The sequence below is a fragment of the Bradyrhizobium sp. 137 genome, from assembly GCF_023074095.1.
Lineage (GTDB): Bacteria > Pseudomonadota > Alphaproteobacteria > Rhizobiales > Xanthobacteraceae > Bradyrhizobium.
The window spans coordinates 1-55,144 of sequence record NZ_JADPKU010000044.1 but is presented as its reverse complement, the minus strand read 5'-3'; the positions used below and the strand labels follow the sequence as shown (position 1 = coordinate 55,144).

Here is a 55,144-nt window from a genome sequence, read left to right as displayed (position 1 = left end):
GATCGGCCTCGCCGAGACCCATCAGACCCTGGTGCGCGAGCGGCTGCGCAGCCGCATCGTGGTCCAGGTCGACGGCGGCTTCCGCACCGGCCGTGACGTCGTGATCGGCGCGCTGCTGGGCGCCGACGAGTTCGGCTTCGCCACCGCGCCCTTGATCGCGGCCGGCTGCATCATGATGCGCAAGTGCCACCTCAACACCTGTCCGGTCGGCGTCGCGACGCAGGATCCGGTGCTGCGCAAGCGCTTTACCGGCCAGCCCGAGCACGTGATCAACTACTTCTTCTTCGTCGCGGAAGAAGTCCGCGAGATCATGGCTTCGCTCGGCTTCCGCACCTTCAACGAAATGGTCGGCCAGGTGCAGCTGCTCGACCAGACCAAGCTGGTCGCGCACTGGAAGGCCAAGGGCCTCGACTTCTCAAAGCTGTTCGTCAAGCAGAAGGAAGAGAACGGCCAGAAGATCTATCATTCCGAGCGCCAGAACCATCATCTGGAGGCCGTGCTCGACCGCACGCTGATCGAGAAGGCGACGCCTGCGCTTGACCGCGGCGCGCCGGTGAAGATCGAGGCCGCGATCAACAGCACCAACCGTTCCGCCGGCGCCATGCTGTCGGGTGCGGTCGCCAAGATCTACGGCCATGCCGGCCTGCCGCATGACACCATCCATGTCAGCCTCAAGGGCACTGCCGGACAGGCCTTCGGCGCCTGGCTCGCCAACGGCGTCACCTTCGAGCTCGAGGGTGAGGCCAACGACTATGTCGGCAAGGGCCTCTCGGGCGGCAAGATCATAGTCAAGCCGCCGAGGAACTCTGCGATCGTGCCGGAAGAGAGCATCATCGTCGGCAATACCGTGATGTACGGCGCGATCGAAGGCGAATGCTACTTCCGCGGCATCGCCGGCGAGCGCTTTGCCGTGCGCAACTCGGGTGCGGTCGCGGTGGTCGAGGGCGCGGGCGATCATTGCTGCGAATACATGACCGGCGGCATCGTGGTCGTGCTCGGCAAGACCGGGCGCAACTTCGCGGCGGGCATGTCCGGCGGCATCGCCTACGTGCTGGACGAGGCCGGCGATTTCGACCGGCTGTGCAATCTGTCGATGGTCGAGCTCGAGCCGGTGCTGTCGGAAGAGCTGATCAATGCCGGCACCTATCACCACGCCGGTGACCTCGAGGCGCATGGCCGGGTCGACGTGTTCAAGAACCTGCTCGCCTCCGACGTCGAGCGGCTGCACGTGCTGATCTCGCGCCATGCCAAAGCGACCGGCTCCAAGCGCGCCGCCGACATCCTTGCCAATTGGAAGGAATGGCTGCCTAAATTCCGCAAGGTGATGCCGGTCGAGTACCGGCGCGCGCTGCGCGAAATGGCCGCCAATGCTGACGCCGAGCCGAAGATCGCAATCGGGGCGTAGAGAATAACCTCATGGTGAGGAGGCGCGGAGCGCCGTCTCGAACCATGAGGCCACCATCCGGGACCTCATCCTTCGAGACGCGGCGCGAAAGGGCGCCGCTCCTCAGGATGAGGAGTGAGAGAACAAACGACTAAGCGGCAGGGACTACGGGTTTAATGGGCAAGATCACCGGTTTTCTTGAAATCGAACGGCATGACCGCAAGTACATCCCGGTCGCCGAGCGCGTGAAGCATTTTCACGAGTTCGTCGTTCCCCTCTCCGAGAAGGAGGTGCGCGACCAGGCCGCGCGCTGCATGAACTGCGGCATTCCCTATTGTCACGGCACAGGCTCGGTCGCGCCCGGCACGCCAGGCTGCCCGGTCAACAACCAGATCCCGGATTGGAACGATCTCGTTTACCAGGGCAACTGGGAAGAAGCCTCGCGCAACCTGCACTCGACCAACAATTTCCCGGAGTTCACGGGGCGCATCTGTCCGGCGCCGTGTGAAGCCTCCTGCACGCTCAACATCGACGACAACCCCGTCACCATCAAGACCATCGAATGCGCGATCGTCGATCGCGCCTGGGACAATGGCTGGGTGAAGCCGGAAGTGGCTACCGTCAAGACTGGCAAGAAGGTCGCCGTGATCGGCTCGGGTCCGGCCGGCATGGCCTGCGCGCAGCAGCTCGCCCGCGCCGGCCACGACGTGCATCTGTTCGAGAAGTACGCCAAGGCCGGCGGCCTGCTCCGCTACGGCATCCCCGACTTCAAGATGGAGAAGGGCATCATCGACCGCCGCGTCAAGCAGATGGAAGCCGAAGGCGTCACCTTCCACTACAACAGCCATGTCGGCGCCGACGGCAATGTCGATCCGCGCGAGATGCTCAACGAGTACGACGCTGTCGCGCTGACCGGCGGCGCCGAAGCTCCGCGCGACCTGCCGATCCCCGGCCGCGATCTCGAAGGCATTCACTACGCGATGGACTTCCTGCCGCAGCAGAACCGCCGCGTCTCCGAGGAGCCGCTCCGCGGCGTCCAGGAGATCCTGGCCGGCGGCAAGCACGTCGTCGTCATCGGCGGCGGCGACACCGGATCTGACTGCATCGGCACCTCGCTGCGCCAGGGCGCGCTCTCGGTGACCCAGCTCGAGATCATGCCCGCCCCGCCCGAGCGCGAGAACAAGGGCCTGACCTGGCCGAACTGGCCGCTGAAGATGCGCACCTCTTCCAGCCAGGCCGAAGGCGCGATCCGCGAATACGCCGTGCTGACGCAGAAGTTCTCGGGCGAGAACGGCAAGGTCAAGAAGCTGCACTGCGTGCGCGTCGACGACAAGTTCAAACCGATTGCCGGCACGGAGTTCGTGCTCGATGCCGAGCTCGTCCTGCTCGCGATGGGCTTTGTGCATCCCGTGCACGAGGGCCTCTTGAACCTGCTCGCGGTCGAGCTCGACGGTCGCGGCAACGTCAAGGCTAACACGCTGGACTACCAGACCTCGCGCCCGAACGTGTTCACCGCCGGCGACATGCGCCGCGGCCAATCGCTGGTGGTCTGGGCGATCCGCGAGGGCCGGCTGTGCGCCCGGTCGATCGATACGTTCCTGATGGGGAAGACGGATCTGCCGCGGTAGTCGCGGCTCGCGCAGCAGCCAAGCTTCAAATGACGCTGTCATCGTCCGCGGAGGCGGACGATCCAGTATTCCAGAGGCTCTCCTTAGAGGGCACGCACTCACCACATCCGCCGCGGCGTACTGGATGCCCCCGCCTGCGCGGGGCATGACAGCGGAGTGGGGACGAGATAGCGTAGCCTCGAACGACGCGCCCCGTCTTACCTAATTCTGCAACCTCACCCCCAGCATCACCACCGTCCCCGACGAGCTCGCCCCCGCGACGTTCGAATCCAGGATGTCGTGGCGCAGCGTGCCCTTGATCCAGATGTTGCGGTTGAGCTTGTAGATCAGATTGCTTTCGAGCGAGTAAGTCTTGTCGTTGCGATTCTGGTTCTGGTAGTCGAGCGTGCCGTAGGTGAACTTGCCCACGGCGGTGAGCCAGCGGCGGAAGTCGTGGTCGACTTCGGCCGAATAGGTGCGCACCAGGACGCCGGAAGAGCCCGGGATCGTGGTCTCGGCGATCTGCGTGTCGGTGAAGAACTTCACGGTCGTCAGGCCGCTCGCATTCCAGATCAGCGAGCCCGTGGTGAGGAAGCCCGCGAGCTGGCTGAGGCGCGGGTCGACATAGTTGCGCGCGGAATAGCCGATCGAGATCTCGCCGGTGAGGATGCGCGAGAACTCGAAGGAGGAGCCGACCTTGGCATAGCCGCCGTTTGAATCGCGGAAGTAGCCGTTGCGGTCGGCGGCCTGGTCGTGCACGCGGGTGTCGCCCTGGATTTCCAGGAAGGGCTTGAGGCCCGGCTTCAGATCGTAGGAGAACCGGCCCACGCCGCCATATTGGTTGAACTCGCGGTCGGTATTGGCAAAGGTCGAGCCGTCGATGAGCTTTGAATCGGTGTAGGCCGTACGATCGACGGTGGCGCCGGCGGCGACCTGGAAACGGTTGAAGGTCTGGTCGAAGCCGACGGTCGCGCCATAGGCGGCGTAGACCGGAAATTTCTGAAGACCTGCCTGCACGTTCGGGCTGCCGGGATTGTCGGTGGCGAGCCGCAGGCGGAGCTGCGAGGTCAACTTGAAATCGCGGGTGACGTCGAGGCGGCCGTCGACATGGCCGGTGAAATCGGGGCGATCGACCTCGACCGGCGACGGCGAGGCGAAGCCGTTGATGGTCGCCGGCATGTTGTTGGTGTAGCCCGAGAACGAGCCGCGCAGATCGGCGACCAGCGCGTGGCGCTCCCAATCGGACACTACAAGGAGATCAGGCGCGACCACATAGGCCGGCGAACCGACAGGCCTGTTGAGACGCGCGGGATTTGTATCGTAGCCGGCGGAGAGCTCGAGCCCGCCCTTGATCAGGAAGCTGCCGGCATAGTCGCCCACCGCGCCGAACGGATCCTCGTCCAGCTTGAGGCGGCGGCGCAGCGGCTGGCCGGGCACGTTGCCGGCCATCGCCGGCGGCACTGGCGTCCTGTGCGCGGTTTCGGAGGGTGGCGGCGCGATGCGCGGCGGGCCGAGCGTCCGCTCCGGCGTTGCCGGCGCTACCTTTGAGTCGGGGCCGGCGGGGCGCTTCGGCTTCGGCTGTCCGGGATAGAGTTTTGGCTGCTGCCGCTTGCGGTTGAGCGAATCGTAGCCGGAGCCGCTCGCGACGTTGGCCGCGGGCAGGCCGTAGGTCGGGACCTGACCGGCCGGGCTTTGGCCGGCGCGCGAGATCGCCGGGGGCTGCTGGCGCCTGCGCGGATCGTTGGGATCGGGCAGCGTCGGCAGCGCGTCCGAAGGCGCCTGCGGCACGCCGGCGGTGCGCCGTGTCGGCAGCGTCTCGGGCGCGGCGAAGCCGCCGCGGTTGGGATTGAACAGATCAGGCGTGAGGCTCTGGGCCAGAGCCGGTGCACTCTCGAGGGCCGTCAGCATCAGGCACGGCAATACGGCGCGCAGGAAATGCGCGCGTTTGCTCCGGCCAGTGCCTGGAGGCGACCCCACGATGGAAGAACTCCAACGAAATCAAATACTTTCACGACGAGCTCCCACCGCTTGGCGGGAACCATCGTTAATGGAGTTAAAACAATTATGGTTAATGACCAGTTGAGGGATTTGGCCGGCGCGTCGCCTCGCCTGCCCGGGCGTGCTAAGCAGGTGCCAACGGGCGAACGCTCCTCCTCCCTGGACCTGAACATGCCGAGTTCGAAACCGCTGATGACCGCATCATCCGGCTCCATTGCTGATAGCGTCGAATCCGCGCTCCGCACGCTGGAGACGGAGAGCGGCGGCATCAACGCGCTCGCCGCCGCCTTGCGCGGCCCGCTGGGTGCGACATTTGCGAGAGCGGTGGACCTGATCCGCAACGCCAAGGGTCGCGTCATCGTCACCGGACTCGGCAAATCAGGCCATATGGGCCGCAAGATCGCGGCGACGCTGGCCTCGACCGGCACCCCCGCCTTCTTCGTGCACGCGGCCGAGGCCGGCCATGGCGATCTCGGCATGATCACGTCCGACGACGTCATCATGGCGCTGTCCTGGTCAGGCGAGCAGCCGGAGATGAAGAACCTCGTGAATTATTCGGCGCGCTTTGCGATTCCCATGATCGCAGTGACGTCGAGCGCGGCGTCCTCACTGGGCCAGGCCGCCGACATCGTGATCGAGTTGCCGAAGGCACGCGAAGCCTGCCCGCACAATCTGGCGCCGACCACCTCGACGCTGATGCAGGCGGCGATTGGCGATGCCATCGCGATCGCGCTGCTCGAAGGCCGGGGCTTCACCGCGCTGGAGTTCGCGCATTTCCACCCCGGCGGAAAGCTGGGGGCGATGCTGAAATTCGTCCGTGACTACATGCGCACCGGCACGGAAATTCCGGTCAAGCCGCTCGGCACCAAGATGTCGGAGGCCGTGGTCGAGATGTCAGCCAAGGGGCTTGGCTGCGTCTGTATCGTCAATGATGCGGATGAGGCCGTCGGCATCATCACGGACGGCGACCTGCGCCGCCACATGCGGCCCGACCTGCTGGCTGCGTCGGTCGATGAGATTATGACCACTGAACCGAAGACGGTGCCGCCGTCGATGCTCGCGACCGAGATGATCGAGGTGCTGAACACACGCAAGATCACAACGCTGGTCGTGACCGAAGCGGGCAAGGTGGTCGGCATCGTGCATCTGCACGATCTGTTGCGGGCGGGCGTCGCGTAAGGCGCACACACTCCAGGGAGTCATTCCGGGGCGCGCCCGTTTGGGCGCGAACCCGGAATCCATTCATCTCCGAGATCTCTGCCCAATGGATTCCGGGTTCACGCTTCGCGTGCCCCGGAATGACACCGAGGGTGTGGCGCGCAATGACGGCGGAGAGACCTACGCCGGAAACCGCGCCGCGTTCTCCTCCAGCGGCAAGCGCAGCCCGTTCGCCAGATACGACACCGTGCGATAGAAGCCGCACAACAGCATGATTTCCAGGATCTGCGCCTCGTCGTAATGCGCGGACAGCGCGGCGAACTCCTCGTCATCAAGCGTCGCACGATGATGCAGCGCGTCGACGGCCGCAATCAGCGCCTGCTCGGCCGGCGACCAGCACGGTGACATGGCATCGCCCAGCACCGTCGCACGCACTTCATCCTCCATGAGCTTTGCCGGCCCGGCAAAGATGGCGACATGCACCCCCCATTCATACTCGCATTCGTTCAGCGCGCAGGTGCGGTCGATGATGATCTCGCGCTGGCGGAGGGACAGCGGGCCGGGATCGAGCAGGCCGCCGGCGCGAAATTTGTCCCAGGCGCGGCTGTGGCTTGCCATCACCCTGAACAGCACCAGGGGCGGTGCGCCGCGCATGATGCGGTCGAACTGCGCCTGGATCTCCGGGGGATAAGGCGGATCGAGGGGCGCGATACGCGGCGAGGAGGGTGACATGGCAGAAGACATGGACTGCTTCCGTTGCTACAATTATCGTAGCAATACGCTACATTATCTGTAGCGCTACGCAAGAGGCCGATATGGCAAAGCAGCCAGCATCAGAACGCCGCGTCCGCGGCTCGCGCACCGGGCGGCCGATCATGGCGCTGCTGGACCTGCTCGGCCGGCGCTGGAGCCTGCGGATATTGTGGGAGTTGCGCGGCGAGCCCCTCACCTCGCGCGCGCTGCGCAGCGCCTGCGACGAAGCCTCGCCGACGGTGCTGCAGGCGCGGCTGACGGAGCTGCGTGCAGCGGGATTCGTCGAGCTTGGCGAAGGCGGAGGTTACGCATTGACGCCGCACGGACGCGAGCTGTGCGAGACATTCATGCCATTGCACCGATTTGCCGAGCGATGGAAAAGGTAGCGCTCTTGTTTACCCTCCCTGGAGGGGGAGGGTCGCTACGCATGCAGTGCCGCGAAATGCGTAGCGGGGCAGGGTGACAGTTCCTCCACGGGGGCAGTGCCCGAGTGGAGAGATCAGCCCACCCCGCTCGCGCTGCGCGCGATCGACCCTCCCCCTCCAGGAGAGGTAAGGAAGCTACGCCGCGGCCACAGTAAGATTCGCGCCGTCGACCTGCACTACCTTCACGCGCGTCCCCGCCGGCGTATCGGGCCCAGCCACGCGCCACACCGTGTCGCCGATGCGGACGGTGCCTGCGCCGTCAATGATCGGTTTCTCCAGCGTGAACTCGCGCCCTAACAGCGCCTCGGTGCGCTTGTTGAGGAAGGGGCCGGCGCTGGCGTCCGGCTTCGGCCGAGCCAGGCGGCGCCACACCGGCACGGCGGCGGCAGCGAAGACTGCGAACATCACGAGCTGGATCTGCCAGGACACGGCGACAGTGAACGAGATCAGGCCGACCAGCAGCGCGGCGAGCCCGAGCCAGAACAGGAAGATGCCCGGCGCCAGCACCTCCAGCGCCATCAGGATGAAGCCGAAGATCAGCCAATTCCAGGTGCCGAGCGATACCAACATGTCGGCCATGATACGACCTCTTTGATTATCCCTGCCGCGGCGGCACCGCCGGCGGCGTGCCACCGGTCGGCGGCACCGAGCCGGGACGGCGAGCGAGCGCAGCGGACGCGGCGCTCTCGCCGAACGTCGCCTTGGCGATCTCGCCGATGCCGGCGAGCGAACCCAGCATGCTCATCGCTTCGACCGGAAGCATGATGACCTTCTGGTTTGGCGAATCGGCCAATTGCCCGAACGCCTTGATATACTTGTCGGCGATGAAATAGTTCAGCGCGGCGACATCGCCCTTCGAAATCGCTTCGCTGACCATCTGGGTTGCCTTGGCCTCGGCCTCAGCCGACCGCTCGCGGGCCTCGGCGTCGCGGAACGCAGCTTCCTTGCGGCCTTCGGCCTGGAGGATCTGGCCCTGCTTGGCGCCCTCGGCGCGCAGGATTTCCGACTGGCGCTGGCCTTCGGCGGCGAGAATGTCGGCGCGCTTGACGCGCTCGGCCTTCATCTGCCGGCCCATGGCCTCGACGAGATCGGCCGGCGGCACGATGTCCTTGATCTCGATGCGGTTGACCTTGAGACCCCAGGGCGAGACCGCGGCATCGACGACGCGGAGCAGGCGCTCGTTGATCTCGTCGCGGTGCGAAAGCACCTGATCGAGATCCATAGCCCCCATCACCGAGCGGATGTTGGTCATGGTCAAGACGGTAATGGCCTGGGTGAGGTTGGAAACCTCGTAGCTCGCTTTCGCGGCGTCGAACACCTGATAGAAGGCGACGCCGTCCACCGTCACCGTAGCGTTGTCCTTGGTGATCACCTCCTGCTCGGGAATGTCGATCACCTGCTCCATCATGTTGATCTTGCGCCCGACGCGATCGAAATAGGGCACGATCAGATTGAGCCCGGGGCTCAGCGTCTGCGTGTACTTGCCGAAACGTTCGATAGTCCAGTCATAGCCCTGCGGCACCGTCTTCACGCCGGCAACCAGCGTAACGATGACGAGCAACACCAGAACAATCGCGAAAATGTCGAAACCGCTCATATCTCCTCCAAACGGGAAAAGGCCCTTTCCCGCGCTGTCATTGGTCGGGATCGCAACCCTATCGGTTCAGCGGTCGCGACTAACGTCGTTACCGGCGCGATTCTGCACAAGACGTACGGAAGGGGAATGGCAAGGATTATGTATTTGCGAGGGCGCTCTTGAAAGGATGCCGGCGCGGACCTAGCGCCGAAGGTTGGATTTGCCACCCCATCGTAAACGTCAGATCCAGCCCTGAAGCTCGCGCAGCACCAGGGAGCGGATCACATCCATGCCGGGTTCGCTGTCGTTGAGGCAGGGGATCGCGGAAAACTGCTCGCCGCCATTATGTTTGAAGATCTCGGCATTCTCCTGCGCGATTTCCTCCAGCGTCTCCAGGCAATCGGCGGCAAAGCCCGGGGTCACCACCGCGATGCGGCGCACGCCGTCTTTCGCCAAACGCTCCATGGTCTTGTCCGTATACGGCTGAAGCCACTCGTCATTGCCGAAGCGCGACTGGAAGGTCAGCAGCAGCGTTGTCTCGTTCATGCCGAGCCGGCGGCGCAGCGCCTCGGTCGTGGCGATGCAGTGGTTCTGGTATGGATCACCCTTGTCGACATAGGATTTCGGCATGCCGTGGAAGGATGCCACAATCAGATCCGGCTTGAACGGCAGGCTCGCCAGATGCGTCTGGATCGAGGTCGCGAGCGCCTCGATATAGGCCGCATCCTGGTAGTAAGGCGGCGTCACCCGCAGCGTCGGCTGCGCCCGCAGGCGGGCGAGCACGCGGAACACCTCGTCGCAGACGGTTGCCGAGGTCGAGGCGGAATATTGCGGATAGAGCGGGACGGCGAGGATGCGCTCGCAGCCTTTTGCGATCAGCGCGTCGATGCCCGCCTGGATCGACGGGTTGCCGTAGCGCATCGCCCAGTCCACGACGACATGACTGCGATCCGACAGCGCGATCGCGAGCTTGTCGGCTTGCGAGCGCGTGATGGTCTTTAGCGGCGACTCGTCCCGCTCGTTGTTCCAGATCTTGCGGTAGTCCAGCGCCTTGGTGCGGGGGCGGCTGCGCAGGATGATCCCGTTCAACACGAGCTTCCAGACCAAGCCCTGGTCCTCGATGACGCGGGCATCCGAGAGGAACTCCTTCAGATAGACCCGCACGCCGGGCGCGTCAGCAGTATCGGGCGTTCCAAGGTTGATCAGAAGCACGCCAACGCGGGGCAGAGCGGATTGAGCTGCCGGTTTCGCGCTGTCGATGGGAACGACGCTGGTCATGGCTCCGTGGGTCGCGCGTTGCTCCGAACTTGTCAAGATGAGGCCGATTTGGCTACGGTTGCACCCAAGCGGGAGGGAAGATGACACTCGCGGAATGGTGCGTCCTGGGAGCGCTGCTGCTTTACCTTGCAACGATCGTCTCGATCAAATGGGCCAGGTTTCGCACGTTCGACAATTCCCAGCCGCGCGACCCCGCCTTCTTCGATGACGCCCTCGCGCAGCGCGCGCTCGGCGCGCACCTGAACGGCATCGAGACCTTCCCGTTTTTCGCCTTCGCGGTGCTGCTCGCCGAATTCCGGGATTCGCCGCAGCGGCTGATCGACGAGCTCGCGGCACTGTTCCTGATCGTGCGGATCGCCTATGTGCTGACCTATCTCGGCAACCGCCCGACGCTGCGCTCGATCCTCTGGAGCATCGGCTTTGCGATCAATCTCGGCATCTTCTTCATGCCGGCCTTGAAGCGGTTTCTGCCGGTTTAAGGTGCCGTGCCCCGCACGCGGTGCAGCGCCCTATGCGCGGCTCCGCAGAGCCGGGGCCCGCGAGCCCGGCTTAAAAACACGTTGTCCGTTCAGCGGCGATGTAGCCGAACAGCAGGCCGACGCCGAATAGCAATACCAGGCCAGCGGCGCCGAACTCGATGCCGCGCATGACGAGGGCGCCGCCCCCGTCGCGTCTTGCGCTGAGGCGCTGCGCGATGTCCTTGGCGGACACGGCGACGATCGCGATGGCGGCGACCGTGATCGCTGTGCCGAACCCCATCAGGAAGGTCGCGGCGATGCCGGCCCAGAACAGGCCCTGCGCCAGCGCGAACACCAGGACCAGGATCGCGCCCGAGCAGGGGCGGATGCCGACGGTGAGGATCGCGGCAAAGCCGCGCCGCCAGCCGCCGGGGCCGGCGAGCTCGCTCGGAGCAGGCCCGTGGGAATGACCGCAGTGCTCGTCATGGACGTGGCCATGCCCATGCTCATGGCGAGCGTGGCTGTGACCGTGATGGTGATCATGATCGTGGCCATGATGATCATCCGCATCATGGCCGTGGTCATGGTCATGCGGCACGCCTGCCATCGCTGGCACCGGCTGGGCTACCTGAAGCGCGCGGATGAAGGCGCCGCCTTTCACCCAGACCAGGCGCAGACCGAACAGCGCAATCAGGGCATAGCTCGCGATCTCGATCGCGCCTTCGGCCTTGCACATGGTCTTGGCGGTCGCATTCAGGATCCAGGCGGAGATGCCGACGATCAGGATCGCCACCAGCGACTGCATCAGCGCGGAGGCGAACGACAGCGCGATGCCGCGCCGCGCAGTCTCGCGGTTGGCGACGAGATAAGAGGCAATCACCGCCTTGCCGTGGCCGGGGCCGGCGGCGTGAAAGATGCCATAGGCAAACGAGATAAAGAGCAGCGTCCACACCGCCGAGCCGTCGGACTTCGCGGCGCGGATGGTCGCCGACATCTGGCGATAGAACTCCGACTGTTTTGCCAACAGCCAGCCGATGAGGCCGCTGGCTTCAGGCTCCGCCGCCTGCTGGGCGGGCGGCGCGCCGAACGGATTCTGCGCGAGGAGATCGTGGAGCGCGGCGTCGGCCACGGACACGACCAGCAGAACGGCGGCGCAAGTGAGAAGCCCGAGCGCGAACCCGGAGAGTTGCGACTTCAAGGGCAATCCACCATGATCTTGTTGGCGAACATCATGCCGAAGTTTGAATTCTCGCCATTGAGGAAGGTCTGCTCGTTGAGCTTCTGCGCACTCGCGGTGCCGTCGTTCGGTCGCTCCAGCTTCATCTGGCAGCCGGCGGGCGCGCCGACCAGCTTGACCGGATTGTCCTTGGCCATCTGGAAGTCGATGAAGAAGGAGCGGTCGAATACTTCGAGCACCAGCTGCCTGGGCTTGACGGGGTTCTTCAGCGGCAAGGTGAAGTGCAGGGTCAGCACCGTATCCTTGTAGTCGAGGAAGTAGTCGACCGGCTCCTGGAACCCTTCCTTCTTGCCGTCGGCCTTCGCGAAGGTGAAGTAGGCGTATTCCTTCAGCGACTCGACATTGGTCTGCGCCAGCGGCGTTAGCTCCTCGCGCGTATAGGCGCCCTTGGTCTTGCTCTCGAGCCCCTGCACCGCATAGGCCGAGAACATGTCGTCAAAGGTCCAGGCGTGGCGCACGCCGGTGATGGTGCCGTCGGCCGCGTAGAGCAACTCGCTGGTCGCGGTGATCCAGACATGCGGATGCGCGCGCGCCGGCCCCGCTGCAAGCGACAGGCCGGCGGCGAGCAGCAGGCCGAGAAGGATGCGCATGCCCATCACGCCGCCTTCGCGGCGTCGAGCAGGCCGCGCCGGCGCAGCAGCGCGTCCGGCTCCGGCGGGCGGCCGCGGAAGGCCTCGTAGGCGGCTTCCGGATCGACCGATCCGCCCGAGGCGTAGATGTCGTCATGCAGGCGCTTGGCAACGGCAGGGTCGAAGATGTCGCCCGCCTCCTCAAACGCGCCGAAAGCGTCGGCGTCCATCACCTCCGACCACATGTAGCTGTAATAGCCGGCGGCATAATGATCGCCGGTGAAGATGTGGCCGAATTGCGTGGGCCGGTGACGCAGCGCGATCTCCTCGGGCATGCCGATCTTCTCCAACTCGCGTCTCTCGAAGGCGCGCACGTCCTGCGCGGCGGAAGCCGGCTGGGTGTGGAATTCGAGGTCGATCAGCGCCGAGGAGACGAACTCGACCGTGGCAAAACCCTGGTTGAATCTTCGCGCGGCAAGGAAGCGTTGCAGGAGGTCGTCCGGCAGCGGCTCGCCGGTCTGGTAGTGGCGCGCGAACTTTTGCAGCACCTCGGGCCGCTCCTGCCAGTGCTCGTAGAGCTGAGACGGCAGCTCGACGAAATCGGTGAACACGGAGGTGCCCGACAGCGAAGGATAGGTGACGTTGGAGAGCATGCCGTGCAGGCCGTGGCCGAACTCGTGGAACAGGGTGCGGGCGTCGTCGGGCGACAGCAGCGAAGGCTCGCCCCCGGCTCCCTTGGCAAAATTGCAGATATTGAGAACCAGCGGCGCGACCTCGCCGTCGAGCTTCTGCTGATCGCGCAGCGAAGTCATCCAGGCCCCAGAGCGCTTCGAGGGCCGGGCGAAGTAGTCGCCATAGAACAGCGCCTTGTGCTTGCCGTCGCTGCCCTTCACCTCCCAAACCCGGACGTCCGGGTGCCAGACCGGAACGTCACTACGCTCCTCGAAGGTGATGCCGAACAGGCGCGTGGCGCAGTCGAAGGCGGCGGCGATCATGTTGTCGAGCGAAAGATACGGCTTGATCGCAGCGTCATCGAAATTGGCACGCTGAAGACGTAGCTTCTCGGCGTAGAAGCGCCAGTCCCAGGGCGCGAGCTTGAAGTTGCCGCCTTCGGCCGTGATCAATGCCTGCATGTCGTCGCGGTCGGCGAGCGCGCGCGCCCTCGCCGGCGTCCAGACCCGCTCCAAGAGGCTCCGCACCGCTTCCGGCGTCTTGGCCATGGAGTCTTCGAGTCGATACGCGGCGAAGGTCGGGTAGCCCAACAGCTTGGCGCTCTCTTCGCGCAGCTTCAGGATCTCGACGATGGTTGCGTTGTTGTCGTTGGAATTGCCGTTGTCGCCACGCGCGATGAAGGCCTTGTAGACCTTCTCGCGCAGGTCGCGCCGCGCCGAGCTCTTCAGGAACGATTCGACCGAGGAGCGTGACAGCGTGACGATGGCCTTGCCTTCCATGCCGCGCTCTTCTGCCGCAGCCTTGGCGCCGGCGACGAAGCTCTCCGGCAGGCCCTCGCGGTCCGCCTCCCCGAGCTCCAGGAACCAGTCCTGCTCGTCGCCAAGCAGGTGATGGCTGAAGCTGGTGCCGAGCTGGGCGAGCCTCTCGTTGATCTCTGCCATCCGCGTCTTGGCCTCGTCGGAGAGGCCGGCGCCGGAGCGGTGGAAGCGGGTGTAGGTGCGCTCCAGGAGGCGCAGCTGCTCGGGCGTGAGACCGAGATTGGCGCGGTTCTCGTGCAGCTGGGCGATGCGGCCAAACAGCACGGCGTTCATCATGATCGGATTCCAGTGCCGCGCCATCCGCAAGGAGACTTCCTTGTCGATCTCCAGGATGGCCGGGTTGGAATGCGCCGAGACGAGGTCGTAGAAAACCGCCGCGACCTTGTTCAAGAGCTTGCCCGAGCGCTCCAGCGCCGTGATGGTGTTGGCGAAGTCGGGGGCGGCCGGATCGTTGGTGATCGCCGCGATCTCGGCGGCATGGTCGGCGAAGGCCTGCTCGAAGGCGGGCAGGAAATGCTCCGGCTTGATCTCGTCGAAAGGCGGGGTCGCGAACGGCGTCACCCAGGCCTTCAGGAGCGGGTTGGTCTCGGCATCCGTAATTTGGCGGAGTTCTGACATCACAAGTCCCGGTTTTTGAGCCGAATTTGTTGTGGCCAGCTATAGCACGCGATGGGGCTTTTTTGGGCCGTTTGCCCTTGCTCCCGACCGCCTTTTCGGGGAGATTGCGGCCCTCGAAGACACGGGGTCCCTGAACTCATGAACGCGCCTGCCTCCTCTTCCCGCCAGATCGCCTGGCCGAGCGTCATTACCGTTATCAGCGCCGCCATCCTGATCGGCGCGGAGGTGTTCGGCGCGGCGTTTGCCGGCGGCTGGGCGCTCGCGATCCTGTTCGGGCTCGGCGACCAGGGCGCGCACATCCTCCAGGCCGTGCTGTTCGCACTCGGCGTGCTGGTGATGACCGCGTTCATCCGCACAGCTCAGCGCATCGAGCCGTTCACGACGCGCCGCTGAAGCTCGCGCGCGACAGACACGCGCGCGCGGCACAGAAAACTTAACACGTGTTCATCTTCCGCGTCGCTCGCGCAGCACTGCGCAAGTAGATGTTAGGCAATTCTGTTCTCAGCCTAAAAAAATTCTTGCGAAGCCGATTCAAAACGCTTATGTGCGGACTTGCCCAATTTCGCACGTGCCTGTGGTCGTGTGTCAGTCGGTAGGTATCCGGACAAGAGGCCGGACAGCCGCCAAGGGGTGAAGAAGCCGAGGGGCTCTTCGGACGTGCAGAAGCCGGAAGACTTGAATGTCGAAAGACTGAAATGTCGACGGACTGAAAGCAAACCCGGAGCGCCCAGCATCTCTCTCAAGGGATGCCTTGTCGAAGGTGACTTCACTCTTTGCAACCGTGACTGGCAGCCGGAGGCGAACCGGCGCACCCCGCTCTCAACGGGGGACGCGACTTAAAGCAACGACGGATCGGGCTTTTTTGGTCTCTACCGGCAGTCCAACGCCGGCGCGGGCTACTGAAAAGGCTTGTCCTTCATTGCCAGGTGTGCGGGCGGGAACACTCCCAACCAATCCACGGCAGCACAGTCTGGTTTGAGTTTTTTGGCTTCGTCGCGCCTCCATCGCGCGATTTGGCCAGAGCGCTCTTATCCGACGTCATGTTTTGAACGGGCCCGTCGCTGGGCCGTTTGGGAGAGTGCCATGACCGAACGTATCCAGGAATTCCTGCGCAACCGCCGCAAGGATGGCCTCGACACCGAGCCGTGCCTCGTCGTCGACCTCGAGGTCGTGCGCGACAATTACCAGAGCTTCGCCAGGGCGCTGCCCGACAGCCGCGTGTTCTATGCCGTCAAGGCGAACCCGGCGCCGGAAGTGCTGGCCCTGCTCGCCTCCATGGGCTCCTGCTTCGATACCGCGACCGTCGCCGAGATCGAGATGGCGCTGGCCGCTGGAGCGACGCCCGACCGCATCTCCTTCGGCAACACGATCAAGAAGGAGCGCGATATCGCGCGCGCCTTCGCGCTGGGCATTCGGCTTTTCGCGGTGGACTGCGCCGCCGAGGTCGAGAAGGTCGCCCGTGCCGCCCCCGGCGCGAAGGTGTTCTGCCGCATCCTCTATGACTGCGCCGGCGCCGAATGGCCGCTGTCCCGCAAGTTCGGCTGCGACCCGGAGATGGCGGTCGAGGTGCTCGACGTCGCCAAGCGCCTTGGTTTGGAGCCGTGCGGCATCTCCTTCCATGTCGGCTCGCAGCAGCGCAAGGTGAAGGCGTGGGACCGTGCGCTGGCGATGGCCTCGCAGGTGTTCCGCGACTGCGCCGAGCGCGGCATCAATCTCTCCATGGTCAACATGGGCGGCGGCTTCCCGACCAAGTACCTCAAGGACGTGCCGCCGGTAGTGACCTACGGCCGGTCGATCTTCCGCGCGCTGCGCAAGCACTTCGGCAACCAGATCCCGGAGACCATCATCGAGCCGGGCCGCGGCATGGTGGGCAATGCCGGTATCATCGAATCCGAGGTCGTGCTCATCTCGAAGAAGAGCGACGAGGACGAGGTGCGCTGGGTGTACCTGGACATCGGCAAGTTCGGCGGTCTCGCCGAGACGATGGACGAGTCGATCCGTTACGCCATCCGTACCCGTCACGACGGTGCGGACATGACGCCGTGCGTGCTCGCGGGCCCGACCTGCGACAGCGCCGACGTGCTGTACGAGAAGACCCCTTATCCGCTCCCCGTGACGCTCGAGATCGGCGACAAGGTGCTGATCGAAGGCACCGGGGCGTATACGTCGACCTACTCGTCGGTGGCGTTCAACGGCATCCCGCCGCTGAAGACGTACCACATCTGATCCGCCTCTCTCTTGAGGCCTGACGAACCCGGGAGCCGGCTTGCCGGCTCCTCCCTCACAATTTCAATTCTGACGACGTCTTGGACCGATGTGCCTCTCGCATGTCCGTTCAAGCGGGGACTGACGCGCCATGACTGCTCCTCGGAAGCCACAGATCGCCCTCACTTCGAAAGCCGCTCCGTTCGCGATCCGAGCGGAGCGTGCTGCCGACGTCGCGATGCGTGAAGCGTTGCTCGATGCCTGCTTTGGCGAGAACCGCCATGGCCGGACCTGCCAGCGCCTGCGCGACGGACGCGCGCCTGCCACAGGCCTTGCCCTGTCGGCCGTGCGCGAGGGACAGCTCGTGGGAACCGTGCGGCTGTGGCACATCAGCGCCGGAGGCAGGCCCGCTCTGGTCCTCGGACCGCTGGCGGTCGACCCTGCCTGCCGCGAGCTCGGGATCGGCGCCGCGCTGATGCATCAAGCGCTGGCCGCCGCCCGGGCGCGCGGGCATGGTGCCGTGATCCTGCTCGGCGACGCCCCGTACTACGCTCGCTTCGGCTTCTCGCCCGAGAAAACCGGCGCGTTGTCGCTGCCCGGCCCGTTCGAGCGCAACCGGCTGCTGGCGATCGAGTTTGCGGAAGGCGCGCTCGACGGCGCCGAAGGGATGATCGTTCCGACCGGAGCGGCCCTGCCCAAACGGAGGGCGGTTCGCGCTCTCCAGGCACACGCGGCCTAAGGCATTGCGGTGATCGCAACGACCGAAGCCGCAGCCAGCGGCCACGCCCGGCTGCGGCTGACTTGATGCTGTTCGTTTGGGGTTGCACGGGCCCGAGAAACGCCCTTTAAACCCGCGAAACATCCCTCCCTTCAGTTGAGGTCCGAGAGCATGTCCCGTCGCCTGATTTCCACCGGCTCCCCGTTCGAGAAGGCCGCCGGCTATAGCCGCGCCGTGATCGACGGCGAGTTCGCCTTCGTCGCGGGAACCACGGGCTATGACTACACGACCATGACGATGCCGGCCGACGTCACGAGCCAGTCACGCAACTGCTTCAAGACCATTGAAGCCGCCCTGAAGGAGGGTGGTTTCGAGATGGCCGACATCGTCCGCGCGACCTACTATCTCACGGACATCAAAGACGCTGACGCCCATTTCGCCGTCTGCGGCGAAGTCCTCGGCGACATCCGCCCGGCCGCAACGCTTCTGGTCGTCTCGGCGCTCTACAAGCCTGAGATGAAGGTCGAGATCGAAGTCACCGCCAAGCGCCGCAGCGCCTGATCCACACCCTCACTCTTTGTCTGCCATCACGTTCCGGAGAAACCACCCCATGAGCCCCGCCTCGCAGATCTACGCGAAGATCACCGGTCCCATTGTCATGGTCGGCTTCGGCTCTATCGGCAAAGGCACATTGCCGCTGATCGAGCGGCATCTCGATTACGACAAGTCGCGCGTCACCGTGATCGATCCCAAGGACGAGGGCCGCAAGGCGCATTGCGAGAAGCACAATGTACGCTTCATCCAGAAGGGCGTGACCAAGGACAATTATCGCGAGTTGCTGACCCCGCTACTCACCGAAGGCGGCGGTCAGGGCTTTTGTGTCAATCTTTCGGTCGACACCGGCTCCACCGACATCATGGAGCTCTGCAACGAACTTGGCGCTCTCTACATTGATACCGTCAACGAGCCCTGGCTCGGCTTCTATTTCGACGCTTCGAAGGGCCCGGAAGCGCGCTCCAACTACGCTCTTCGCGAAGTGACGCTGGCCGCCAAGAAGGCGCGCCCGGCGGGCTCCACGACGGCCGTTTCCTGCTGTGGCGCCAATCCTGGCATGGTCTCCTTCTTCGTCAAGCAGGCGCTGCTCAACGTCGCCGCGGATCTGAAGCTCAATGCCCCCAAGCCGAAGACCAAGGCCGAATGGGCGGACCTGATGCGGCAGGCCGGCGTCAAGGGCATTCACATCGCCGAACGCGACACCCAGCGCTCCAGGAACCCGAAAGAGCCTGACGTCTTCGTCAACACCTGGTCGGTGGAAGGTTTCCTGTCGGAAGGCGTGCAGCCCTCAGAACTCGGTTGGGGCACCCATGAGAAATGGATGCCGGAGAATGCGCGGACCCACGAAGCGGGCTGCGGCGCCGCCATTTATCTAATGCAGCCGGGCGCCAACACGCGCGTGCGCACCTGGTGCCCGACCCGCGGCGCGCAGTATGGCTTCCTCGTCACCCACAACGAGTCGATCTCGATCTCCGATTACTTCACGGTGCGCGACGCATCGGGCACGGCGATCTATCGGCCGACCTGTCACTATGCCTATCATCCGGCCGACGATGCCGTGCTCTCGCTGCATGAAATGTTCGGCCGCGCGGCGAAGATGCAGGAAAAGCACCACATCCTCGATGAGAACGAAATCGTCGATGGCATCGACGAGCTCGGCGTGCTGCTGTTCGGCCATGACAACAATGCCTATTGGTACGGATCGCAGCTCTCCATCGAAGAGACCCGCAGGCTTGCGCCCTACCAGAACGCCACCGGCTTGCAAGTGACCTCCGCCGTGCTCGCCGGCATGGTGTGGGCGCTGGAGAATCCGAACGAAGGCATCGTCGAAGCCGACGAGATGGATTTCGAACGTCTCCTGGAAATCCAGCTGCCCTATCTCGGCCCGGTGAAGGGCTTCTACACCGATTGGACGCCGCTGACCGATCGTCCGGGACTGTTCCCGGAAGACATCGACACGAGCGATCCCTGGCAGTTCCGGAATATTCTGGTGCGGTGAGGGCTCTGCCGTCATGTCCGGCATCCACGCACTTCTTTCGCGGGACTCCAAGAACGTGGATGGCCGGGACAAGCCCGGCCGTGACGCCGCAACTGGCTGTCGTTATTTCTCCTTGATCGGCGGCGCGATCTTCTCCGCAGGCGCCGCCGGCAGCGCGGGCTTGGTCGCCGCGCCTTGCGTCTGGGATTCGGGCCGTGCGGGCTCGGGAGCCGGCGTGGTCGGGCGATCACCGCCGGGCTTGGACTCCGCAGGCGTCTTGCCCTGATCGTCCGAAGGAGTGCCCTGGAGCGGTGGCGTTGCCTGCACCATCTGCATCCGGTTCTCGGCGCGAATCTGCACCAGCGACAGGCCCGACACCACGACGCCCGCGGCGAACAGCGAGCAGGCGATCATCAGGTCGAGTTTCAGTCTGCGCTTGTCATTGCCTGTCATGTCGATCACCGCGTTTGTCCGCGGGACCAACGAAATGGCCGCGCGCGGGTTCCGCGCCTGCCCGGGCGGGAACCGCACCCCTGCGCGCTAAAACGCCGCGCTCAATCCGTGGTGCTGACTTCCCAGGTGGCGTGGCGCACGCCCGGAAGGTGCTGGAGATCCGTCGCGACCGCGTTCAGCTCGTTCGGATCGACCGCGGTCGCTACCAGCTTTGCGACGATCTCCAGGATGTCCTCGCCGATCTCCACCAGGTCGATATCAGCAACGGAATATTTCGCGGCTTCCAACCTCTCGACGAGGCGGTCGCGCATGTCAGGCAGAGCGTCGGCCGCCACCGCTATCTTGAAGTAATAGGTCGCCTCCAGTGCCCGCTCATTCAGCGGAATGCGGTTGATAGCATTGACGAGTGGACGCAGCAGTGTGTTTCCGGCGATGACGAACACGGTCAGCGCCGCGGCCTGCGCGACCATGTCGGCCCCGGCGCAGGAGCCGACCGCGGCGGAGGCCCATAGCGTCGCGGCCGTATTGAGCCCGCGCACGTCCATGCCCTGCTTCATAATGACACCGGCGCCGAGGAATCCGATGCCGGAGACGACGTAGGAGATCACCCGCACCGCGCCGGCGGCGCCATCCAGATGCATGGCGAGATCGACAAAGGCGGCGGCGCCGACCGCGACCAGCACATTGGTGCGCAGGCCCGCGGTGCGCTGGCGGTACTGCCGCTCGGCGCCGATCAGCGTCCCCAGCACGAAGGCCGTAAACAGACTGATCAGCGTGTCTGCAAAATCGGCAATCTGGAATGTCGTCAGAAACCGCATGGCCCCGTATACGGCCGGGACCATGACAGATTAAAGCTCCAGCAGGCCGCCGTCCCCATTTTCATCCGCAAACGCCAGCAGCGTGCCCTTGGCGTTCCAGGCGAGCGCGGCCACGGGTGGCGTGCCGTTGCGGCGGACCAGGATTTCCGCACCGTCCTCCAGCCGCACCATCAGCACGGTGCCGTCGCTGTAGCCGGCGGCAAGGATATCGTTCTTGGGGTGACAGGCCACCACGGACACGCGGGCCTGGAGCGGCGCGAGCATCGCGGGCTCCTTGCCCATCGGACCGTCCTTGCTGGCAAACGGCCACAGGATGACGGTGTCGGCGCCCGAGGTCGCCAGAGCCTTGCCGCCGGCGCTCCAGGACATCGAGCGGACGCGGCCGGGATAGCCGGTCATGCGCATGTGCCTGTTATCGGCGAGCCGCCAGCCGTGCAGCGCCGCCTCGTGCATCGCGGTGACCAGGAACTTGTTGTCCGGGCTGAAGGTGACGGCGAGATGCGAGCCGGCCCACGGGAGGAATTCGGCTGTGGCAGCCATGTTGGGAAACCACAACGTCGCGCCGTTGTAATGTGCGATCGCAAGCCGCAGGCCTTTTGGCGCGAAGGCAAGCCCGCCGACCGTCGAGGGCACCTCGATCGACTTCTCCTCGTTCTTGCCGCTCTTGACGTTCGCCGTCTTGCCGGCCGACCAGGCTAAGGCGCCATCTGGATGCAGCGCCACCGCATCGATCCAGCGCCGTTTGGGGTCGGTGGCGAGCAGCGTCACCTCCCCCTTGGCATCGAGGGAGACGACCTTGCCGTCGTCGCCGCCCATGACGAGGCGCTTGCCGTCGGAGGCGGTCGAGAGAATGCCGCCGCTGTGCACGGCGACCGTGCTGATCTCGCCCTTGGCGTCGACCAGCGCGACTTTCTCCTCGCCGCCGACGAAGGCGGCCCGATCGGCGAGGAAATGCGCCGAGGTCACGCCCATGCCGAGCGCGATCGGCTTGACGCGGTCGGTGACGGAGACGATCGAGGCGGAATCAGGAGCCGGCGTAAACTCTTTCATCACGAGACGATGCAGCTCTCAAAACCCTTGCGGATGGCCTCTTCCGGCAGTTCGCGGCCGATGAAGACGAGGCGGCTCTCGCGCGGCTCACCCTCCTTCCACTTCCGCTGGTGGTTGCCCTCCAGCATCATGTGGACGCCTTGGAAGACGTAGCGGTCATCGTCATCGTGGAAGGCGAGGATGCCCTTGGAGCGCAGGATCTTGCCGCCCTCGACCTGCACCAGGTTCTGGAGCCAGGGCATGAACACGTTCGGATCGAGCGGCTTGTCGGTTTTCAATGACAGCGACTGCATGTCCTCGTCGTGATAGTGCTTCAGGCCATGGCCGTGATGATGGTCGTGACCACGGTGGTGATGATCATGGTCGTGATCATGATCATCGGCCTCAAGGAAATCCGGCTCGATGTCGAGGATGCGGTCGAGGTCGAACGCGCCGCGATCGAGCACGTCAGCCAGCGCCACCGAACAGCGCTCGGTGCGATGCAGCTTCGCATAGGGATTGATGGCGCGGATGCGGGCCTCGACCTCCGCGAGCTCGCCCTTGTTGACGAGATCGGTCTTGTTCAGCACGATCACGTCGGCGAACGCGATCTGGTTCTTCGCCTCGGGCGCGTCTTTCAGCCGGTCGGACAACCACTTTGCATCGGCGACCGTCACCACTGCGTCGAGCCGCGCGTTTTTCTGCACGTCCTCGTCGACGAAGAAGGTCTGGGCGACGGGCGCGGGATCGGCAAGGCCCGTGGTCTCGACGATGATGGCGTCGAACTTCCCCTTGCGCTTCATCAAGCCGTCCATGATGCGCACGAGGTCGCCGCGCACGGTGCAGCAGATGCAACCGTTGTTCATCTCGAACACTTCCTCATCGGCGCCGATGATGAGATCGTTGTCGATGCCGATCTCGCCGAATTCGTTGACGATGACAGCGTATTTCTTGCCGTGGTTTTCCGACAGGATGCGATTCAAAAGCGTGGTCTTGCCGGCACCGAGATAGCCGGTCAGGACGGTCACGGGAATTTTTGGGGAGGTCACTTCAGACATAACAACTCCGGATTTCGGGCTTTCGCGCGACGCGAGGCGGGGTGGCCCCCTGCCCTAATGGTCAAGCGCGCTGATCAGGGCCTTTATATTGTGCCTGACCATGTCAATGTAAGTGGGTGCAGGCCCCTTTTCGCCGGTTAAACCGTCGGAAATCAGGGTCCCGCCGACCTTTGCGCCGGTCTCGGCCGCGATCCGCCGGATCAGCCGGTCATCGCTGATATTTTCCAGGAATACTGCCGGGATTTTTTCGGCCTTGATCTGGCCGATGATCGCGGCGATGTCGCGCGCGCTGGGCTCGGTCTCCGTGGAGACGCCCAAGGGGGCGATGAACCGGATACCGTATTCGGCGGAAAAATAGCCGAAGGCGTCGTGGGTGGAGATCACCTTGCGCCGCTCCAGTGGGATTCTCGCCACGGCTTCGCGGACCTCACTGTCGAGGGCTTCGAGTGTTTCCAGATAGGCTTTGGCCCGAGCGCGGAAGAACTCCGCGTCATCCGGGGCAGCAGCGGCGAGCGCATTGGCGATATCGGTGACGTAGATCTTGGTATTGGGGATGGACTGCCAAGCGTGGGGATCTGCGGCCGAACCCAATTTCAGGGGCGTGATACCGGCGCTTGCAGTCACGACCGTCGCCTTGCTGCCGGAGGATTGCACGAGCCGCGGCAGCCATCCCTCGAGGCCGAGCCCGTTGACGACGACGAGCTTTGCATCGGCGATCCGCTTCGCATCGCTCGGCGCAGGCGTGTAGACGTGGACGTCGCTGTCGGCGCCGACCAGCGTGGTCAGATTGATCCGGTCACCACCGACATTGCGGACGAAATCGGCCAGGATCGAGAAGCTCGCGACCACGTTGAGCCGCTCGGCGGCGTGCAGCGGCGAGGCGATCAGCAACAGCGCGCAAAGCAGGATGAGCCGCATCGTCACGCTTCCAGATGCCGGCCGGGAAACAATTGCCGGACGATACCGCCGACGCGGCCGAACAGGACGGAGGCCACGTAGAGCACCGTCGCCACGAGAATGATCGCAGGGCCCGACGGCACTCGGGTCTGGAACGACAGCACGAGGCCGGCATAGCCCGAAACCGCGGCAGCAATCACGGCGATGCAGATCATGGCGGTGAGATCGCGCGACCAGAATCGCGCAATGCCGGCCGGCAGGATCATGAGGCCGACCGCAAGCAGCGTGCCGAGCGCCTGAAAGCCGTTGACGAGGTTGATCACGACGAGCGCGAGGAAGGCGAGATGCGCAGGGCCCCCGGCGCGACTCACCGTGCGCAGGAACAAGGGATCGACGCTCTCGATCACCAGCGGGCGGTAGATCACCGCAAGCACCAGGAGCGTCACCGTGGCGTTGAAGGCCACCACTAGCAGCGTCTGGTCGTCCATCGCGAGAATGTTGCCGAACAGCACATGCAACAGGTCGATATTGGTCCCCTTGATCGAGACGATGGTAACGCCGAGCGCCAGCGAGGCCAGGTAGAAGGTGGCCAGCGAAGCGTCCTCCTTCAGCCCGGTCGAGCGCGCGACCACACCGGCGAGGATTGCGACCGCAAAGCCGGCGATCAGGCCGCCGGCGGTCATCGCGAACAGGTTGAGCCCGGAGAGCAGGAAGCCGACGGCGGCGCCCGGCAGGATCGCATGTGCCATGGCATCGCCGACGAGGCTCATCCGCCGCAGCATCAGGAACACGCCGATCGGCGCGCCTGCCAGCGACAGTGCGATCACGGCGGCGAGTGCCCGCCGCATGAACTCGAATTCGGTGAACGGACCGATCAGCGCGTCATAGGCCATTTGCAATCACGCCGCCTGCGACCGCCCGTCGTCGCCGGCGCAGGCCGTCGCGCTGTCGTCGAAAGCCTCGCACATCCGCATCGCGACCATCAGGTTTTCCGGCGTCAGCACCTCGGCCGTCGGCCCCCAGGCCACGGGGCCGCGCGCCAGCACCAGTGTCTCGCTGAAATGGGTACGCACCATCTCCATGTCGTGCAGCGCGGCGAGCACGGTGCGGCCCTCGGTGTGCCAATCCTTCACCAGCGCGAGCAGATCGGCCGTGGTCTTGCTGTCGATGGCGTTGAAGGGCTCGTCGAGCACGATCAGACTCGCGTCCTGAAGCAGCACCCGGGCGAACAGCACGCGTTGCATCTGGCCGCCGGAGAGCGTGCCGATCGGGCGATTCTCGAAACCGTTGAGGCCAACGGCGGCAATTGCGCGCAGGATTTTGTCCCGCGCAGCCTTGCCGATGCCGCCGAACAGGCCGGTCCTGCGCCACAGCCCGGTGCCGACGAAATCGAACACCGAGATCGGAAAGCTGCGGTCGATCTCGGCGCTCTGCGGCAGGTAGGCGATGTCCCTGCTATCGAGGCCACCGAGGTGGATGCTGCCGTCGAGAGGCTTGAGGATGCCGACGATGCCGCGCAGCAGCGTCGACTTGCCGGCGCCGTTCGGGCCGATCACTGCGACCAGCGCGCCGGATGCGACCTCGCCATTGAGATGGTGCACGGCCGGATGCCGGTCATAGCCGAGCGTGACGTTGTGGAAGTGCAGTGCCGCCATGGTCACCTCATCGCCAGAAAGACCATGCCCCAGAGCACCGCGCAGACAGCGAGCGCGGCCGCGAGGCGGCCGGCCATGGTCATGCGCAGGATCGACCAGGGGGCCGCCTGGGCCGGATGCGGCGAAGCGGGATCATGGACATGGGCATGGGTGTGGTCATGCCCCTGCGAATGCACGTGGTCGTGGGAGTGGTCGTGATGACGGGCGTGAGACACGGCGGGAACCATGCGAGGACGTTATATTATAACATTGCGTCTGTCCACGCCGGGCTCAAGGCTTGCCGATCAGCATGGCGATGGCGGCCGCCACGAACGGGAACGGCACCGATACGGCGCAGCGGAACCAGACGAAACGAGCCGGCATGAATGGGATCTCCCACAGGATCACCCGCTGGAACGCGAACAGGGCCCAGGCGACGACATAGGCAACCACCTGGGGCACCCCGCCGCCCGACTTCAGCGCCACCGTGCCGATGGAGAAGCCGATGACAGGTCCGCCCGGCGTGGCGGCACCGGCGACCACGGCGGACGCGACCCCGAGCCATCCGCTGTCCGGCCCGAGCCACCCGGTGATCACCTGCTGCGGGATGATGGCGGCGATGTAGCCGGAGCCGATCACCCCCAGCGCGATCCGCGGCACGATGTTGATGAAGTCCAGCGAGCCTTCGCGCAGCGAAGCGCTGAACACGGCAGGGCCGCGGCCGAAGGCGATCAGGCCGACGCCGAACACCGAACTCCACAACAAGATGTCGATCAGAAGCGCGGCGCTCACGTCTCGTCATCCTTCGTCATCGGCTTCGGATAGAGCCGGACATAGACGAAGCGGCCGAGCGCGCCGGCGAGCACCGGCAGCGGCAGCGAGATCACGATCCGCCACAGCGTGAAATCGGTGCCCATGATCGGGATTTCCCATGCCACCGCCCGACCGTAGCCGATCAGGGTCCAGCTCACGACCATGGCGATGGTGGCTCCGAAATCGGCGCCGACCGCGAGCAGCGCGCTCGCGACCGGATAGGCGGTGAAGGGACCGCCCGGCAGGATCGCGCCGAAGGCGGTGCCGATCAGAAGCCCCATCAGGCCGGATTTCGGCCCGAGCGAGCGCGAGACCTTTTCGTGCGGCAGGATCTCCGAGATGAACGCACCGAGCAGACAGCCGGCCAGCACGCGCGGCAGGATGCCGCCGAACAGCGAAAGGTCGTGGGTGAGAATGTCGAGAACACCGCCCGTGCCGTCACGCCGCCAGACCAGAGCGGCGCTCACCGCCACCAGGACCGCGATGATGATGGTCGACCAGCCGATCGGCTTGCGCACACGCCCAGGCCGCGGCTCGGAGTCCGCGTCCTCGGCAGACGCCGGGTCTTTCGGGGAAGGTTCTGACAAACGGGCTTGGGTCGGATCGAGGGGATGCCCGTCCTGATTAAGCGCGCCGGCGATGTGATGCAAACGGTGTGATGACACACCCATGCGCGCACCGCGCAAGGCAATTCCGCATAGCAAAAAGGCGGCCGCAGACGACCGCCTTGTCTGTCATTCCGGGATGCACGAAGTGCGAACCCGGAATCTCGAGATTCCGGGTCTGGTGCTGGCGCACCATCCCGGAATGACGAGATGAGACCTCACGCCTTCTCGAACAGGGACTCGACGTATTCCCAGTTCACGAGGTTCTCGACGAACGCCTTGAGATAGTCCGGACGGCGGTTCCGATAGTCGATGTAGTAGGAGTGCTCCCAGACGTCGCAGCCGAGGATCGGGGTGGCGCCGTGCACCAGCGGATTCTCGCCGTTCGGGGTCTTGGAGATCTCAAGCTTGCCGTTCTTGACCTGGAGCCAGCACCAGCCGGAGCCAAACTGGCCGACGCCGGCCGCCTGGAAGTCGGTCTTGAACTTCTCGAAGCCGCCGAGGTCCTCGTTGATCTTCTTCTCGAGCTTGCCCGGCAGCTTGGTGCCGCCGCCATTGGGCTTCATCCAGCTCCAGAAATGAATGTGATTGTAGTGCTGGCCGGCATTGTTGAACACCGCGGGGTTCTTGCCGAACGAGCCCTTGACGATCTCTTCAAGGGATTGGCCTTCCCATTCGGTCCCCTTGAGCGCGTTGTTGCCGTTGGTGACGTAGGCCTGATGATGCTTGTCGTGATGATATTCCAGCGTCTCCTTCGACATGTACTGGCCGAGGGCGTCATAGGCGTAAGGGAGGGGGGGCAGCGTAAAGGTCATGGCTTCTTGTCCGCAACTGGTGGGAACGAGTTCTAACGGTCACCCCTTATAGAAGGTTCCGTGGCCGTTAAATACCGCCAATTTGCGAAAATGCGTGAGGCGGACGCTTGGCACGATTGCATAAATCGTCGCAGCACGCGGGCATTCGCGCGGCTGGGTGCCCTGGTACAAAATAACATTGCCTTTGAGGCGCTTATCCCAGAACGAATGCATCAACCGACGTTGCGAAAGAGAAAGTCATGAGCATCGAAATCGACATCCTGAACGGCGACGCCTCGTGGCCGATCGCAGAGCCGCTGCACCAGGCGGTCTGGGGCCAGCACATGGTCGCGGATAAGCCCTGGGCTCATGTCAAATGGGCCAATGCCGATCTCCGCGTGCTGATCGAAACGCCCGAGGATGGTCTCGTCTGCCATGTCGGCGTCTACTTCCGAACCGTCACCTGGAACGGGCAGAAGGTCCATGTCGGCGGCATCGGCGGCGTCTGCACCCGCGAGGACCGGCGCGGCCGCGGCTACGCGACCATGGCGATGGACGCGGCGGTGCACACCATGCGCGCCAACGAGGCGGTGCGCTTCGCGCTGCTGTTCTGCGAGCCGCACAATTTCGCGTTCTACGAGGCGCGCAGATGGCAGCCCTTCAAGGGCGAGGTCTATTGCGAACAGCCGGAGGGCCGAATCCGCTTCGACTACATGGCACCCTACGTCTTCGACATCGTCCGCGCGCCGACGCTGGGCACCATCGACCTATGCGGCCTGCCGTGGTGAGCCCTGCGTGAGCAAAGGCTGCGCCGGCCGCCTCACGCCCTATAATATGTCAACCATCATTTAACGTCCCGCCCGGTGAACATGACGATCGACGCCTCTGCAGACGCCGTCCCGCCGATTGCGCCGGTCGCCTCCCCCATCGCCAGCCTGCTGACGGCGCCGATCCTGCCGACATTGCTGCGGCTCGCGATTCCCAACATGATCGCGATGGTCGGCAGCACGCTGGTTGCGATCGCCGAGACCTCCTATATCGGCCGGCTCGGCACCATCCCGCTCGCCGCGATCGCGCTGGTGTTTCCGTTCGCAATGCTGACGCAGATGATGAGCGCGGGCGCGATGGGTGGTGGCGTCTCCTCCGCGATCAGCCGCGCGCTCGGGGCGGGAGATCGCGACCGCGCCGCGACGCTCGCGCTGCATGCGGCCATCATAGGCCTCTGCGGCGGGCTGTTCTTCACGGTGATGATGCTCGTGTTCGGCCGCTCGTTCTTTGCGCTGCTCGGCGGCCGCGAGCGCGTGCTCGAGGAGGCCAGCGGCTATTCGCAGGTGCTGTTCTCCGGCGCCGTCGCGATCTGGCTCGTCAACACGCTGGCCTCGGCGATCCGCGGCACCGGCGATATGCGTCTGCCTTCGATGACGCTGATCGGGGCGAGCGTGCTCCAGGTCGCGCTCGGCGGCACCCTCGGCCTCGGCCTGTTCGGCGTGAAGCAGTTCGGCATGCCGGGCGTAGCGAGCGGCCAGCTGATCGCGTTCAGCTGCGCCGCGGTCTTTTTGCTCTGGTATCTCTTGTCCGGCCGCAGCCGATTGCAGGTCGACGTCCGCGCCTTCCATTTCGAGCGGGCGATGTTCCTGGACATTCTCAAGGTGGGCGCGGTGGCCTGCCTGTCGCCGCTCCAGACCGTGCTCACCATTCTGATCTTCACAAAAATCCTCGCGACCTTCGGCACCGAGATGCTGGCCGGCTACGGCATCGGGTCGCGGCTGGAATTCCTGCTGATCCCGATCACCTTCGCCTTCGGCATCGCATCGGTGCCGATGGTCGGCATGGCAATCGGCGCCGGACATTTGAAGCGCGCGCGGCGCGTGGCCTGGACCGCGGCGACCGCCTCCGGGCTCACGGTCGGCCTGATCGGCCTCGTGATCGCGCTCGATCCGTCGCTATGGGTCGCGCTCTTCACACGGGATCCCGGCGTAACCGCCGCTGCCTACAGCTATTTCTACTGGGCAGGTCCGGCTTTCGTGTTCTTCGGCATGGGCGTATCGTTGTATTTCTCCTCACAAGGCGCGGCGCGCGTCGGCGGACCCGTGCTCGCCTCCACGGCGCGGCTCCTGATCGTCGCGCTCGGCGGCGTCAGCCTCATGATGGTGCAGGCGCCAGCCTGGACCTTGTTCGCTCTGGTCGGCGGCGCCATGGTCGTGTTCGGGCTGTCGACCGCCGCCTCGGTCGCCTTCGTGCGCTGGGGCAAATGAGCGCAGGCGAATAGGCGCACGCAATAAGCGCGGGAATGTGATTCTATCCAGCGTTGCACTATCTTGCCGGCCTGCTATGGGAGGCGCCTTCATTTTCGGGGACACTCTCCATGTTCAGCAGATTCGCGCTTCCTTTCGTCCTCCTGGCTGCACTGCTTGGCGCAGCGAGCACCCATGCGCAGAGCGCCGATGGCACTTGGCTCACCCAGGCAGGCGATGCGCGCGTGAAGATCAGCAAGTGCGGCGGTGGCATCTGCGGCCACATCGTCTGGCTGCGCGACCCCTATGACACCGCGACCGGCCAGCCCGCGACCGACAGCAAGAATCCCAATCCCGCGCTCGCGAAGCGTCCGATGATCGGCCTGCCATTGTTCAGCGACATGCAGCCGTCAGCTCCGAACAAATGGTCGGGCCAGATCTACAATGCCGACGACGGCAGCACCTATGCGAGCAGCGTCACGGTGACGGGCGCGGATTCGTTGCGGGTCGAAGGCTGCGTCGGCGCACTCTGCGGCGGCGAGACCTGGACGCGCGCGGGACGCTAGCGGTTCACGCCACCATCGCCTTCAACGCGGTGGCAGCCGAGGCATAGCCGCCCCGCGCGCCGTCGATGAAATGGACGTGATCACTGCGCAGCGCCGAGGGCGTGAAGCAGGTCATCATCGCCGCGTCCTGCTGGTAGAGGCCGTAGCGCACGATGCCATCGCGCGCGGCCGCAGCGAGACGATCGCTCAGCGCGCGTTCGAGCTCGGCCGTACAGTCGAGGATCATGCGCAGTCCGTCGTCATATTTCCTGAAGTCCGAGTTCTCGACCACCTGACGCTTGTAGACGTTTGGCACGAAGCCGCCGACCTTGATGTCGAAGCGCATGATCAGATAGGCGAACAACGTGTAGGCCAGGACGGTGGCGCGGCGCACGAGCAGAGGGCCGCCGCGCTTGGTACGGGCTTCATAATCCAGCCCCTGCGGCGGCCATTTCAGCGGCGGCCCCTGCGCCGGCACTGGACGGCCGGCATCCGGACTGCGCTCGACGAGATGGATGACGTCCTCGATCACCTTGCGGAAAGCCAGCGGGTCAGCGCCGCGCGCCGGCATCACCAGCACCGACAAAATCAATCCGCGTGACGCAGGCATTACCTCGAAGCGGCAGGACAGGCCGGAGAGATCGGGCTGCGTACCGTTGGGCGCTTCAGCCACCGCGAACTCGCCGCGCTTCATCGCGGCGTCCGCCCAGGCCAGGCCGCCGCCGGAGAACATCGCATAGGACAGGTTCGCCGACGGACCGAAGCGTGCGACGCGTACGTCGAGGCCCTGCGCACGGATCGCGCTGACCGGCACCAGGGCGACGCGCATCTTCAGATCGAGGTCCTCCCGTACCCAGGTCGCGGTTGCCGCCAGCGCGTCGCGGGCAAGTTCGAGATCGTGAGGCGCGACCGCAAAGCTCGCTCCATCGCCGCCGAACACGAAAGGGAATTCGCGCCCCTCCAACGCGTTCGTCACCGCCGCGATCACGGCGGCGCCGGCCATGTTCACCGCTTTGTAGCGCTGCGCCGCGATCGCCTTGGTGGAATCGACGATGTCGGCAACGCCGATGCTCCAATTGTCCGGCAGCGGCGAATACAGCACCGGATCCATCAGACTGGTGAAACCGCGGAAGACCGGAATGCCGCCGTAAAAGGATTCGCCTGATGTCATCGGGGGATGCCGGATGGTTGGGATGGCACGTTGAAAACAGATACGCGGCAGGACCGATCCGGGTTCGCCGGCCGGTCTCGCCGCGACGTCCCGATCATTAGCCAAATGGAGCTGAACAACAAGCTCGCACCGCGATGCAATGTCGCACTTTGATCGACATCAACGGCGCATCGCAAATGGTGTTTACTCTTGATTTATCGAAAATGATTGCCGCGGAATCATCGAAGCGTCCGACTTCGGCCACTAGGACGCGACCTCACCCGTACGCCGGCATACGGGCCTCGACGCAATCGCCGGTGAAGATGCCGGAAAGGCTGACCGCCGCCGTCGCCGATTGATTTGAAGGCCTTGATGGCACCGGACGTGAGCGGCTAGTGCAGCTGCTCGTCCTGACGCTTGCGCAAGACATCGAGAGAGGCGTCATGACAGCCGATCAGACGCACGAATTGCTGCGGATACATCTCATGGCCGTTGCCACCGGAATTCTGATGCGTCATCGGCGGACAACGGCCGTCATCGGACGTCGCGCGGGATTGCTCCGTCTGGCCCTGATTTGAAGGGGTCATGTCAGGCATGGTCATGACTGCTCCCTGTCCGTTAGGGCAGACGGATTGACGTAACCCGGTTGCGAGGCATCTTACGACAACATCCGGTGAATTGAAATTGGGCCGGATCAACTCTATGGCGGCGGCGGAGTTCCGCTTATGCCGTATTCCCCGCGTCGATCGTGAACACGGTGCCAGTGACGTTGCGCCCGCCCTCGCCGAGCAGATATTCCACCATGCGCGCGACGTCCTCGGTCTCGGGCAGGCGGCGCAGCGCGCTGCGGCCGGCGATGCGCTTGCGTCCCTCGTCGGAGAGATTGTGCGTCAGCTCCGTGGCGATGAAACCCGGCGCGATCGCGTTCACGGTGATGCCGAGCTTGCCGACCTCGCGCGCCAGCGAGCGGGTGAAGCCGGTGGCGGCGGCCTTGGTGGCGCCATAGACCGAGAGGCCGTTATAGCCGGTGGTGGCGATGATAGATGAGATGTTGATGATGCGGCCGGCACCATCGGCCATCATCTGCCGCGCCACGTATTTGGTGAGGATGATCGGCGACAGCACGTTGAGCTGCACCAGCGCCGCGATCTCGGTGTTGTGCATGGTCGCGAGCAGGCCTTCGGTGCCGAGACCGGCATTGTTGACGAGGCCGTAGATCGGGCCGAATTCGTCGCGGACGAGCTTTGCGAACGCCGGGATCGCATCGATCACGGCGAGATCGCAGGCGCGGAAATGCAGGCGTCCTTCGGACCCGGCGATCCCGGCCTTGAGTTCCTCGCTCTCGCGCCGTGCGGCCGCAATCACGTTGAAGCCTGCGCCGGCGAGGCGCCTTGCAATCGCAAGGCCAATGCCGCGGCTGCCGCCGGTGACGAGAACGTTATGCATCGGTGCGCGCCAGTTTGCCGGCCGGAGTGACATCGAGCGCCTCGACGAAGCGGATGACCGCCGGCACCTTGTGTGAGGCGAGCTGCGCGCGGCACTGATCCAGAATCTGGTCGCGGATCTCTTTGGTGCGCGCAGGATCGCAGCCGTCGGCGAGAATCACGTCGGCGACAACGATGCCGCCGGTGATCGGGCTGCGGCGGGATTTGGCCCGTGACATCCGCACGTCGGGATGGCGGTTGATCACAGCCTCGATCTCCTCGGGGTGAACCTTCAGCCCGCCAATATTGATGATGCCGCCGCGGCGGCCGATGAAATAATAGCGATCGCCGCGCAACTCAACGATGTCGCCGCTGTCGACAAAGCCGTCCGCGTCGGTGAGCGCTGCAGCGTCGCGGCCAATGTAAGCATGTGCGGTGCGCGTCGAGCGAATGCGCAGCGAGCCGTCGACCACCTTCATCTCGACACCATTGCGGTTGCCGAGATAGTTGGCCGGAAAGCCCTCAAGCCCGTCACTGACAGCAAAGCCGACGCCGGCCTCGGTCGAGGCATAGGCATGACCGACCGAGGCATTGGGAAATGCCGCCTTCAGGCCGTCCAGCACCGCCTGGTCGGCGATCTCGCCGGAGAGACGGACGTAGGCCGGCGCGAACTGTGTCGCCGAGCCGCTCATCAGGAGCTTGCGCCAGTGCGAGGGCGTGCCGGAAATATGCGATACGCCGCGCGCGTTCAGCCGCGCGACGTGATCGGCCAACGCCTCATGCGGATCCGACAGCACCATGGAGCCGCCGGAGAGGATGGCGCGGAGAAAGATTTGTAGGCCGCCATAGCGGCGGATGTCGTAAAACGTCGCCCATACCGGCGCAGGCCCGCGCGGCGGACCTTCGGCGACGATCGCGCCGGTGAGAGCTTCCAGCGTATGGCCGACGATCTTTGGCACGCCCGAGGTGCCCGAGGTGAGCATCAGCCATTCCGTGGCACGTTCGGTCTTCGCCGGCGCGGCCGCTTCGAGCGGCAATTGCGCCGTGACGATGAGCGCGACACCGGTGTTGGTCCAGCCATCGTCGTCGGTGATGACAGCATCGATCCCGGCATCCGCGATCAACGTGTCGAGATACGCCGGGTCGAGATCGGGCGGGCACAACAGCATGCGACGGGCGATGCCGTCGAGCTCGATCATGGCAAGGCCGGACCGGAGCTGGTCGGATAGCTTGAGGAGCACGCAGCGGCCGGACAATTCGCGCAGACGGCCACCCAGGACCGTGTGCGACAGGATGTCCGTCAGCGACACAACATGGTGCGCATCCGAGAGCGTGCGGCCCTTCAGCTCCGCGCCGAGATGGTCGCGAAGCGCAAAGATCTCACGCGGGGACATTTTCGTAGGCCCGCACGAAATCGCCCACGGTCGCGGGGAACGCTGCGTCCTCGGAAATGGTGAAGGGGTCGACGCCGGTCTCGTCTTCGAGGCGCGCAACCAAGATCGCGAAGGCGAGCGAGTCGAAGCCCGTCTCGTGCAGGGACAGATCGTCCGAGAGTGCGGGAAGCGTGACGTGCTGCTCCTTGGCGATCTGCTGGATCGCTTCAATGACCTTAGACCTTACCGACATGGCTGGCTCGCTTGTTGTTATCGATTGTTCGCGTTACGGCGGCTCTTGCTGACCGCCTCCCCATGACCGCCTGTGTACCCGACAGAAGTAAATGGCTTCTTCGACAATTCAGATAAAATTGGACCTATCTGCGCATTTTCGCAGCGTTACAGCCTGATGGTGCCGTCCACGATTTGCGCATGGGCCTCGGCGTCGAGCGCGACATAGGCGCCGGATTTCGGGTCCAGCATGAACAGCGGATCCGCTATCACGTCCGGATCGAAGCCTTCGCGCGCGAGGTCGCCCTTCTTCTGCTTGAAGGTCTCGGTCGCGTCGATCTCGCAGCAGATACGGATGAAAACGGGGCGGGCATAGGCCGGCAGCCGCTGTCCCAGATGCGCGGGCAGCGCGGCGATGTCAAAGCCCTCGTTCACGACAAGCGCGCTCATGCCGGCGCGACCGTCAGTGCCGGGGATGCCGACACCGTAGGTGGTGGCATCGATCACGCCAGTGAAATCGCGCACGGCATCGTTCACCTCCGACGCCGCGACGTTCTCGCCCTTCCAGCGGTAGGTGTCGCCGATGCGGTCGACGAAGTGGAAGAAGCCCTTGTCGTCGAGCCGCATCAGGTCGCCGGTGCGGAACCAGGCATCGCCCCGGGCAAAGACGTCGCGCAGGATCTTCTTCTCGGTCTCGCCCGCGTCGGTATAGCCCTCGAAACGGCCGCCGCCCTGGTCCGCGGTACCGATGCGGCCGATCGCTTCACCGGCCTCACCGCGGGCGCAGGCGATGCAAAAGCCTTCTTCGTTGCGTAACGGCGCGCCGCTGTCGGAGTCGAGCTTGATGAGGCTCGCGGGAAAGCGGTGCGCGAGCAGCGGTGGAATGCGGCCGATCGCGCCGGGCTGCCCCTCGACGTTGAACAGCGAGAAATTGCCTTCGGTCGCCGCATAGAATTCGAGGATGCGGGGAATGGAAAAGCGCGCCTGAAAGTCTTCCCAGATGTCGCCACGCAGGCCGTTGCCACAGACGAGCCGCAGACGATGCGCGTTCTCATATTCCGACGGCGGCGCCTTGAGCAGATAGCGGCAGAGCTCGCCGATGTACTGGAACAGCGTGCAGTCATGCCGGACGATGTCGGACCAGAAATGCGAAGCCGAAAACTTTTCCGCAATCACCACCGACCCGCCGGCAGCCAGCATGCTGCAGGGCGCGACGATGCCGCCGACCGAGTGGAACAGCGGCAGGCAATCGTAGAGCCGGTCCTGCGGCGTCGCCCCGGTGAGGCCGGCGAACCAAAAGCCCCAGTTGAGGATGCGGCGGTGGCTGATGCTGGCGGCCTTCGGCAGGCCGGTAGTGCCCGAGGTATAGATCAGCAGCGCGCGGTCATCGATGGTGACGTTGCCATATTCGTCCGGCGAGAGCGCTCCATCGTCGAGCGCGGCCAGCGCCACGTCGATCGCGCGTTCGCCGCGGGCATCGCCATGGGTCCAGACTTTTGCTTCGGTCTTCAGATACGGCGCGGCGCTGTCCAGCATCCCCCTCAACTTATGCGCAACGATGACATGCGACGGCTTTGCGACATCGATGCAATGCGCGAGCGATTGCCCAACGAGTTTGGTGTTGATCAACGCGGCCACGCCGCCGACACGGCTGATGCCGAGCCAGGCCGCGACATAGTCGATGCCGTTCGGCATGATCAGAGCAACGGTGTCGTCCTTGGCAATCCCAGCCGAGCGCGCCCAGCGCGCATAGCGGTTCATCCTCTTCGACAGGCCTTCGTAGTCGAGAGTGGCCTCGTCCATGACCAGCGCTGCGCGATCGGGCTGGCGTCGCGCCCAATCGTCGACGACGTCAGCGAACAGACGGCCCGGCAAAGTCTCGATCCGCGCGGTGAGCTCGATCGCCCTCAGCCAGATTTTCGAAGCCGAGGGCGCGCGCGCGACTTTCGGTTGCTCAATGACACTGGTGGTCATGCCGTTCATTCTCTCAGGCCGTGTGTGCTGATCCAGCAGCTTAGACCTGCGAGCCTGCCCAGATGTTAAGAGACAGGGTAAACCCGGTTAGTACGGGATTAACGCTGGTGACCCTTGGTCAAGCCGGAGGGATCGGCGGCATGCCGATGGCCGAGACGATCGCTGGCGCAGTGGTGGAGTTGCCGGGGTTCAGGAAGGGGTAGCGGTAAGCCCCAGGCGAGGCGGAGCGGCAATCCGCCCGGCGCTAACCGTTTAGCCTGTAACGCGGGCGCGAGGCCGGGGCGTTGACGGGATAGTACGGATTAAGGTCGCAGGTCGCGGCGCGGCCCGACGCCGTGGCGCGGCACTGCGGTACCGAGATGAAGGAACAGTCGTACCACTCCCCGCCCCCGCCGTTCGCGCCGGAATAGACGTGCATGCAGATGGGATAGCGGGGGTCGAAAGTCTGCGCGTGCAGCGGCGCGGCCGCCAGCATGGCACCGAAAGTCATGATCAGGCCGAGTGAGTGGCGCATGAAGACAGTCCTCAGAAGTCGCAGCGCTAGTGCACCTTCTTGTGGCGGCGGCGCGGCGGCGGCGGTTCATCGAAGGCGTAATAGGGATTGACGTCGCAGCTGGCCGAGCGGCCCGACGCCGTGGCGCGGCATTGCGGCAGCGAGGTGAACGAGCAGTCGAAATAGTCACCGCCGCCACCGGTGAAGCCGCCGGGCGTATAGACGTGCATGCACACCGGGTATCGCGGATCATAGGTCTGGGCGCTGGCATCTGACGCGCCCAGCACCGTGAAGACCGCGATGAGCATCAAGATTGACAGACGCATGGCGAAATCCTCGAATTGGTCAGGCGCCGGCGCGGATGCCAGCCGCCTCATATGGCATAACACCACGCAAGAGGCGACTGTTCCCAGGGACAGATGACGGCAAGGTGAGTGGAGCAAACTAGCCGCCGAGCCCCTGCAGCACGAGGCGGTTGAGCCTGGCCGCAAACGCCGCCGGATCTTCCGGCAATTCGCCATCCAGGATCTGCGCCTGTTCGAGCAGGAGGAGACTGAGATCATCGACCACCTTCGAGCCCGCCTGCGCCTTGGTGATCGCGCCCACCATCGGATGGCGCAGATTGATCTCGAGGATCGCCTTGGTCTTCATGCCGCGATTCTGCTGCGCCAGGATGCGCTCCAGTTCGCGACTCGGACCCTGGCTGTCGGCGACGAGACACGAGGCCGAGCTGGTGAGCCGCGTCGAGGCCTTGACGTCGCTGACGCGCTCCCCGAGGGCGGCCTTGATCACCGCGATAGTGGCGGCTTCATCCGCCTCAGGCTCATCCTTTTTCGCCTCGTCCTTGTCGTCGACGCGCGGGATCAGGTCGAGGTTGAGATCGCCCTGGCTCAGCGATTTCAGCGGCTTGCCCTCGAATTCCGAGGGCATCGAGGTCCAGAAGGCATCGACGGGATCGGACAGCAGCAGCACCTCGATGCCGCGAGCGGTCGCGGCCTCAAGCCGCGGATTGGACTTCAACCGCTCGATGCTGTCGCCGACGAGATAGTAGATCTCGGTCTGGTTCGGCTTGAAATCGGCGATCACCTGCTTCAGCGACCGCTTCTCACCCGACGTCGTGGTAAAGCGCGACAGCGCCAGCAGCTTTTCACGACGTTCGAAATCCTCGTAGATGCCTTCCTTCAGCACGGCGCCAAAGGCATCCCAGATCTTGGCGAAATTCTCCGGATCCTTCTCGGCGAGGCTTTCGAGCTCGGACACGACGCGAGTCGCCACGGCTTTGCGAATCTGCGCGAGCTGCGGATTGTTCTGGAGCATCTCGCGGGAGATGTTGAGCGGGAGATCCTCGCTGTCGACGACGCCGCGGATGAAGCGGAGATAGCCCGGCAACAGATCGGCATCATCGGTGATGAAGACGCGGCGGACGTAAAGCTTGACGCGGCCCTTGCGGTTCGGCTCGAACAGGTCGAACGGTTTCGTCGACGGCGCGAACAGCAGCACGGCGTAGGAATAACGGCCTTCGGCGCGGTAATGCAGCGTCACCGCGGGATCATCGAAGGCGGAGGCGATCTGCTGATAGGCCTTCTTGTAGTCGTCTGCGGTCAGCTCGGATTTCGAGCGCTGCCACAGCGCGCTTGCCGAATTGATCTGGCGCGGCTCGCCCTCACCAGGCACGAGCTCGATGGGAAACAGGATGTTGTCGGAATAGGCACCGACGATGCGCTCGATCTCGTAGGTCTCGAGGTATTTTTTCGCGTCTTCCTTCAGGTGCAGGACGATCTCGGTGCCGCGCGCCACGCGTGCCGCGTCCTCGTCACTGGCACGGGCGATCTCGAACCCGGAGCCGCCGGAGGACGTCCAGCTCCAGACGTCACTCTCACCGGCACGGCGGCTGATCACGACGATCTTCTCGGCGACCATGAAGGCGGAATAGAAGCCGACACCGAACTGACCGATCAGGCCAAGGCCGTCCTTGGCTTCCTTCAGCTTCGACACGAACGCCTTGGTGCCGGAGCGGGCGATGGTGCCGAGATGATCGATCAGCTCCTGTCGCTCCATGCCGATGCCATTGTCCGCCACCGTGAGCGTTCCGGCTGTCTTGTTCGGGATGATGCGGATCTTGAGCGCCTCGCCGTCACCCAGCAGCGCCGGATTTGCGATCGCCTCGTAGCGCAGCTTGTCGCAGGCATCGGAGGCATTGGAAATGAGTTCGCGGAGGAAGATATCGGTTTCCGAATAAACGGAGTGCACCATGAGGTGCAGCAGTTCGGAAACTTCGGCCTGGAAAGGCTGCGTATGCACAGCCGTATCTGACGTCGTCATGCGCTTACCCGGTCAAATCAAAGGGAGGAACCCGGATATAGCGCGACGACACGGCGGATCAAGAGGATGTGATGGGGCGCGGCAGAGCCTGCCTTGACTGGACGAATGCCCAGATCAGGTCACGCAGCGGCCGGGCTGGAGCAGCTTGGCGATCTCGGTCAGAGAGCTGACCATCGGCTCGCAGGCGATCGTCGGCTTGCTGCGCGCCTTCTGCAGGCTCTGATTCTGGTTTTGGAGCAGCACCGGCGGCTTCGCATTGCCGGTCTCGATCACCGCCGGCACCCGCAGCAGCACCGACGTATCGGCAAGGTCATTCAGTCGCATCGACACGGTTCGGGTCGGAACCGGTGCCGGCTTGATCTCGCCAAGGCGGTCGGCCTTGCCGGTTCGGTTGACGTTGTGGCTTGGCGCGTAGTTGGTGCTGTGACTGGGAATATCGGCGACCGCCTGCCAACGGTCGGCCAGATCGTGGCCGGAGGCCAATTGCACCGCGCCCAGCGTCGCGGCAATTGCGACGGCGCCTAAAAATGCCTTTTGAGTCTGTGACATGGCTGTCGATCCCTCGCCCCATGGCGATCGCGGGAACAACGCTGACCAAGGATCAGGGGTTCTCGGGCGTCACGATCACTTAACCGTGTGCGAAAAAGTCGCCGGCCGCGCAAAATATTTTGCAAGGCGTGGAACGACTTTCGCGGGCGGGAGTCGTCTCAGCAGCCGGCTATTCCCCCCTGCCCCATAAGCCGGCGACGTAGGGCGCGACTGTGGTGATGCCAGTCGCGCCTTACTTTTGTCTGGGGCTCACTTTTGCTTCGCGTTATTTGGCCATCCCCGCCAGCCAGTCTCGCCCCTCGCGATAGAGCTTCTCGACTTCAGGCCCGGTGAGGCCCGGCATATCGCGCTTGACCTTGTAGCCGATCAGCTCCTGCATGTAGGCGAGGTGGCGGTAGCCTTCGGGGAGCGCGGCGAGCGCTTTCTGGTCGAGCTGAAGCGGCGCGGCGGGATCGACCGGATCGATCCGGTCCTTCTCGTAGATCGGCTGGCGGCGGACAATCCCCCATTCGCCCTGCCGCTTCTCCAGGAAATCGTAGAAGCGTCCGGTGCAGACGACGTCGCAGAGCACGTCGTGCACCAGGGCACGCTGCGAGATCGTCATCTTGGTTTGGGCGATGGCCCGGTCGCCCTCGAGGTCGATGCTGGTGCCGCCGAGGAAATGCAGGATGCGCACGCCCTTGGCGAACCCCTCCTGGCTGACGCGCATGAAATCCCGCGCCGGCCCCTGAAACCAGGTGGCGGACATCCAGCCTTCATCATGCCAGACGGTGGCAAAGCGCTCCCAGTCGCCGGCGTCGCGCCACACCGCCCAGTTCTCGACGAGGTCGCGGATGGCGAGGCGATCGAGGAGTTGCTGGTCCATGTGCACGCCTCCGAGGGAAGTCCGATGCACGAGGTATGAGCGGCCAATTCGACGCCCGTCAAGCCGTGGCATGCAAACACTAAGAATCCGGCGTGCCTTTGCAGCACGCCGGATCAATCTTGCGCGGGAGCCTCTATCAGGCCGCCGGCGCCTTTGGCGTGCGGTTGCGCGAATTGCGCTGGAAGAACAGCGCCTGGCTCGCCACCGCAGACACCATCGCCGGCTGGAACGGTTTTGAGATCAGGAACGCGGGCTCGGGGCGCTCGCCTGTGAGGAATCGCTCGGGGTACGCGGTAATGAACACCACCGGCACCTCGAAGGTGCGGAGCAGCTCGTTGACGGCGTCCAGGCCGGACGAACCGTCGGCGAGCTGGATGTCGGCGAGGATCAGGCCGGGCCGCTTGTTCTTGGCCAGCGCCACCGCATCGGCATGGGTGCGCGCGACGCCGACGACGTTGTGGCCGAGATTCTTCACCAGGCTCTCGAGGTCCATGGCAATGAAGGTCTCGTCCTCGATGATCAGCACGTCGGTGGCGATCTCGGCCGCCATCTCGCGTCCAGCAGCGTCCGCAAGCCGCCGCGTCTCGCTCACGTCGGTGCCGAGGATGAAGGCGACTTCCTCTTCCGAAAAGCCCTCGAGCGAGAGCAGCAGGAAGGCCTGCCGCGGCAGGGGTGTGATGTTCGACAGCCGCCGCTCCGGCGGCATCGGCAGTGTCGTCACCTCGGCATCATCGTTGACGGAGACCGAATTCCAGATCTGGGTGAACAGCCGGAACAGGCCGGCGCGCGGCCCATGGCTTTCGTCGAGCACCGACGGATCGCCAAGCATGGCTTCCAACATGGCCGCGACATAGGCGTCACCGGAGGCCTGGCTGCCCGTCAGGGCGCGTGCATACCGGCGCAACAGCGGCAAGTGTTCAGCAACGAGCTGTGAACGGGACATCCCCACTCCATTCATCTTCGGGCCAGCCTTGAGGTCACCCTTAGGTCAGGCGTTACGCGGGGGGCCCGGGTTCCCCTGCTCGGCTGTTTACGCCTCAGCTTCAGAAAAGTTCCGCATTGCGCGGAACTTTTTCTCGCAGCTCGCATTGTGCCTATCCAGGGAACGGCTCCCGGTTGAGAAAATTTCTCGATTTTACAGTCACTTAACTCGGGGAAACGTGGAACAGGTCATGAAAGATCTCAAGTCTCAAGCCAGCAAAAGCACGACCCCCGGCAAGGGAGGGCTCACTCCGGAGATCCAATCCCGGATCGGGCATCAGCTGCGCGCCATGTACGACGATGTGGTGCGGCAGGGGGTTCCGGATCGGTTCGCTGAACTGATCAAGAAGCTTGATGCACAAGGAGCGACTTCCCAAGTGGAAAATGAGGGCGGATCCAACGACAACAGCAATGGGAGGGATTAATGCCTCTCACCGACTCCCTGCGTAACGACATCCTGGCGGCCGTGCCGAGTCTGCGCGCGTTCGCGATCTCGCTCAGCGGCAATGCGGACCGCGCTGACGATTTGGTGCAGGAGACACTGCTTCGCGCGCTCGCCAACATCGATTCGTTCCAGCCTGGCTCCAACCTGCCGGCGTGGTTGTTCACGATCCTGCGCAACCTGTTCCGCTCCGACTATCGCAAGCGGCGGCGGGAGGTCGAGGACGCCGAAGGCAACTACGCCAAGACGCTGAAGACGCAACCGTCACAAAATGCGCATCTCGAGTTCGAGGAGTTTCGTACGGCGCTCGACAAGCTTCCACAGGACCAACGTGAAGCGCTGATCCTGGTCGGCGCCTCCGGCTTCTCCTACGAGGATGCGGCCTCGATCTGCGGCTGTGCCGTCGGCACCATCAAGAGCCGCGTCAACCGCGCCCGCTCGAAGCTCGCCGCGCTGCTCTATGTCGAGGGCGCCGAGGACTTTGGGCCCGACGAGACCGTGCGGGCCGTGATCGGCGGCAGCGGCGGCTGACGGCGGCGTCAACTGGGTGAGACAGACAAAGGCGGCCGCTTCCGCGGCCGCCTTTATGCGTCGCCGATGGTGCCAAGCTCGCAGCGCCGATCACTCGTCCACGAAGATCACGCTATCGGCCACACTCCCCCGCGAGGTGCGGTAGCTGTTGACCTTGTGCGCGTGGTCGGCATAGCCGAACGAGATGCCGCAGACGATCCGGCGATCGTCGGGCAGGCTGAAGTGGCGGCGGATCAGACCGGAATGGCGTGCCAGCGCCGCCTGCGGAATGGTGCCGAGCCCAAGCGCCTGCGCGGCCAGCATGAAGTTGGAGACATAGGCGCCGCAATCGATCGCGCCATAGATGCCGAGCGGCTCGTTGGTGTGAATGATCGCGACATGCGGCGCGCCGAAGAAATTGTAGTTCTCCAGTGCCTGCCTGGCATAGGCCGCCTTGTCGCCGCGGGCGATGCCGAGCGTGTTGTAGAGCTGAAAGCCGCTTTCGCGCCGGCGTTCGAGATAGACCCCGACATATTCGCGCGGCGGGGTGAAATCGTAATCGTCGCCAAGACCGCCGGAGGCTTCCGTGTAGATCGCCTGGCGAAAGCGCTCCTTGGCCGCGCCGCTGGCGATGACGACCTGCCAGGGCTGGCTGTTGCACCAGGACGCCGTGCGCTGCGCCGTCTTCAGCACGTGTTCGATCGTGGCGCGGTCGACTTCCTTGGGGAGGAAAGCGCGAACGGAGTAGCGCTCGTTGAGCAACTCTTCAAGCACGCCGATGCGGTCGGTTTGTTTCACTTGTGCGTCCATGGATCAGCTCGCGTTGTCCTCGTAGGGTGGGCAAAGGCGCGATAGCGCCCTGCCCACCGGCAAACTTACCCCTGAGCATCTGCGTAGGGTGGGCACGCTTCGCTTTGCCACCCTACGAGATACCGCGAGGCGTGAGATCACCGTCCCTTGGTCGGGATCTTGTTGTACGGCACATCCTTGTCGACGCGGATGTCGCCCGGCAGACCTAGCACCCGCTCGGCGATGATGTTGCGCAAAATCTCGTCGGTGCCGCCGGCGATGCGCATCGAGGGCGAGGACAGCAGCATTTGCTGGAACTGGCCCTGCGCCGTCTCCTCGTCGCTGCCTGTGAGAACACCGGCAGCGCCCTGGAGGTCCATGGCGTAGGTCGCGATGTCCTGGAGCATCATGCCCGAGACCAGCTTGCCGATCGAATTCTCCGGGCCCGGTCGCTCGCCCTTCGACAGCGCCGAGATCGCGCGGTAGCTGGTGTATTTCAGCCCGCTCGCCTTCACGGCCCAACTGGCGAGCTTCGAACGCACGGCGGGATCGTCGATCGCAAGCCCGTCCTCCAGCATCAGATTCGAGCAGAACTCGAATATCTCAGGCACGCCGGTTGCGAGCCGCGCGCCGATCGACATGCGCTCGTTCATCAGCGTGGTCAGCGACACGCTCCAGCCCTCGCCGACGGCGCCGAGGCGCTGGCTGTCGGGGATCACGACGTCGGTGAAATAGACCTCGTTGAACTCCTGCATGCCGTTGGCCTGCTTGATCGGACGCACCTCGACGCCCGGGCTCTTCATGTCCAGGAAGAACATGGTGAGGCCCTTGTGCTTCGGCACATTCGGATCGGTGCGCGTAATCAAGAGGCCGTAGTCGGAATAATGCGCGCCCGAGGTCCAGATCTTCTGGCCATTGACGACCCAGCTATCGCCCTTCTTCTCGGCACGGGTGCGGAGGCCCGCAACGTCGGAGCCGGCCGACGGCTCCGAGAAAAGCTGGCACCAGATCTCCTCGCCAGAGGCGAGCTTCGGCAAGTATCGGCGCTTGGCATCTTCGCTGCCGAAGGCCATCACAGTCGGGCCGCACATACCTTCACCGATCTGGAACGGTTGCGTCAGCTTGCCGTAGACGCCCTCTTCCTGTTGCCAGATGACGCGTTCGATCGGCGTCGCGCCGCGGCCGCCATATTCCTTCGGCCAGTGCAGGCAGGCCCAGCCACCTTCGGCCTTCTTCTTCTGCCAGGCCTTGCCGACATCGACGATGTCTTGCTTGGCGAGGCGGATTCGGCCGAGCGAAGATTTTGACAACTCGGCATGGAGTTCCTTCGGCGCGTTGGCCTCGACCCATTTGCGCGCGGTCTCGCGGAATGCGGCCTCTTGCGGGGTGTCGTCGAAATTCATCTTCGAACTCTCCTCTCCCTGCCCCGGACGCTGCGCAGCGCAAAGCGGTGCGCTCTCGAGCCGGGGCCCATTGTAGCTCGGGGTCCCGGCGCGGCGGAGCGGCACTTCGTACCGCACCGCCTCCGGGACATGATTAACCTCTTCCCTTTGTCGGGATCTTGTTGAACGGCACGTCCTTGTCGACACGGATGTCGCCCGGCAGGCCCAGCACCCGCTCGGCGATGATGTTGCGCATGATCTCGTCGGTGCCGCCTTCGACGCGCGTACCCGGTGCACGCAGCAGCATCGCCTGGAAGCGGCCCGCGACTTCGGCATCCTCTGGACCGCTGACGACACCAGCCGCACCTTGCAAGTCCAGCGCGTAGGTCGCGACGTCCTGGATCATCGAGCCTGCCACCAGCTTGCCGATGGAATTCTCCGGCCCCGGCCGCTCGCCCTTCGAGAGCGCCGAGATCGCGCGCATGCTGGTGTAGCGCAGGCCGCTCGCCTTCACCGCCCAGTTCGCCAGCTTCGCGCGCACGGCGCGATCATCGATCGCAGGACCGTCGTCGAGCATCAGGCTGGAGCAATATTCGAACAGCTCCGGAAAGCCGGTCGAGACGCCTGCGCCGATCGACATGCGCTCGTTCATCAGCGTGGTCAGCGAGACATTCCAGCCGTCACCGACCTCGCCGAGGCGCTGGTGGTCGGGGATGCGGACATTCGTGAAATAGACCTCGTTGAAATCGGACGCGCCGCTCGCCTGCTTGATCGGCCTGACCTCGACGCCCGGGCTCTTCATGTCCAGGAAGAACATGGTGAGGCCCTTGTGCTTAGGCACGGTCGGATCGGTGCGGGTCAAGAGGATGCCGTAGTCGGAATAATGCGCGCCTGATGTCCAGATCTTCTGGCCGTTGATGACCCATTCATCGCCGTCCTTCTCCGCGCGAGTACGAAGCCCCGCGACGTCCGAGCCGCCGGCCGGCTCGGAGAAGAGCTGGCACCAGACCTTCTCGCCGGAAGCGAGCGGCGGCAGATAGGTGCGCTTATGTTCCTCGCGCGCAAATGCCATCATGGTCGGCCCGCACATGCCGTGGCCGATGATGAACATGTGGGAGAGCTTTCCGAACGGGCCCTCCTCCTGCTGCCAGATCACGCGCTCGATGGGCGATGAGCCGCGGCCGCCGTACTCCTTCGGCCAGTGCAGGCAGGCCCAGCCGGCATCGGCCTTCTTCTTTTGCCAGGCCTTTGCGACCTCGAGAATGTTCGCGTTCCTGAGCTGGGTGCGGCCGAGCGAGGACTTGCGCAGCTCTTCTTCGTATTGCTTGGGCGCGTTCGCATCAATCCATGCGCGGGCGGTGGCGCGGAATGCGGCCTCTTGCGGGGTGTCGTCGAAGTTCATGGCTCTTTCTCTCTGTCATTCCGGGGTGCGCGTAGCGCGAACCCGGAATCTCGATGTTATTCACTCATCTCCAGATTTCGGGTTCGCCGCTTTGCGGCGCCCGGAATGACGACAACGTTACGCCGCGTTCTTCTTCCGCATGCGGTCGATCAACTGGTCTTCCCAATAGGTGAGGCTGCCGAGCCCGAGCGCCATGGCGTTGGCGCGGCGGTAGTACATGTGGCAGTCGAACTCCCAGGTGAAACCCATGCCGCCGTGAACCTGGATGTTGTTCTTGGCGCAGTGCTGGAACGCCTGCGTCGCGCTGATGCGCGCGGCGGCGGCGGCTTCCGGCAATTCGGCTGCGCTGGTCGAGAGCGCCCAGGCACCGTAATAGCTGTTGGAGCGTGCCAGCGTCGCCGAGACATACATGTCGGCGAGCATGTGCTTTACGGCCTGGAACGAGCCGATCTGCCGGCCGAAGGCGATGCGGTCGAGCGCGTAGTCGCGGCCCATTTCCAGGGCGCGGTCGGCGCCGCCTACTTGCTCGAACGCGCACAGCACCGCGGCGCGGTCGAGCACCTGGGTGAGGATGCTCCAACCCTCACCGATGCCCCCCAGCGGCTCGGCCTTACAGTCCTTGAAGGTGATCTCGGCCTGCCCACGGGTCGGATCGAGGTTGGTGAGGCTTTTCACCTCGGCGCCGCCGGCCCTGAGATCGACCAGGAACAGCGAGATGTCATTCTCACGTCCGCTCGATCCTGTGCGCGCGGCGACCACCGCGAAATTGGCGATGGCGCCGTCGGCGACCGGCTTCTTGACTCCGTTGAGCGCGCCATTCGAAGCGGCCAGCTTGACATTCTTCGGCGACGGATTGCCCTTGCCTTCGAACAGCGCCAGCGTGCCGATCGCCTCGCCCGAGGCAATAGCGGGCAACCACTTTTTCTTCTGCGCGTCACTGCCGGCGATCAGCAGCGCTTCGGCGGCGAGGTAAACAGTTGAGGAGAACGGCACCGGCGCGTTCGCGCGTCCCATTTCCTCCGCGATCACGCAGAGCTCGAGATGGCCGGCGCCCGCACCGCCGAACTCTTCCGGGATCGCGACGCCGAGAAACCCCATTTCGGCAAGGCCCTTCCACAACTCCTTGTCATAGGACGCCTTGCCGTCGAGGACGACGCGTACGGCCTTGGGCGAGCACTTTTCGGTGAGGAATTTGCGCGCTTGGTCGCGGAGCTGCTTCTGGTCGTCGGAGAAATCGAAGTTCATGGCGGGCTACCTTTTTATTCGTCGTACTCATTGAAGCCGTCATTCCGGACCTGGCCCTTTGGCCATCCCGGAATGACGAGGTTGAGAGTGTTGCGCATTCATCGCAGCACGATCACATCTTCATCCGGCTCATCCGCATAAAGCCGCTCCACCAGCGCTGCGCGGCGCTCCAAGCCGGCGCGCTGGTTGATGTAGCCCTTATCAGTGAGCTCGTTGCCGTCGATGGAGGGCGGTTCGGCCATCAGCATGGCACGCGCGATGATGCGGCTGCTGGCGCCTTCGCATTCCCGGTTGTGCGTCTCCAGCCCGCGCCTGAAGCAAGCGATCACCTCGGGGTGCCTGACCGCATCCGCAAAGCTCAGGCCGGGATTGCCGACGAGTTGGCGACAAGCGTGCAGGTTCGGCCAGGCCAGCAGGCCGATAAACGGGCGATCCTGTCCCGCGACCAGCGCGTCATGCACGACGGGCGTTGCGGCCGCGATCGCATCGGTCCGGAGTGAGCCGACGTGCACGAAGGTGCCCGTAGTGAGCTTGAAATCCTCCACCACGCGCCCTGCAAAGATGATGCCCTGCACCGGATCCTTCTCGTCGACGAAGATGCCGGCATCGCCGATGCAGTAAAAACCCTCCTCGTCAAACATCTTCTTCGTCAGCTCAGGCTGACCGAAATAGCCGGGCGTGACGTTGACGCCACGCAGGCGAAGTTCGTATTTCGAGCCGCACGGCACCATCTTCAATTCGACCCCGGGGAACGGGAGCCCGATCAGGCCGACGCGCTCGGTCTCCCAATACGTGCCGGTCGAGGTCGGCGCGGTCTCGGTCGAGCCCCAGCCGGTGTAGAACACGATGCGCTCACCGGTCGTCTTCACCGCGAGCGCCTGCATGCGATCGTAGAGATCGTCCGGCAGGCGCGCGCCGCCATAGGCCATGATCGACAGGTTCTTGAAGAACGAGCGGCACAGCGCGTCGTCCTTCTCCATCGCCGCCGCCAACGCAGCATAGCCGGCCGGCACGTTGGCGTAATAGGTCGGCGAGATCTCGCGCAAGTTTCGCAGCGTCTCTTCGAACTGGCCCGGCACCGGCCGGCCGTCATCGATATAGAGTGTGCCGCCATCGACGAGGATCGGGTGGAACGCCGCATTGCCACCCATGGTGTGGTTCCAGGGCATCCAGTCCAGCATGGTCGAGATCGGGCCGCTGGGATCCCGGGGTCGCACCTGCATCATCATCGCCGCATTGGCGCACATCATCGCTTGCGTGTTGATGACGGCTTTTGGCATGCCGGTCGAGCCGGAGGTAAACAGCAGCTTGCCGATGGTCTGGGGCGTGATCTGTGCAACCGACGCTTCGACCTCGGCGGTCACCGGCGTTGCGGCGAGTTCGGCAAAGCCGACGCTCTTGATGCCATCGCAGGGGCGCGCGACGTGAACGACGGTAACGCCGGTGAGGTCGACCGCCTTCAGTGCCTTTTCGAAGATCGGGCCGTCCTGCACCATCACCACGGCCGGCTGGATCAAATCGAACAGATATTTCAGCTTGACGTGATCGTGGCTCATCAGCGAGTAGGCCGGCGACACGGGAGCCGCCGGAACGCGCGCCTGCATCGTGGCCTGCGTCATCAGGGCGTGCTCGATCGAATTGCCGGAGAGGATCGTGACGGGCCGTCCCTCGAGCTTGAGGTTCAGCAGCGCTTGCGTCAGCGCATCCACGGTGCGCTTGGCTTCGCCATAGGACACTTTGCGCCATTCGCGATTCACTCCGCCGCGCTGCGCGAGCCAGATGCGCTCGGGGGCCTGTTTCGCCCATTTCGCCAGCGAAGCTGGAATGTGCTTCTCGTAAGGCTGCAGCGGAATGCGCGACTTCAGCACCACCGTGCCGTCGCCGCGGCGCTCGACGGCGATGTCGCGCGCGAGCCACTCGACCTTGCGAAAGGCGGGCTTCGTCATCACCGCCGCCGCGCTTCCACTCATTTTGCGTCTCCCGGAATTTCTTGTCCTTGGCGGATCTTTGTCTTTAGCGTTTGATATAGACAGGCTTTCGCTTCTCAAGGAAGGCCCTGATGCCTTCCGAAAATTCCTCGGAACGGCTGCACAGGACCTGGTTGCGGTCTTCCATTGCGATCGCAGCTTCCAGCGAACCGGCATCGACGCTCATGTTGAGACATTCCTTGGAGAGACTCAGCCCCACGGGCGAGGCCGTCATCATCGCGTTGACATAAGGCGCGGCTGCATCATCGAGCTTGTCCTCGTCGACGACCTCCGAGACGAGCCCGACCGCGAGCGCGCGCTCGGCGCCGATGAAACGCCCCGTCAGGATCAACTCGGACGCCACCGACACCCCGACGAGCCGCGGCAGGAAATAGCTGGTGCCGATGTCGCAGCCGCCGAGGCCGAGCTTGATGAAAGCGCAATTCATGCGCGCCGATTTCGTGGCGATGCGGATGTCGGAGGCAAGCGCCAGCGCAAAGCCGCCGCCGGCCGCGGCGCCCTGCACAAGCGCCAGGATCGGCTGCGGACAGCGCCGCATCAACATCACGATGTCGGCGATGCGCCGCTGCGAATCCAGCGACTCGGTAACGCCAGGCGGCTCCTGCTGGCCGGCGCGACGAGCCATCGCGGCCTTGAGATCGAGGCCCGCGCAAAAATTCGTGCCGGCGCCGCGCAACACCACGACGCGCGTGTCGCGGTTGCGCTGAAGCCCCTGAAAGTAGACGTTGAGCGCATCGATCAGCGCCGGATCGAGCGCATTGAGGCTTTCAGGACGATTCAGCGTCACCCGGTCAACGCCGTCATCATGCTCGATCAGCAGCGGTCGGGACATGGGGGCCTCGTGCATGCGCGCGGGAGGTGCCTATTATTGTGCCCTCTCCCCTTGTGGGAGAGGGCATGCACGTCGGTAGCCACGAGTTCGCTCGGGTGAGGGGTCTGCGTCCGCGGATAGAGACCCCTCATCCGGCGCTTCGCGCCACCTTCTCCCACAAGGGGAGAAGGGAAGAGAGCCTTACCGCGGCGCCATGCGGATGGCGCCGTCGAGACGGATGGTCTCGCCGTTCAGCATCGGGTTCTCCACGATGTGCACGGCGAGCATGCCGTATTCGTTGGCGTCGCCGAGGCGTGAGGGATGCGGCACCTGGGCGCCCAGGCTCTTGCGGGCCTCCTCGTTGAGACCCATCAAGAGCGGCGTGAAGAACAGGCCGGGCGCGATGGTATTGACGCGGATCTTCTGGCTGGCGAGGTCGCGCGCGGCCGGCAGCGTCAGGCCGACGACGCCGCCCTTCGAGGCCGAATAGGCGATCTGGCCGATCTGGCCTTCGTAAGCGGCGACCGAGGCTGTGTTGACGATGACGCCGCGCTCTTCGCCGATCGGCTCGATCGTGACCAGGCGCTCGGCGAACAGGCGCAGGCAGTTGAAGGTGCCGATCAGGTTGACGTTGATGATGCGGGCGAACTTTTCCAGCGGGTAAACGCCGTCGCGGCCGACGATACGCTGCGAGCCGCCGATGCCGGCGCAGTTCATCAGTACGCGCGCCACGCCATGCGCGGCTTCTGCCTTGGCGATCGCTGCCTTGATCTGCTCTTCGCTGGTGACGTCGGCATGGAGCGCGACGCCCTTCACTTCGGCAGCAACCTTCTCGGCGTTTTCCTTGCTCTGGTCGATCACGCCGATCTTGGCGCCCTTGGCGGCCATGGCCCGGGCGGTCGCGGCACCAAGCCCCGAACCGCCGCCGGTGATGAGAACGGCTACGTCTTTCAACTGCATCGCTTGTACCTTTCCTTGGGCGTTTCTTCTCTGGACTTGAAAGTTCGGCCGGATCACCCGGCCGCGACAGCTTCCTCGGCTTGCGCGAGGATGCCGCCGCAGATCAGCGTTTCCATGTGTTTGATGTATTGCCGGCAGACTTCGTCGGTGACCGGGCCGACCCCGGTCGCGCGCGACATCGCGTGCCGGCCGAAGAACAGATGGTCGCAGGCGCCGATCAGGCTGGTGTAGAACAGCACCGGATCGGTGGCGCGGAATTCGCCGGTTCGCTCCCCCTCGGCGAGCAGGCGGCGGTGAAAGTCGAGCAGCGGCGCCACGAAGAACTTCGAGACTTCGTCGGCGGAGCTCGCATTGGTCTCGTGCAGCAGATAGTGGATCAGCCGGTTCATGTAGGGGAACCGGTAATAGGCGCGGATGATACCGCCGATGTGCAGTTTCAGCTTCGCCGTCGGCGTGATGGGCTGCGCCAGCAGGTATTCGAGATTGGACAGCTCGGTTGCGGCATCGCGCGCGAGCAGTGCCAGCAGCAGGCCGTCCTTGTTGCCGAAGTGATATTTGACCAACGCGGCGTTGGCGCCCGACTTCTGCGCGATGTCGGAGAGCGAGATCTCGATCGAGGAGCGTTCGATCATCAGCTCGCTTGCGGCCACGAGCAATTTCTCTGCCGTGGAATTCTTCCCGCTGGGGAGCTTGGTCGGTACGCTGGTAGCCACAGAGATCCCTGAACATGCCTCGTGAGGCGCGCAGATAAGCCCAAGCCGCGCCGCATCACAAGAGTTAATTGATCGATTGACTAAACGATCTCGCGCCCCTTAAATCCCTCCCCGACAACCAACCCCAATCAAGAAATTCAGGGAGAAAACCGACATGGCCGAGGCTTACATCGTCGCCGCTGCGCGTACCGCGGGCGGGCGCAAGGGAGGCCGCCTCGCCGGCTGGCATCCGGCCGATCTCGCCGCCAAGGTGCTGGACGAGCTGGTCGACCGCACCAAGGTCGATCCCGCCCAGGTCGAGGACGTGATCATGGGCTGCGTGATGCAGGTCGGCGAGCAGTCCAACAACGTCGCGCGCAATGCGGTGATGGCCTCAAAACTGCCGGAGAGCGTGCCGGGCACGTCGATCGACCGCCAGTGCGGCTCCTCGCAGCAGGCGCTGCACTTCGCCGCGCAAGCCGTGATGTCCGGTGCGATGGACGTCGTGATCGCGGCCGGCGTGGAATCGATGACGCGGGTGCCGATGGGCCTGTCGTCACAGCTCCCGGCCAAGAACGGTTTTGGCAATTACAAGAGCCCGGGCATCGAGAAGAAGTATCCCAACATCGTCTTTAGCCAGTTCACCGGCGCGGAGATGATGGCGGAGAAGTACGGCCTCTCCAAGGATGAGCTCGACGAATATTCCTACAACAGCCATCAGCGCGCGATCGCGGCCACCCAGGCCGGCCACTTCAAGAAGGAGATCGTGCCGCTCGAGATCACCCGTGCGGACGGCAGCAAGGACACCCATCACATCGACGAGGGCATCCGCTTCGACGTCAGTCTCGACGGCATCAAGGGCGTCAAGCTGATCGCCGAGAACGGCAAGCTCACCGCGGCCAGCGCCAGCCAGATCTGTGACGGCGCTTCCGGCGTCATGGTGGTGAACGAGCGCGGCCTTAAGCAGCTCGGCGTCAAGCCGCTCGCCCGCATCCATCACATGACCATGACGGGCGGTGATCCCGTCATCATGCTCGACGCCCCGCTGCACGCGACCAAGCGCGCGCTGGAGAAGGCCGGCATGAAAATTGGTGACATTGACCTGTTCGAGGTCAACGAGGCCTTCGCCTCGGTGCCGACCGCGTGGCTGAAGACCACCGGCGCCGACCCGGAGCGTCTCAATGTCAACGGCGGCGCCATCGCGCTCGGCCATCCCCTCGGCGGCTCCGGCACCAAGCTGATGACCACGCTAGTCCACGCCCTGCACCAGCGCGGCAAGCGCTACGGCCTGCAGACCATGTGCGAGGGCGGCGGCATGGCCAACGTGACGATCGTGGAGCGGCTGTAAGCCTTCGCGTGTCCCGGTCGCGCTGCAGCGTGAAGCGCGGCGGCGCAGAGCCGGGGCCCATGCCTCACAGTGGACCCCGGATCAGCAGCGCACCACTGCGCGATGCGCTGCGTCCGGGGAACGCCACACCTAACTGAACAAGCAGAGACATGACTCACCCCTCCATCCACGCCCGCACCACGCCGAACAAGAGCGCCTATCGAATGGCCGGCAGCGGCAAGGCGATCACCTATCGCGAGCTCGACGAGCTCTCGAACCAGGGCGCGCATCTGTTCCGCTCGCTTGGCTTGAAGGCCGGCGACCACATCGCGCTGTTAATGGAGAACCGGCTCGCCTTCATGGAGATCTGCTGGGCCGCACAACGCAGCGGGCTCTATTACACCGCGATCAGCCGCTATTTGAAGCAGGACGAGATCGACTACATCGTGAAGGATTGCGGCGCCAAGGTCGTCATCACCACACCGAAATGCGCCGACCAGATCAATGGCCTGATCAGGGGCGCCGCCGGCGAGCCGATCTTCTACATGATGGACGAGCCCTCACCGGGCTTCCGCTCCTACGACAACGAAGCCGCCGCGCAGCCGACGACGCCAATCGCAGACGAGGTCGCCGGCTACGACATGCTCTACTCGTCCGGCACCACCGGGCGGCCCAAGGGTGTCAAGAAGGCCTTCGAAGGCAAAGCGATCGACGAGCCGAATCCGTTTCTGCGCGTGCTCTGCGCCGACATGTGCGGCATGAACGCCGAAAGCACTTACCTCTCGCCGGCGCCGCTCTATCACGCGGCTCCGTTGCGCTTCAACATGATGGCGATCGTGCTCGGCGGCACCTCCATCATCATGGAGCATTTTGACGCCGAGGAATTTTTGAAGCTGGTCGAAAAATACAAGGTCACGCAGTCGCAGCTGGTGCCGACCATGTTCGTGCGCATGCTGAAGCTGCCGGACGAGGTGCGCACCAAATACGATGTCTCCACACTCAAGGGCGCGATCCACGCCGCCGCGCCCTGCCCTGTCGATGTCAAAGCCAAGATGATCGAATGGTGGGGACCGATCCTGATCGAGTATTACGCCGGCTCGGAAGGCAACGGCGTCACGGTCTGCACTTCGCAGCAATGGCTGGAGCACCGCGGCAGCGTCGGCCGCGCCGTGGTCGGCACGATCAAGATTCTGGACGAGAACGACGAGGAGCAGCCGGTGGGCGAGATTGGCACGGTCTATTTCGCGGACGCGCCGGCCTTCACCTATCACAACGACCCCGAGAAGACGAAGAAGGCCTACAACGCCAAGGGCTGGTCGACGCTCGGCGACGTCGGCTATCTCGACAAGGACCGCTTCCTCTACCTCACCGACCGCAAATCCTACATGATCATCTCCGGCGGCGTGAACATCTATCCGCAGGAGACCGAGGACGTGCTCATCACCCACCCCGAGGTCGCCGACGTCGCCGTGTTCGGCGTGCCGAACGAGGAGATGGGCGAAGAGGTGAAGGCGGTGGTGCAACCGCACGACATGAGCCGTGCCGGCAAAGCACTCGAAGCCGACCTGATCGCCTATTGCAAGCACCGCCTCTCCGCCATCAAGTGCCCGCGCTCGATCGATTTCGAAGCCGAGCTGCCGCGCACGCCGACCGGCAAGCTGGTGAAGCGGCACTTGCGCGACAAATATTGGCCGAAGACGGCCGCGAAGATTTAGGGGCCGCTCACCTCCCCTGGAGGGGGAGGGTCGATGCGCATGCAGCGAAGCGGAATGCGCAGCCGGGTGAGGTGATCAATCGACACGAGCACTGCTCTAGTGGAGAGATTACCCCACCCCGGCGCTACGCGCC

At 64.4% G+C, this 55,144-nt stretch carries 56 protein-coding genes (1 of these 56 cut by a window edge); 17 read left to right on the top strand and 39 right to left on the bottom strand.

Translation table 11 applies throughout. The annotated features are described in order from the left end of the window. Window positions 1-1,405, top strand: the end of a protein-coding gene (gltB, locus tag IVA78_RS09455; protein ID WP_247277690.1) for a glutamate synthase large subunit. The gene continues 3,329 nt to the left of window position 1, outside the view; only the last 1,405 of its 4,734 coding nucleotides appear in the window; the start codon falls outside the window, past its left edge; its stop codon occupies window positions 1,403-1,405. A 155-nt stretch (window positions 1,406-1,560) separates the two neighbouring features. Beyond that, window positions 1,561-3,012: a glutamate synthase subunit beta gene (locus IVA78_RS09450; RefSeq protein ID WP_247277691.1), complete on the top strand. Its 1,452-nt coding sequence runs from the start codon at window positions 1,561-1,563 to the stop codon at window positions 3,010-3,012. 201 nt (window positions 3,013-3,213) lie between these two features. Here the strand turns inward: IVA78_RS09450 and IVA78_RS09445 are convergent, their stop codons facing one another. Further along, entirely contained in the window at window positions 3,214-4,968 is a 1,755-nt protein-coding gene (locus IVA78_RS09445; protein WP_247277692.1) for an outer membrane beta-barrel protein, read from the bottom strand. 192 nt (window positions 4,969-5,160) lie between these two features. Here IVA78_RS09445 and IVA78_RS09440 point away from each other — a divergent pair, with 192 nt between their 5' ends. Continuing rightward, entirely contained in the window at window positions 5,161-6,168 is a 1,008-nt protein-coding gene (locus IVA78_RS09440) for a KpsF/GutQ family sugar-phosphate isomerase (protein ID WP_247277693.1), read from the top strand. 159 nt (window positions 6,169-6,327) lie between these two features. On the opposite strand, the gene IVA78_RS09435 is transcribed toward IVA78_RS09440, so the two are convergent. Next, complete coding sequence (locus IVA78_RS09435; RefSeq protein ID WP_247277761.1) at window positions 6,328-6,879, bottom strand: carboxymuconolactone decarboxylase family protein; 552 nt, start codon at window positions 6,877-6,879, stop codon at window positions 6,328-6,330. A gap of 83 nt (window positions 6,880-6,962) precedes the next feature. Between IVA78_RS09435 and IVA78_RS09430 the strand changes: the two genes are divergently transcribed. Beyond that, window positions 6,963-7,286, top strand: a complete 324-nt coding sequence (locus tag IVA78_RS09430) for a helix-turn-helix domain-containing protein (RefSeq protein WP_247277694.1) — start codon at window positions 6,963-6,965, stop codon at window positions 7,284-7,286. A gap of 174 nt (window positions 7,287-7,460) precedes the next feature. Here the strand turns inward: IVA78_RS09430 and IVA78_RS09425 are convergent, their stop codons facing one another. The 3 genes from IVA78_RS09425 to hemH form a co-directional block, all read right to left on the bottom strand. Further along, window positions 7,461-7,904, bottom strand: a complete 444-nt coding sequence (locus IVA78_RS09425) for an NfeD family protein (RefSeq protein ID WP_247277695.1) — start codon at window positions 7,902-7,904, stop codon at window positions 7,461-7,463. 16 nt (window positions 7,905-7,920) lie between these two features. Then, window positions 7,921-8,922: an SPFH domain-containing protein gene (locus IVA78_RS09420; RefSeq protein WP_247277696.1), complete on the bottom strand. Its 1,002-nt coding sequence runs from the start codon at window positions 8,920-8,922 to the stop codon at window positions 7,921-7,923. A 219-nt stretch (window positions 8,923-9,141) separates the two neighbouring features. Beyond that, window positions 9,142-10,179, bottom strand: a complete 1,038-nt coding sequence (gene hemH / locus IVA78_RS09415) for a ferrochelatase (RefSeq protein WP_247465130.1) — start codon at window positions 10,177-10,179, stop codon at window positions 9,142-9,144. Between the two features lie 80 nt (window positions 10,180-10,259). Here hemH and IVA78_RS09410 point away from each other — a divergent pair, with 80 nt between their 5' ends. After that, window positions 10,260-10,658, top strand: coding sequence for an MAPEG family protein (locus tag IVA78_RS09410; protein ID WP_247277698.1), 399 nt, complete (start codon window positions 10,260-10,262; stop codon window positions 10,656-10,658). A 70-nt stretch (window positions 10,659-10,728) separates the two neighbouring features. Here the strand turns inward: IVA78_RS09410 and IVA78_RS09405 are convergent, their stop codons facing one another. Genes IVA78_RS09405 through IVA78_RS09395 form a run of 3 tightly spaced genes read right to left on the bottom strand, consistent with a single transcriptional unit; the run spans window position 10,729 to window position 14,551 of the window. Then, entirely contained in the window at window positions 10,729-11,835 is a 1,107-nt protein-coding gene (locus IVA78_RS09405; protein ID WP_247465127.1) for a nickel/cobalt transporter, read from the bottom strand. Continuing rightward, complete coding sequence (locus tag IVA78_RS09400; protein ID WP_247465124.1) at window positions 11,832-12,470, bottom strand: DUF1007 family protein; 639 nt, start codon at window positions 12,468-12,470, stop codon at window positions 11,832-11,834. The genes IVA78_RS09405 and IVA78_RS09400 overlap by 4 nt, the downstream gene beginning before the upstream one ends. Next, window positions 12,470-14,551, bottom strand: coding sequence for a M3 family metallopeptidase (locus IVA78_RS09395; protein ID WP_247465121.1), 2,082 nt, complete (start codon window positions 14,549-14,551; stop codon window positions 12,470-12,472). Before IVA78_RS09395 ends, IVA78_RS09400 begins: the two co-directional genes overlap by 1 nt. A 138-nt stretch (window positions 14,552-14,689) precedes the next feature. On the opposite strand from IVA78_RS09395, the gene IVA78_RS09390 reads away from it, so the two are divergent. The 5 genes from IVA78_RS09390 (at window position 14,690) to IVA78_RS09370 (ending at window position 19,527) form a co-directional block, all read left to right on the top strand. Further along, a complete protein-coding gene (locus IVA78_RS09390) occupies window positions 14,690-14,944 on the top strand; it encodes a hypothetical protein (protein ID WP_247277702.1) in 255 nt (84 codons plus the stop codon). A 690-nt stretch (window positions 14,945-15,634) separates the two neighbouring features. Beyond that, window positions 15,635-16,777 carry a type III PLP-dependent enzyme gene (locus IVA78_RS09385; protein WP_247277703.1) on the top strand — a complete coding sequence of 381 codons (1,143 nt, stop codon included), beginning with the start codon at window positions 15,635-15,637 and terminating at the stop codon, window positions 16,775-16,777. Window positions 16,778-16,907: 130 nt separating this feature from the next. Continuing rightward, window positions 16,908-17,495, top strand: a complete 588-nt coding sequence (locus IVA78_RS09380; RefSeq protein WP_247465118.1) for an N-acetyltransferase — start codon at window positions 16,908-16,910, stop codon at window positions 17,493-17,495. A gap of 150 nt (window positions 17,496-17,645) precedes the next feature. Further along, window positions 17,646-18,035, top strand: coding sequence for a RidA family protein (locus IVA78_RS09375; RefSeq protein ID WP_247277705.1), 390 nt, complete (start codon window positions 17,646-17,648; stop codon window positions 18,033-18,035). Between the two features lie 49 nt (window positions 18,036-18,084). Beyond that, window positions 18,085-19,527: a homospermidine synthase gene (locus IVA78_RS09370; RefSeq protein WP_247277706.1), complete on the top strand. Its 1,443-nt coding sequence runs from the start codon at window positions 18,085-18,087 to the stop codon at window positions 19,525-19,527. Window positions 19,528-19,629: 102 nt separating this feature from the next. Here IVA78_RS09370 and IVA78_RS09365 read toward each other — a convergent pair whose 3' ends face one another. The 11 genes from IVA78_RS09365 to IVA78_RS09315 all read right to left on the bottom strand — a co-directional run bounded on the left by IVA78_RS09365 (window position 19,630) and on the right by IVA78_RS09315 (window position 27,628). After that, window positions 19,630-19,959 carry a hypothetical protein gene (locus IVA78_RS09365; RefSeq protein WP_247465319.1) on the bottom strand — a complete coding sequence of 110 codons (330 nt, stop codon included), beginning with the start codon at window positions 19,957-19,959 and terminating at the stop codon, window positions 19,630-19,632. Window positions 19,960-20,060: 101 nt separating this feature from the next. Continuing rightward, a complete protein-coding gene (locus IVA78_RS09360) occupies window positions 20,061-20,777 on the bottom strand; it encodes an MgtC/SapB family protein (RefSeq protein ID WP_247417136.1) in 717 nt (238 codons plus the stop codon). 30 nt (window positions 20,778-20,807) lie between these two features. Beyond that, the gene (locus IVA78_RS09355; protein ID WP_247417139.1) at window positions 20,808-21,827 is read right to left on the bottom strand and encodes a WD40 repeat domain-containing protein; all 1,020 of its coding nucleotides are present in this window, start codon (window positions 21,825-21,827) and stop codon (window positions 20,808-20,810) included. Continuing rightward, window positions 21,827-22,864: a GTP-binding protein gene (locus IVA78_RS09350; RefSeq protein ID WP_247277708.1), complete on the bottom strand. Its 1,038-nt coding sequence runs from the start codon at window positions 22,862-22,864 to the stop codon at window positions 21,827-21,829. Before IVA78_RS09350 ends, IVA78_RS09355 begins: the two co-directional genes overlap by 1 nt. 54 nt (window positions 22,865-22,918) lie before the next feature. Then, a complete protein-coding gene (locus IVA78_RS09345; RefSeq protein WP_247277709.1) occupies window positions 22,919-23,782 on the bottom strand; it encodes a zinc ABC transporter substrate-binding protein in 864 nt (287 codons plus the stop codon). A gap of 2 nt (window positions 23,783-23,784) precedes the next feature. After that, window positions 23,785-24,654: a metal ABC transporter permease gene (locus tag IVA78_RS09340; RefSeq protein ID WP_247277710.1), complete on the bottom strand. Its 870-nt coding sequence runs from the start codon at window positions 24,652-24,654 to the stop codon at window positions 23,785-23,787. Window positions 24,655-24,660: 6 nt separating this feature from the next. Next, window positions 24,661-25,416: an ABC transporter ATP-binding protein gene (locus IVA78_RS09335; protein WP_247417146.1), complete on the bottom strand. Its 756-nt coding sequence runs from the start codon at window positions 25,414-25,416 to the stop codon at window positions 24,661-24,663. 2 nt (window positions 25,417-25,418) lie between these two features. Beyond that, on the bottom strand, window positions 25,419-25,643 hold the full coding sequence (locus IVA78_RS09330) for a hypothetical protein (protein ID WP_247277712.1): 225 nt from the start codon (window positions 25,641-25,643) through the stop codon (window positions 25,419-25,421). A gap of 43 nt (window positions 25,644-25,686) precedes the next feature. Continuing rightward, window positions 25,687-26,187 (bottom strand): hypothetical protein, encoded by a 501-nt coding sequence (locus IVA78_RS09325; protein ID WP_247277713.1) that lies wholly within the window; start codon window positions 26,185-26,187, stop codon window positions 25,687-25,689. Then, on the bottom strand, window positions 26,184-26,795 hold the full coding sequence (locus tag IVA78_RS09320) for a permease (RefSeq protein ID WP_247277714.1): 612 nt from the start codon (window positions 26,793-26,795) through the stop codon (window positions 26,184-26,186). Before IVA78_RS09320 ends, IVA78_RS09325 begins: the two co-directional genes overlap by 4 nt. A 236-nt stretch (window positions 26,796-27,031) precedes the next feature. After that, window positions 27,032-27,628 carry a superoxide dismutase gene (locus IVA78_RS09315; protein ID WP_247277715.1) on the bottom strand — a complete coding sequence of 199 codons (597 nt, stop codon included), beginning with the start codon at window positions 27,626-27,628 and terminating at the stop codon, window positions 27,032-27,034. A gap of 239 nt (window positions 27,629-27,867) precedes the next feature. Between IVA78_RS09315 and IVA78_RS09310 the strand changes: the two genes are divergently transcribed. The 3 genes from IVA78_RS09310 to IVA78_RS09300 all read left to right on the top strand — a co-directional run bounded on the left by IVA78_RS09310 (window position 27,868) and on the right by IVA78_RS09300 (window position 30,407). Next, window positions 27,868-28,395 carry a GNAT family N-acetyltransferase gene (locus IVA78_RS09310; protein WP_247417152.1) on the top strand — a complete coding sequence of 176 codons (528 nt, stop codon included), beginning with the start codon at window positions 27,868-27,870 and terminating at the stop codon, window positions 28,393-28,395. A gap of 81 nt (window positions 28,396-28,476) precedes the next feature. Further along, window positions 28,477-29,862 (top strand): MATE family efflux transporter, encoded by a 1,386-nt coding sequence (locus IVA78_RS09305; RefSeq protein ID WP_247465115.1) that lies wholly within the window; start codon window positions 28,477-28,479, stop codon window positions 29,860-29,862. A gap of 110 nt (window positions 29,863-29,972) precedes the next feature. Next, window positions 29,973-30,407 carry a DUF2147 domain-containing protein gene (locus IVA78_RS09300; RefSeq protein ID WP_247465112.1) on the top strand — a complete coding sequence of 145 codons (435 nt, stop codon included), beginning with the start codon at window positions 29,973-29,975 and terminating at the stop codon, window positions 30,405-30,407. 4 nt (window positions 30,408-30,411) lie between these two features. On the opposite strand, the gene IVA78_RS09295 is transcribed toward IVA78_RS09300, so the two are convergent. From IVA78_RS09295 to IVA78_RS09240, 12 genes are all read right to left on the bottom strand, one after another. Continuing rightward, window positions 30,412-31,557 carry a DUF3095 domain-containing protein gene (locus tag IVA78_RS09295; protein WP_247465109.1) on the bottom strand — a complete coding sequence of 382 codons (1,146 nt, stop codon included), beginning with the start codon at window positions 31,555-31,557 and terminating at the stop codon, window positions 30,412-30,414. A gap of 371 nt (window positions 31,558-31,928) precedes the next feature. Next, entirely contained in the window at window positions 31,929-32,138 is a 210-nt protein-coding gene (locus tag IVA78_RS09290) for a hypothetical protein (RefSeq protein ID WP_247465107.1), read from the bottom strand. A gap of 121 nt (window positions 32,139-32,259) precedes the next feature. Then, window positions 32,260-32,982 carry an SDR family NAD(P)-dependent oxidoreductase gene (locus IVA78_RS09285; protein WP_247465104.1) on the bottom strand — a complete coding sequence of 241 codons (723 nt, stop codon included), beginning with the start codon at window positions 32,980-32,982 and terminating at the stop codon, window positions 32,260-32,262. After that, window positions 32,975-34,354 carry a fatty acid--CoA ligase family protein gene (locus IVA78_RS09280; RefSeq protein WP_247465088.1) on the bottom strand — a complete coding sequence of 460 codons (1,380 nt, stop codon included), beginning with the start codon at window positions 34,352-34,354 and terminating at the stop codon, window positions 32,975-32,977. Before IVA78_RS09280 ends, IVA78_RS09285 begins: the two co-directional genes overlap by 8 nt. Next, window positions 34,341-34,586 carry an acyl carrier protein gene (locus IVA78_RS09275; protein ID WP_015688794.1) on the bottom strand — a complete coding sequence of 82 codons (246 nt, stop codon included), beginning with the start codon at window positions 34,584-34,586 and terminating at the stop codon, window positions 34,341-34,343. The genes IVA78_RS09280 and IVA78_RS09275 overlap by 14 nt, the downstream gene beginning before the upstream one ends. A gap of 146 nt (window positions 34,587-34,732) precedes the next feature. After that, on the bottom strand, window positions 34,733-36,547 hold the full coding sequence (locus IVA78_RS09270) for a long-chain-acyl-CoA synthetase (protein ID WP_247465085.1): 1,815 nt from the start codon (window positions 36,545-36,547) through the stop codon (window positions 34,733-34,735). A 235-nt stretch (window positions 36,548-36,782) separates the two neighbouring features. Further along, window positions 36,783-37,052, bottom strand: a complete 270-nt coding sequence (locus IVA78_RS09265) for a DUF3551 domain-containing protein (RefSeq protein WP_247277725.1) — start codon at window positions 37,050-37,052, stop codon at window positions 36,783-36,785. A gap of 26 nt (window positions 37,053-37,078) precedes the next feature. Further along, entirely contained in the window at window positions 37,079-37,357 is a 279-nt protein-coding gene (locus IVA78_RS09260; RefSeq protein ID WP_247277726.1) for a DUF3551 domain-containing protein, read from the bottom strand. Between the two features lie 118 nt (window positions 37,358-37,475). Beyond that, entirely contained in the window at window positions 37,476-39,353 is a 1,878-nt protein-coding gene (gene htpG, locus IVA78_RS09255) for a molecular chaperone HtpG (protein ID WP_247465081.1), read from the bottom strand. Between the two features lie 114 nt (window positions 39,354-39,467). Then, the gene (locus tag IVA78_RS09250; protein ID WP_247299152.1) at window positions 39,468-39,902 is read right to left on the bottom strand and encodes a hypothetical protein; all 435 of its coding nucleotides are present in this window, start codon (window positions 39,900-39,902) and stop codon (window positions 39,468-39,470) included. A 265-nt stretch (window positions 39,903-40,167) separates the two neighbouring features. Next, a complete protein-coding gene (locus IVA78_RS09245) occupies window positions 40,168-40,767 on the bottom strand; it encodes a nuclear transport factor 2 family protein (protein WP_247417162.1) in 600 nt (199 codons plus the stop codon). A 136-nt stretch (window positions 40,768-40,903) separates the two neighbouring features. Beyond that, window positions 40,904-41,710, bottom strand: a complete 807-nt coding sequence (locus IVA78_RS09240; RefSeq protein WP_247277730.1) for a response regulator — start codon at window positions 41,708-41,710, stop codon at window positions 40,904-40,906. A gap of 229 nt (window positions 41,711-41,939) precedes the next feature. On the opposite strand from IVA78_RS09240, the gene IVA78_RS09235 reads away from it, so the two are divergent. Both IVA78_RS09235 and IVA78_RS09230 read left to right on the top strand, forming a co-directional pair. After that, window positions 41,940-42,173 carry a NepR family anti-sigma factor gene (locus IVA78_RS09235; RefSeq protein WP_247277731.1) on the top strand — a complete coding sequence of 78 codons (234 nt, stop codon included), beginning with the start codon at window positions 41,940-41,942 and terminating at the stop codon, window positions 42,171-42,173. Continuing rightward, window positions 42,173-42,721, top strand: coding sequence for a sigma-70 family RNA polymerase sigma factor (locus IVA78_RS09230; RefSeq protein WP_008543571.1), 549 nt, complete (start codon window positions 42,173-42,175; stop codon window positions 42,719-42,721). Before IVA78_RS09235 ends, IVA78_RS09230 begins: the two co-directional genes overlap by 1 nt. A gap of 90 nt (window positions 42,722-42,811) precedes the next feature. Here IVA78_RS09230 and IVA78_RS09225 read toward each other — a convergent pair whose 3' ends face one another. The 8 genes from IVA78_RS09225 to IVA78_RS09190 all read right to left on the bottom strand — a co-directional run bounded on the left by IVA78_RS09225 (window position 42,812) and on the right by IVA78_RS09190 (window position 51,990). Then, the gene (locus IVA78_RS09225; protein ID WP_247465077.1) at window positions 42,812-43,510 is read right to left on the bottom strand and encodes a nitroreductase; all 699 of its coding nucleotides are present in this window, start codon (window positions 43,508-43,510) and stop codon (window positions 42,812-42,814) included. 137 nt (window positions 43,511-43,647) lie between these two features. Next, window positions 43,648-44,892 carry an acyl-CoA dehydrogenase gene (locus IVA78_RS09220; protein WP_247417163.1) on the bottom strand — a complete coding sequence of 415 codons (1,245 nt, stop codon included), beginning with the start codon at window positions 44,890-44,892 and terminating at the stop codon, window positions 43,648-43,650. A 133-nt stretch (window positions 44,893-45,025) separates the two neighbouring features. After that, on the bottom strand, window positions 45,026-46,273 hold the full coding sequence (locus tag IVA78_RS09215; protein WP_247277734.1) for an acyl-CoA dehydrogenase: 1,248 nt from the start codon (window positions 46,271-46,273) through the stop codon (window positions 45,026-45,028). A gap of 117 nt (window positions 46,274-46,390) precedes the next feature. Beyond that, entirely contained in the window at window positions 46,391-47,518 is a 1,128-nt protein-coding gene (locus tag IVA78_RS09210) for an acyl-CoA dehydrogenase family protein (RefSeq protein WP_247277735.1), read from the bottom strand. A 98-nt stretch (window positions 47,519-47,616) separates the two neighbouring features. Further along, entirely contained in the window at window positions 47,617-49,488 is a 1,872-nt protein-coding gene (locus IVA78_RS09205; protein WP_247465075.1) for an AMP-binding protein, read from the bottom strand. A 43-nt stretch (window positions 49,489-49,531) separates the two neighbouring features. Then, window positions 49,532-50,338, bottom strand: coding sequence for an enoyl-CoA hydratase-related protein (locus IVA78_RS09200; RefSeq protein WP_247277737.1), 807 nt, complete (start codon window positions 50,336-50,338; stop codon window positions 49,532-49,534). A 180-nt stretch (window positions 50,339-50,518) separates the two neighbouring features. Then, entirely contained in the window at window positions 50,519-51,277 is a 759-nt protein-coding gene (locus IVA78_RS09195; RefSeq protein ID WP_247277738.1) for an SDR family NAD(P)-dependent oxidoreductase, read from the bottom strand. A gap of 53 nt (window positions 51,278-51,330) precedes the next feature. After that, complete coding sequence (locus IVA78_RS09190; RefSeq protein WP_346275290.1) at window positions 51,331-51,990, bottom strand: TetR family transcriptional regulator; 660 nt, start codon at window positions 51,988-51,990, stop codon at window positions 51,331-51,333. Between the two features lie 154 nt (window positions 51,991-52,144). Between IVA78_RS09190 and IVA78_RS09185 the strand changes: the two genes are divergently transcribed. Together IVA78_RS09185 and IVA78_RS09180 are read left to right on the top strand one after the other, a co-directional pair. Continuing rightward, window positions 52,145-53,317: an acetyl-CoA C-acetyltransferase gene (locus tag IVA78_RS09185; protein ID WP_247277740.1), complete on the top strand. Its 1,173-nt coding sequence runs from the start codon at window positions 52,145-52,147 to the stop codon at window positions 53,315-53,317. A 149-nt stretch (window positions 53,318-53,466) separates the two neighbouring features. Further along, window positions 53,467-55,011, top strand: a complete 1,545-nt coding sequence (locus IVA78_RS09180; protein ID WP_247465070.1) for an acyl-CoA synthetase — start codon at window positions 53,467-53,469, stop codon at window positions 55,009-55,011. Window positions 55,012-55,144 lie beyond the last annotated feature (133 nt).

What these genes read in the sequence shown, in the direction of transcription:
- IVA78_RS09395 (WP_247465121.1), bottom strand. Translation starts at nt 14,551, where the DNA reads ATGTCAGAACTCCGCCAAATTACGGATGCCGAGACCAACCCGCTCCTG.
- IVA78_RS09280 (WP_247465088.1), bottom strand. Translation starts at nt 34,354, where the DNA reads ATGTCCCCGCGTGAGATCTTTGCGCTTCGCGACCATCTCGGCGCGGAG.
- IVA78_RS09215 (WP_247277734.1), bottom strand. Translation starts at nt 46,273, where the DNA reads ATGAACTTCGACGACACCCCGCAAGAGGCCGCATTCCGCGCCACCGCC.
- IVA78_RS09350 (WP_247277708.1), bottom strand. Translation starts at nt 22,864, where the DNA reads ATGTCTGAAGTGACCTCCCCAAAAATTCCCGTGACCGTCCTGACCGGC.
- IVA78_RS09220 (WP_247417163.1), bottom strand. Translation starts at nt 44,892, where the DNA reads ATGAATTTCGACGACACCCCGCAAGAGGCCGCATTCCGCGAGACCGCG.
- IVA78_RS09245 (WP_247417162.1), bottom strand. Translation starts at nt 40,767, where the DNA reads ATGGACCAGCAACTCCTCGATCGCCTCGCCATCCGCGACCTCGTCGAG.
- IVA78_RS09185 (WP_247277740.1), top strand. Translation starts at nt 52,145, where the DNA reads ATGGCCGAGGCTTACATCGTCGCCGCTGCGCGTACCGCGGGCGGGCGC.
- hemH (WP_247465130.1), bottom strand. Translation starts at nt 10,179, where the DNA reads ATGACCAGCGTCGTTCCCATCGACAGCGCGAAACCGGCAGCTCAATCC.
- IVA78_RS09360 (WP_247417136.1), bottom strand. Translation starts at nt 20,777, where the DNA reads ATGCGGTTTCTGACGACATTCCAGATTGCCGATTTTGCAGACACGCTG.
- IVA78_RS09225 (WP_247465077.1), bottom strand. Translation starts at nt 43,510, where the DNA reads ATGGACGCACAAGTGAAACAAACCGACCGCATCGGCGTGCTTGAAGAG.
- IVA78_RS09250 (WP_247299152.1), bottom strand. Translation starts at nt 39,902, where the DNA reads ATGTCACAGACTCAAAAGGCATTTTTAGGCGCCGTCGCAATTGCCGCG.
- IVA78_RS09300 (WP_247465112.1), top strand. Translation starts at nt 29,973, where the DNA reads ATGTTCAGCAGATTCGCGCTTCCTTTCGTCCTCCTGGCTGCACTGCTT.
- IVA78_RS09310 (WP_247417152.1), top strand. Translation starts at nt 27,868, where the DNA reads ATGAGCATCGAAATCGACATCCTGAACGGCGACGCCTCGTGGCCGATC.
- IVA78_RS09435 (WP_247277761.1), bottom strand. Translation starts at nt 6,879, where the DNA reads ATGTCACCCTCCTCGCCGCGTATCGCGCCCCTCGATCCGCCTTATCCC.
- IVA78_RS09365 (WP_247465319.1), bottom strand. Translation starts at nt 19,959, where the DNA reads ATGACAGGCAATGACAAGCGCAGACTGAAACTCGACCTGATGATCGCC.
- IVA78_RS09270 (WP_247465085.1), bottom strand. Translation starts at nt 36,547, where the DNA reads ATGAACGGCATGACCACCAGTGTCATTGAGCAACCGAAAGTCGCGCGC.
- IVA78_RS09385 (WP_247277703.1), top strand. Translation starts at nt 15,635, where the DNA reads ATGACCGAACGTATCCAGGAATTCCTGCGCAACCGCCGCAAGGATGGC.
- IVA78_RS09290 (WP_247465107.1), bottom strand. Translation starts at nt 32,138, where the DNA reads ATGACCATGCCTGACATGACCCCTTCAAATCAGGGCCAGACGGAGCAA.
- IVA78_RS09195 (WP_247277738.1), bottom strand. Translation starts at nt 51,277, where the DNA reads ATGCAGTTGAAAGACGTAGCCGTTCTCATCACCGGCGGCGGTTCGGGG.
- IVA78_RS09430 (WP_247277694.1), top strand. Translation starts at nt 6,963, where the DNA reads ATGGCAAAGCAGCCAGCATCAGAACGCCGCGTCCGCGGCTCGCGCACC.
- IVA78_RS09450 (WP_247277691.1), top strand. Translation starts at nt 1,561, where the DNA reads ATGGGCAAGATCACCGGTTTTCTTGAAATCGAACGGCATGACCGCAAG.
- IVA78_RS09180 (WP_247465070.1), top strand. Translation starts at nt 53,467, where the DNA reads ATGACTCACCCCTCCATCCACGCCCGCACCACGCCGAACAAGAGCGCC.
- IVA78_RS09295 (WP_247465109.1), bottom strand. Translation starts at nt 31,557, where the DNA reads ATGACATCAGGCGAATCCTTTTACGGCGGCATTCCGGTCTTCCGCGGT.
- IVA78_RS09230 (WP_008543571.1), top strand. Translation starts at nt 42,173, where the DNA reads ATGCCTCTCACCGACTCCCTGCGTAACGACATCCTGGCGGCCGTGCCG.
- IVA78_RS09380 (WP_247465118.1), top strand. Translation starts at nt 16,908, where the DNA reads ATGACTGCTCCTCGGAAGCCACAGATCGCCCTCACTTCGAAAGCCGCT.
- IVA78_RS09240 (WP_247277730.1), bottom strand. Translation starts at nt 41,710, where the DNA reads ATGTCCCGTTCACAGCTCGTTGCTGAACACTTGCCGCTGTTGCGCCGG.
- IVA78_RS09340 (WP_247277710.1), bottom strand. Translation starts at nt 24,654, where the DNA reads ATGGCCTATGACGCGCTGATCGGTCCGTTCACCGAATTCGAGTTCATG.
- IVA78_RS09355 (WP_247417139.1), bottom strand. Translation starts at nt 21,827, where the DNA reads ATGAAAGAGTTTACGCCGGCTCCTGATTCCGCCTCGATCGTCTCCGTC.
- IVA78_RS09420 (WP_247277696.1), bottom strand. Translation starts at nt 8,922, where the DNA reads ATGAGCGGTTTCGACATTTTCGCGATTGTTCTGGTGTTGCTCGTCATC.
- IVA78_RS09390 (WP_247277702.1), top strand. Translation starts at nt 14,690, where the DNA reads ATGAACGCGCCTGCCTCCTCTTCCCGCCAGATCGCCTGGCCGAGCGTC.
- IVA78_RS09330 (WP_247277712.1), bottom strand. Translation starts at nt 25,643, where the DNA reads ATGGTTCCCGCCGTGTCTCACGCCCGTCATCACGACCACTCCCACGAC.
- IVA78_RS09260 (WP_247277726.1), bottom strand. Translation starts at nt 37,357, where the DNA reads ATGCGTCTGTCAATCTTGATGCTCATCGCGGTCTTCACGGTGCTGGGC.
- IVA78_RS09205 (WP_247465075.1), bottom strand. Translation starts at nt 49,488, where the DNA reads ATGAGTGGAAGCGCGGCGGCGGTGATGACGAAGCCCGCCTTTCGCAAG.
- IVA78_RS09200 (WP_247277737.1), bottom strand. Translation starts at nt 50,338, where the DNA reads ATGTCCCGACCGCTGCTGATCGAGCATGATGACGGCGTTGACCGGGTG.
- IVA78_RS09305 (WP_247465115.1), top strand. Translation starts at nt 28,477, where the DNA reads ATGACGATCGACGCCTCTGCAGACGCCGTCCCGCCGATTGCGCCGGTC.
- IVA78_RS09425 (WP_247277695.1), bottom strand. Translation starts at nt 7,904, where the DNA reads ATGGCCGACATGTTGGTATCGCTCGGCACCTGGAATTGGCTGATCTTC.
- IVA78_RS09210 (WP_247277735.1), bottom strand. Translation starts at nt 47,518, where the DNA reads ATGAACTTCGATTTCTCCGACGACCAGAAGCAGCTCCGCGACCAAGCG.
- IVA78_RS09370 (WP_247277706.1), top strand. Translation starts at nt 18,085, where the DNA reads ATGAGCCCCGCCTCGCAGATCTACGCGAAGATCACCGGTCCCATTGTC.
- IVA78_RS09400 (WP_247465124.1), bottom strand. Translation starts at nt 12,470, where the DNA reads ATGGGCATGCGCATCCTTCTCGGCCTGCTGCTCGCCGCCGGCCTGTCG.
- IVA78_RS09315 (WP_247277715.1), bottom strand. Translation starts at nt 27,628, where the DNA reads ATGACCTTTACGCTGCCCCCCCTCCCTTACGCCTATGACGCCCTCGGC.
- IVA78_RS09335 (WP_247417146.1), bottom strand. Translation starts at nt 25,416, where the DNA reads ATGGCGGCACTGCACTTCCACAACGTCACGCTCGGCTATGACCGGCAT.
- IVA78_RS09345 (WP_247277709.1), bottom strand. Translation starts at nt 23,782, where the DNA reads ATGCGGCTCATCCTGCTTTGCGCGCTGTTGCTGATCGCCTCGCCGCTG.
- IVA78_RS09235 (WP_247277731.1), top strand. Translation starts at nt 41,940, where the DNA reads ATGAAAGATCTCAAGTCTCAAGCCAGCAAAAGCACGACCCCCGGCAAG.
- htpG (WP_247465081.1), bottom strand. Translation starts at nt 39,353, where the DNA reads ATGACGACGTCAGATACGGCTGTGCATACGCAGCCTTTCCAGGCCGAA.
- IVA78_RS09275 (WP_015688794.1), bottom strand. Translation starts at nt 34,586, where the DNA reads ATGTCGGTAAGGTCTAAGGTCATTGAAGCGATCCAGCAGATCGCCAAG.
- IVA78_RS09285 (WP_247465104.1), bottom strand. Translation starts at nt 32,982, where the DNA reads ATGCATAACGTTCTCGTCACCGGCGGCAGCCGCGGCATTGGCCTTGCG.
- IVA78_RS09375 (WP_247277705.1), top strand. Translation starts at nt 17,646, where the DNA reads ATGTCCCGTCGCCTGATTTCCACCGGCTCCCCGTTCGAGAAGGCCGCC.
- IVA78_RS09265 (WP_247277725.1), bottom strand. Translation starts at nt 37,052, where the DNA reads ATGCGCCACTCACTCGGCCTGATCATGACTTTCGGTGCCATGCTGGCG.
- IVA78_RS09440 (WP_247277693.1), top strand. Translation starts at nt 5,161, where the DNA reads ATGCCGAGTTCGAAACCGCTGATGACCGCATCATCCGGCTCCATTGCT.
- IVA78_RS09410 (WP_247277698.1), top strand. Translation starts at nt 10,260, where the DNA reads ATGACACTCGCGGAATGGTGCGTCCTGGGAGCGCTGCTGCTTTACCTT.